This window comes from Bacteroidota bacterium, from assembly GCA_016213405.1.
In the GTDB taxonomy this organism is placed as follows: Bacteria; Bacteroidota; Bacteroidia; order Palsa-948; family Palsa-948; genus Palsa-948.
Genome location: JACRAM010000069.1, coordinates 1 through 57,671 on the forward strand (window position 1 = coordinate 1; position 57,671 = coordinate 57,671).

Consider the following 57,671-nt stretch of genomic DNA (forward strand, 5'->3'; position numbering starts at 1 on the left):
ACCGATTAAAGAAAAACAGATTACACCGATGATTAGCCAATTTGATAATTTGAAGATGTGATAATTTGAAGATGAAATCATTTTCAAATTTTCAAATTGACTCATTCTCAAATTTGTTTTAGTTTGTTTTTTCATTGGGTTGGATTGTTTTATTGGTTTGTTGGTTGTTGTTTTATACCATCGGTAGTCAGGTTTCCGAAAGTTTGTTTCATCTGCGAATACGAATCAAAAACGAATTTACGAATGAAAAAAAACCATTCCCATATTCGTACATTCGTAAAAATTCGTATTCGCAGATAACTTTAGTATATTTTTCTTTTTTCGTCATTGGTCATTTAGGTTCCTTTTATGGCTTGCGAAAATTCTATGTAGTGTTCTGATTTTTTTCCGCCTGTAAAGCTGCCGAGGTAGCTTTTGATGAGGCGGATGCGCTCGCTCATTCCGATGGTTCCGTCATATAATTTTTTGCGGTCGCGGTGGGCGGTGCCATACACATCCATTGAAGCGGATAGCTGGCTGTTGAGTTTTTCTATTTCGGCTTTTAGTTTTTTGAGTTCGGCTGTGGTGAGTTTGTCATCGGGCGGATTGTAGGAGAATGAGGGGTTAAGCCCTTCGATGTGTGAAATGACATCGGTTAACAGACCGGGAATGCTGGCGTAGGTTTTTTCCATGCGCGATGGGAGCACTTCTTTTCCGGTGTTAATCGTGAGTTGTATTTTTCCTTTTTTATCGGCAGAAAGATTTTTAATGGTTATGGTTCCGCCATGCGGGGCAATGGTGGCGGTTTGTGCGGGGTGAATGATTTCTGCGGGCTGCCCGGTGGTTTCTTCCGCCCATGATAAATCGGTATCGCCTGTATTTTTTGCCGCACTGTTTGCCGCCACGTTGGGTATGTTCAAAAAACTGTTTGGGGCTATTTTAAAAACGCGTTTGCTGGCTGCGCCCGGATAATTGGGGCGTATTTTTTTCAGGATGGCGCGGATGGCGTGCACGGTGGTGTTGCCTTCTTCCAGTTCTCCGCTCAAATAACTGAGCACGCGCGCTATGCGTTCTTCGGCACAGTTGGGGTTGGTGAGCGCTTCGGTGAAGCAGAGCAGTTTGCGGGCGGCTTTTTGCTCGTCAACTGGTTGTTTTTTGGTGATTACGCTGTTATTTGCTTTTTCAACGCTGGCAATAAAAGCGGTGTTGCTTTTTTTGCTGAGCAGTTCGCTGCTTGGTTTGTAATCTGCCCAGCTTTGAATGAGGGTATCGGCATTTTTGTATCTGCCGATGCGGGTTTCGAATGTTTTTTGTGAACCTGACATTTATTACAAAGATTGATTATTGTTTGGTGAGCTGATTTTTGATGAGGATGTCATGTTTTTTTTTACGATTCTTGCTTGTCCTGTTTCTGCTTTCGCTTGTCCTGTTCCGATTTTCGCTTGTCCTGCTTCTGCTTTCGCTTGTCCTGTTCCGATTTTCGCTTGTCCTGCTTCTGCTTTCGCTTGTCCTGTTCCGATTTTCGCTTGTCCTGTTTCTGCTTTCGCTTGTCCTGTTTCTAAAAATGCGCAGGGGCAACAGTATGTGCAATAGTTTTGCCAGAAAAAGCCGAATGCTGAACTAAACCACGTCAGCTTATTTGTAAATTGCTGAATGTGGATTAGTTAAAACGAAAAATATTTTTTTTCCTTCGGGAAGGAAGAAAAATCTGGAGAGGAAATAATAGCGGAGTTCCGTTAATATTGGCGGGAAAACGTTTTTTTCAAAACGGAATTTTGTGTTTCTCCATTTTTGTTCGCAGCGTGGAGAGCGGAAGCCCGAGCAGTTTTGCGGCATTTGATTTATTGCCTCCGCACTTTTCAAGTGTTTTGATAATAAAATAATATTCTATATCATTCAGGTGTTCATCCAGCGGTTTATCTCCGGGCAGTGTTTTTAAAATGGCTTTGTCTTCATATTTAATTTCAATGGGAATTAACGAAGCGGTAATCTTATTATCCTGCGCCAGCAAAACAATCCGCTCTACAAGGTTTTTCAGTTCGCGCACATTGCCGGGCCAGTTATATTTTTTTAATAGCTGCAACACCTCCTCTTCCATTTTAATTTCTTTTCCGCCACTGAATTGTTTTATAAAGTGATTTAATAAATAAACTATATCTCCCTTTTTTTCGCGCAGGGGTTTCAGGTGAATGGGAAAAACATTCAGGCGGAAAAATAAATCTTCTCTGAATTTTCCTTCGCCCACTAATTTCTTTAAATCATGTTTTGTAGAAGCAATCAGCCGCACATCTATTTTGATGGTTTGCATTCCGCCCACTCTTTCAATTTCCATTTGTTCGAGCACGCGCAAAAGTTTCACCTGCAAATCCATCGGCATATCGTCAATATCGTCCAGATAAAGAGTTCCTTTATCTGCCAGTTCAAACCGTCCTATTTTAATTTTATCGGCTCCGGTAAAAGCGCCTTTTTCATGCCCGAAGAGTTCGCTTTCAAAAATCTCGCGCGATAGAATGGCACAGCTTACTTTTATCAGCCGCTCTTTGTTTCGATTACTGTTATAGTGAAGGATGTTAGCAAGCAATTCTTTTCCTGTGCCGGTTTCGCCCGAAATCAATACGGTTGTTTGCGAGTTGGAAACAATTTTTACATTTCCAAACAAGGATTTTGTTTCTGTTTCATCGCCAATAAAAGAAGAGAAATCATATTCTCCGATAAGTTGGGTGCGTAAAATTTTATTATCCGCCTTTATAGTTTTTAATTCCTGAATCCGCTGGATAATGAGCAGGGGCTGTTCTTTCGGGAATGGCTTGGTCAGAAAATCATACGCGCCCAACTTAATTGCCTGCACGGCAGTTTCAACGGTGGCAAAGGCGGTCATCATCACTACATATATATCGGGATTAATTTCTTTTACCCGTTTCAGAAAATCCAATCCGTCCATCCTCGGCATCTTAATATCCGAAATAATAATATCCGCTTCCTGATTCTGAAGCAGGGTTAACGCGGCAACTGCATCGGCAAATTCAAAAACTTTATAACCCGCATCGCGCAAATCATCGGCTATGGTAACCCGGAGGATCCGTTCGTCTTCTACAACAAAAACAGTTGGCATGGCGTTAATTATTTTTATAAACCGGCAATACAATAGTAATTAATGTTCCAATACCGTATTCGCTTTCAATTTTTATTTCTCCGTTATGTTGTTTAATAATATTGTAGGAAATGGGAAGTCCTAATCCTGTTCCCTGACCGGGTTGTTTGGTGGTGAAGAAAGGATCAAATATTTTATCCAGTTTATCTTTTGGAATGCCAATACCGTTATCCTTTATATATAGGAATACATTTTCCAAATCCGATTTACAATAAATCATTATTTCTCCATCGTTATTGTTTTCTTTTTTTCTTTTCTCGATAATAGCATCTACACTATTAATGAGAAGATTCAACAGCACCTGTTCAAATTGATTTTGACTGGCAGAAATAAAAAATTGATTAGCGGGTATCTTATTTATTGTGGTGATATTACTTTTTTCCAGATGATAGGAAGCAAGAAGAAGCGCGTGTTCAAGCGGACTGTGTATATCGGTTTTAGTTAAAACAAATTCATGCTTGTAACTAAAGTGAAGAAGCCCCTGCACCACGTTCTCAATTTTATTTGCGGCTTCAGTCATCATGGTAAAATAATTAATGTTTTGGGAAACATTAACCGGGTCGGAAGAAATTCTGCGTATGCAATTTTTGATTCCCGAAATGGGATTGCTTATTTCATGGGCGATGCCCGATGCCAGAATTCCAACCGAAGCGAGTTTCTCAGAATTGAGAAGCGATTTATGAGTTTGCTGAAGTTCAGTATGGGTTTTCTCGAGCCGTTCAATCATCTCGATAAATTTATTATAGAGAATATCAATTTCATCGTGGGAAAAAAACAATCTGCGGAGTTTGAAAGAAAAACTTTTTTCCAGAACTATTTTCTTGTCTAATATTTCCTGCAGCGAATCCAGATTAATTTCATTTGCCGTTTGGCTGATAAATTTTATGGGAGTTGTAATAACATACGAATAAAGGAAGGCAATGAGCAAACTGAGAATTAAAAAAAGCAGCAGCACAATAATTAAATAATTGTAAGTAAAATTAATGTCCTTCCGTATCTGGTTTTCGTACAACCCCACTCGGATGGTTCCGTTTTTACTGCCAAGAACCGGCACAGCAATATCGCGGATATATTTGCTGTTTTCATTTTCATCCTGAATTAGTACAACATTTAACTCACTGTTATTTTTTAATGAGTTTGCCTTGATTAGCTCTGCGGGAATACCGTTTTCAAAAGTGTGGGCAATGATATTATTTTTATTATCTGAAATTAATATATAAGCAATGTTGGAATCTATGCCGCGTGTGCGGTCAATAATATTATTTAATTCAGCAACATCATCATACAGCATGCTGGATAAAGATTTTTCAGCAATGCTTTTAGCGATAAAAACTCCCCGCTGGTTAAGTTCTCTTTCAAGCGAACCGGAAACCGTATGCCAGATGATAGGGATGTTTATGGCATTGAATAAAATAATAGCCAGAACAATACCGATGGTGAACTTCCAGAATAACGGGATAAAAGTTCTTTTCATTGTTTAACAGGAGCGCAAGAAATAATATTTTTATACAATGTATCGCTTGTCAATGCGAATTTATCAATCATAAGATCGTCAAGAATTTTTTTTCCTTCCGGGTCATTATGGATATTCAGAAATATTTCTTCTATTTTGTTTTTAAGTTCCTTGTCAAAGTTCTTTGAAACAACCACCGGAGGCATGCCCATGTATTCGGATTTTTCAATAATCCGGATATTTTTTATTTTGTCATGAGATTTTTTACTTACGTAGTCATATATTAACCCATCCACTGAAGCGCCATCCACCACATTTTTTGAAACCAACTGAATGGAAATATCATGTGCATGCGAATAAATTGTTTTAGAAAAAAAATCTCTTCCTGTCAGATGAAATAATTCATTAATCCTCCGCTCAGGATATAATTTCCCTGTATTTGATAATGGATCTGTAAAAGCAAAAGATTTTCCCTTAAGGTCCTTTAAAGAATGGATGGACGAATTTTTATTTGCAATAATATATGCTTGATAATAGGGAAGGCCATTGATGATTGGGATGACAAGTAATTCGCAGTGTTCTTTGTTAATTATATATGCTCCGGAACAAATAAATGCAATATCAACCTGATGTTTGGCTAACATTTCATTTATTTCTGAATATGTTTTTCGTTGTTCAAATTTTACAGGTTTGTTTATTTTTTTTGAGATGTAATCAAATAATTCTATATAATAATTAAATGTTTCGCTGGGAGAAGTCATTGCGGATACAGCCACACGGAGAGGGGAAACTGTATCATTCACAGTGTTTGCATTGACATTCTTTGTGGTTTTTGAAAAATCAATCTGAACAACATTGTCGCTGTCAAAATTGTTACATCCGATTGCAACAATTGAAAAAATAATTATTAGTATAAAAACATGAAGCGTTTTCATTTAAAATTTTTAAAACAAAGGTGAGGATTATGCTAATGATAATAGATGACAAAAATCATTAAAACACAATGGCGAATTATGAGTGTACGTGTTCTAAATTATCGGATTGGAATTTAATTCATCTTGGAAATTTCATTTGTCTCTTTTCCGATTTCGTCTTTCGCCTTTTTAAATTCACTGATTCCTCTGCCCAATCCTTTCATGAGCTCCGGAATTTTTTTACCTCCGAAGAGAAGAAGAACAACGGCAGCAATCAGGATGATTTCGGTTGTGCCGAGCATGCCAAGTAAAATGGTGGTAATCATGGACTTTAATTTTTAACAGCGTAAAACTCCGACTCCTCATGAATAAGTTTTACTAAAAGAGAAGATAATTCCGAATAGAAGTCATTCGGATTAGTTTGGCTGAGATTTTCTGAGAATTTACCGGAGAATTCAAGCAAATGATCGTTGATGAATTTTACGTAGGCATCTTTGGTGATTTCGAGCTGTTCTTTGTTTTTTGCGATTGACATTTTTACTAACAGCAATGACAAAAATTCAAGCTGGTAGGTAATGGCATCCGGACTTTCTCCGCTTTTCGCTGTCATACCAAACGCTTTATAGAATGCAGCTACATCGGTTACCGAATTCAATTTTGAAAGGCAGGTGCTTTCTGAGACGGGAACAGTGCCTTTCAGGAATAAACGCGAATATTCTGACAAAAGTGTTTTGTAATTTGCGTTTTTAAGAATTTCCAGTAATAATTTTTTGTATTCTATATTTAATTCCGTTCGTTTTGATAATTCGAAAACTATTTCTCTGATTTCTGCAATATTATTTTCCTCAGGATAAGAAAAACCTTTGCTTATTACTCTGAATAAATCCGCTTTCACAAGTTTTATATCGGTTTCGGTTGTGTACATTTTTTTAAAATTAATTGAATTTATTTTTGAATGATTAAATCTGACCACATACTGTAATGTTTTCTGCCACCAATATTTCCTGTATTTCCATTCCATACTGCAAATGCAATCTTTGTATTGTCAGGTATGGGTGCATCATTAACGTCTGTAGATTTTATAGGTCTTGCGATAATTACTTTCCATGTGTTGTTTTCCCACACACCCCAAGCCGATGCGTTTTGTGTTTCCTGTGTGGTGAGCGTGCCGAATCCTTCTGCCACACACTCTTCCGATGGATCTTTTCTGTCAAAAAGCGACATAGGATTGCCGGCATAAGAACCTGGTAAGAAATTTTTACCCATGCCTTTTGAATAGTCCAATGCTGAAATGTCGCGGGCGAATTTTCCGTTGGTGCCATCTCCTTGCCTTTCTGCCATAGGATAAATATCAGTCCAATAATTTGGATAAGCATCTTTCACATCTCTGAATCCGTTTTCAACATCGTTTTGCCAGATTGCTTTCCAGTGAATGATATGCACTCTTCCGTTCTTATTTCCCATCATAAAAACCGGATTTTGTGCTATGTCCATTGGCAATTGAATCGCTACCTGATCGCAAAACTTGTCGGTCTCTACAATAATATCTTTTGTGCTGTCGGTCCATTCCAACAGAAAACCAATTGTTTTTCCATCGTTGATGCTTTTAACCTTTACATCTGTAATGCTTGGCTTTTGCAGTGTAGGATTAGTAATGTTTTGCGGCATAACGCTCACAGATACTGCCGTTGCTTTATTCCACTCAGCGCTTTTTATGTTTCTTTTTGAAACGGAATCTACTTTCACCGAACTGATAGTCAATCCGGTTTGGGCATTTGAAATAATTATTGTGCCGGCAAAAATTAAAAGAAGACAATTTTTTATTTTCATATCTGCTATTTTAAATGTTTCTTACTTTATTTTTCTGATTAGTTAAAATTTATAACCTACACCCACACTAATTATCCATATATTTTTTTTAGAGGCGGGGCTTGCCAAATAATACATTGGCAGAGCCAGCGCAAATTTTTTGTAGTTTAATTGAAAACCTGTGCCAAGCGTAGGACTGACCGTTAACTCATTATTGATTTCAACAAAGCGCAAAGAAGGAAACATTCCATAGGATATTCCACACTTACCATAATCCAGCCGGACAGCAGGACCACCAAAATTCAGAAATCCTGAAAACATTTCGGTGCCACTATGTTTGTGTGTGCTGATTATTATAGATCCAACGGTTTTGTAAGAAACTTTTGGAGATTCTTTCTTAGGAGTTTCCTGTGCAAATGATAGTTGTGTTAAGAAACATAAAAGGCAATAAAAAAATATTGTTTTCATAGTTGTAATTTTTTTAAGGTGTATTATGTCTGAATGTCCCGTGTTTTTCATCGTTATATGGTCTTACATAAACCGGCTCGGTGAATGGTACTTTCGTTAACACTTCGCCCTGTTCATTGTATCCCACAGTATAATCTCCTTCCACTTTGTAGTGATGAATTGTTTTTGGAGAATTTCCAAAGAGCAAAAATGCACCCAGCGCTTCTTTATCGTTTTTAACATCCTTGTAAGCTTTGATTGCATGCTCTACACCGGGTCCAAACATCTGGTTCAAAAAATCTGCCGGCACATGAATCGGTGGAACATAATACACATTTGGTTCAGTACCATGCTGGGGATAAAGAGGCAATGCAATTTTTTTGATATGAACAAGCTGATCAATCGGATTGTCCGCTTTTGCTTCTCCCTGTTTACTTAAAAAACCCTGCATTCTTATTTTGCCAATACAGGTCTGCACACATCTTGGTTGTTCTCCTTGTTCCACCAAAGGATAACAGCCGATACATTTTTCTGAAACACGGGTTACCATGTTGAAAAAAGTTTTCTTATACGGACACGCCTTCACACATTCTTTATATCCTCTGCAACGGGATTCATCAATCAGCACAATTCCGTCTTCCGGTCTTTTGTAAATCGCTTTTCGCGGGCATGCAGCAAGACAAGCAGGATAGGTACAATGATTGCAAATGCGAGCCAGATAAAACATCCATGTATCATGAATTCCGCTGAAGAAGGCTCCTTTGTTTACATTGGCAGAACATTCATCTTCACCCATATTCGGAAAAGCATAATCACGCTCTTCGGGTCTCCAACCTTTTACATTTTCTCCAACAGCAGTTTCGAAAATCGTTTTTCCTTTAAATGTTTTAGTGGCTTTATCCCAGGACTGATCTCCCATTTCTTTGAGTGTATTCACATCCCATTTCAAAGGGTAACCTCCGTATGGCTTTGTTTCAACATTATTATAAAACATGGTTTCCTGACCTTTGCCCGATGTCCACGTAGTTTTGCAGGCAACTGTGCATGTTTGGCATGCAATACATTTATTAGTGTCGAATATGTAGGCAATTTGTTTTTTCGGACGATTGTCATCATAGGGATATTGCATCTCCCTGTTTAGTTGCCAGTTTTTTACTTGTGACATAGTTTTGTATTTAATATTCTTTTATGTTCTCTCGTGTTTATTTTGCTTTTGGCGTCTGAACCGGTGGAGCTGAACTTTTTATTTTTGTAAAACCACCCTTCATGAATTTTTTAAAGTCTTCACTTTCATAAGTAGGGCGCACTTGTTTTTTTGCACCTTCCCATAAACCTATTCCATCAAGTCCGCCTTTTTCTGCAAAAGTTATTTTAACAAAGGATTCTCTAGGAGCACCTGTGGCTCCATGAACATCCAGCTCAAATCCTTTTCCAATCATTTGCCCGAAGTTATTTTTACGCACTAATGAATCGGTAAGCAGTGTTGGTTTCAGCCAAGCTCTTGTGCAGCTTTGGTGAGATCCTCTTCGGAACAATGATTGGTATCCGGTCTTTTCATTTTTTGCTTGTCCGGTCGGATTGTTTTTTGAACCCGCAATAGAACCGTAAGTAGAACCATACGCGTTATGCCACATTCTCAGAACTCCACGGGGAGTTCCGGGATAATATCGTGCGCGACACAATAAGCGGGAAAGTTCATAGGCGTCCGTATTTTTTTTCTGTTGCCATCCACGGAAAGGACGATCCTCAGGATCGGCATCCATCCAGACATAATCCCCGTCTTCTACACCAAGCGCTTTTCCATCGTTTGGATTAATGTCCACATATAATTCAGTAACAAATGGTTTGCGTTTATCTGCTCGGTGCATGTCGCCAAACGGACCGAACCAAACAGCAACGATATCTGTATCCACTGGTGTGGTATGCGCACCATGACGGTATTTGGGTGTGTGGAAAATAAATTTATAATCCTTATCGGCTGTAGTTAATGGGTGATTAGTTAGTTTCTCTTCGCTCCATGGTTTAACAACATTTCTTCCCTGACGGACATCACCCGACATATTCTCTCTTGAAACACCGTAGCTCTCGGGTGATGAAGGTTTGATAGAGGGATGGGGATTCGAAACAATAACATTGGGTTCATGGAATGTAGAATCAATCGGCTCTCTGTGTACAGGTAAATTTTCACCGGCAGCTAAGAATTCCGGTTCATCTCTGTAAAATTCCAAACGTCCGGTTTTGGTGTACCATTGTTTGCTTTCTTCCACCTGTTCATACCCTATGAATTTGGGATACGTTCTTGACATTAACAAAGAAGGAATTCCTTGTTTGGCTTTTGCCTCAACTTCCAATACGTTGTACCCTTTTGTTGCAGGACTTGCATCAAATACCCTTTGTAAATACACTTCAGGTTTCCCTTCGTTTGAAAATTTAAAATAATCATTGAAACGATTGTCGCCTGTAAGGTTAGCCATTGCTTTAGCAATCCCCGCAATTGCTTCCAGATCACCTTTTGTATCATAAATTCTTGGTAAGGGAGTTCTGGGATAAATGTATAAGAATGGGTTTGTTACTGACATCGTAGCATCCGGTGATTTAAATTCTCCCCATGAATCAACAGCAAAAACAATATCGGCATATTCACAAGATCCTGTCCACCACCAATCAAACACACCAATGAATTCTACTTTTGGATACGCATTTACAACTGCCTCGTAATGTCCTTTATTATTAGCCAGCAGTGAATTACCATTGGAAACCATTACCGATTTTGTGGGTGTTGGCATGTGTGTGTTTCCTGTCAGCACTTTATCGCCCACTTTCAGCATGCGATCGCTGTTGTTAAAAAAGTGTGCCGATTCGTATGAAAAATATTTTTTAACCTCGGCCGGTTTTCCTTCTTCCATTTGAATATTGAAAGGATTTTCCAGAATATAAGCAGGTAACCCGCTAAAGAATGCCGCACGATAATTTCCTGCATAGCTTCCTACATTTCCGCCAACTCTACCAATGTTTTTTGTAAGAGAAGCAAGCATCAGAACTGTTCTGTCTTTTAAATCATTATTAAAAAATTGATTAGGTCCCATGCCCATTGCAAATAATGTTTTGCCGGAATGTTTTGCAATGTCTCTTGCGATTTTTTTAATTCCTTCGACAGGAGCCCATGTTAAATCAGAAACAATTTCAGGAGAATAATTTTCATTTACATACTGTTTGATCAAATCGAAAACAGTACGTACTTCCACTTCTTTTCCATCGGCTAAGGTTACTTTGTATTTCCCTTCCAATGCCGGGAAAATTCCTCTGTCGTTCATCTTTTTACCATAATCATCGCGTCCAATTGGCGTAACAGCATTTAATTTTTCATCCCATATCATAAAATCTCCCCAGTCTTTTCTGTCTTTTTCGGAAACGAATGCCCCACCTTGCTTCGCCATTGGAGTTTGTTTTTCATCCGCTTTTATCACATGGATGTAATCAACAATATCTTTATTTTGATATTCTTTAATTACCTCCGTTGGTTTTAAAAATTGATTGGTGTCCATTCTAACTAAGAATGGCATATCGGTAAATTTCTTTACGTATTCTGCATCAAATAATTTTTCATTGATGATCACATTTGTAAATCCAAGTGCTAATGCAGGAGTAACTCCGGGACGAACGATCAATACATTGTCTGCTTTATTTGCGGTGGCGCTGTATTCACACGCAATCACGGTAACTTTTGCACCTTTCATTCTTGCTTCAGTTAGCCAATGCGCATCCGGCATTTTTGTTGTGATCCAGTTCATTCCCCAAACAATAATATTGTCGGAATGCTCCACACAAACTAAATCGTAGTCTACTGTCTGTTGTCCGGTAACCATGGGGTGACCCGGAGGCAAATCAGTATGCCAGGCATAACTATCCCAGGCCCTTGCACCTTTTGCTTCATCTGCGCTGCAATTATTTATTTTCGCATCAAGCAATGCCAGTGAATTCGCAAAACGATTCATCCCGAAAATCCGTGTAACACCCAAAGCAGCCATTCCACCTCTGTGCTTCAGTACCTGAACCCCCTTTCCATGAGTTGCTTCAACCATTTCTTTTGCATATCCCTGCTCTTCTAAATACTTCTTTCCTTTTTCTCCATTATAAGTAGTAGCTATATTTTGTAAAGCTTTTGCTGCATATTCCGATGCTTCTTCCCATGTAATTTTTATAAATGCTTCCTTGCCTCTTCCTTCAAAATATTTTTTCGGGGCCGCACCATTACTCTCACGAGGGAAACCGTCTTTTATCCATTGCAAAAATCCTTCACGAACAACAGGAGATTTAGCTCTTCTGTCACCGTAAAATCTTCTATGCAATGCCAATCCTTTTTGGCAGCAACGTGGCTCCCACCTTGCCGATGCTACGTTGCCTTGTAGGTCTTCTGCTTTTGAAAATCCATAGCTTGGAGCAATACGAACGATGGTATCGTTCTTAACATGTGCTTTTAGCAAACAATTATGTGTGTCATTTGGAGCACACAGAAAAGTAAATTCACTTTCATGTTTCCACATATCACGATATGTTTTTTCCCAATCGCGGTTAGGATATGCTGCAAGCGGATTATTTATATCCATCGGATCGAAAAAAGCAAATGCCTTACTGAATCCTTCCAAGGGTAATTGGGAGAGCGCAATAGTGCCCAAACTTGAAAGAGCGGTGCTTCGTAGAAATTTTCTTCTTGATATGTCCATAATTATTGTGGATTTACTTTACTGATTTTGTACTTGCAGTTGATGTGCCTGCAGAGCTTTCTTTTTTAATGAAAGCAAGAATGGATTTAATATCAGCATCTGAAAGCTGAGTAAAATCCGGCATTGGAATATTGTTGTACTCTTTAAATAATGCAACGGCCGTGGCATCTCCGGATTTGACAAGTGTTTGCGAGGATTTTATCCATTTTATTAAACGAGGTTCAGGATATTTTGCATGAACACCTTTCAGGTCAGGACCTACTATTCGTCCCTTTCCAACGGTGTGGCAAGCCGTGCAGTTAGCAGCGAATAATGTCTGCCCTGTGGCAGCAGAGGGTGCCTGTGAAAATAATTTTAAAGAACAGACGGAAAGGAGCGCGATGATAAATGTTGATTTCATAGTATAGGATTTTTGGTTGATGTGGTTTTAAATTCGACACAAATATGTTGCGATAAATTATCATAGACAATGATTTATCTCAATATTATTTATGTTTTGCGTCATAATTTTCATAGAAATTTATTCTCCTCCTTTTGAAAAAAAACTGACGAAAGATTTTGTTTAGAAAGGGAACCTGCTTCGAATACAAATCATTCATATTATATATGTCAATAACATCACTGAAATATGACCATCGTCATAGAATGCAGTTATCCCCCCTTCTACATTTGAGAGTTAATTTTATGGCATGAAATCCACAATGAAAATCATGGATGGCAACGAGGCGGCCGCTTACGTTGCTTACAGAACCAGTGAAGTTTGTGCTATCTATCCTATCACTCCTTCTTCAACTATGGGAGAATTTTGCGATGAATGGTCGGCTGCGGGAAAGAAAAATATTTTTGGTGAAGTTCCGCGAGTGATGGAAATGCAAAGTGAGGCGGGTGCTGCGGGCGCTATTCACGGAGTTTTGCAAGGAGGCGCGCTTGCCTCCACGTTCACTTGTTCGCAAGGTTTGTTGCTGATGATTCCGAACATGTACAAAATTGCCGGTGAGTTAACGCCTACCGTTTTTCATATTGCTGCACGAACACTTGCTACACATGCCCTTTCCATTTTTGGTGATCATTCCGATGTGATGTCTGTTCGCCAGACAGGATGGGGAATGTTATTTGGTCGCAATGCGCAGGAAGCGATGGATATGGCGATGATTGCGCAGGCAGCTACACTTCGTTCCAAAGTTCCGTTCCTGAATATATTCGATGGATTCCGCACTTCGCATGAGCTTATGAAAGTGGATGTGATCACGGATGATATTATTTTAAAAATGATTGACGAAGGCGATCTTCTCATGCATCGCAGCCGTGCCATGTCTACAGAAAAACCTTCAATCCGTGGCACTGCGCAAAATCCGGATGTGTTCTTTCAGGGAAGAGAAGCATCCAATAAATATTATTTAAATGTTCCCATCGCTGTGAATGACGCGATGAAACGTTTTGCTGAACTAACAGGAAGATCATATAAACTTTATGAATACGTTGGGCATGCAAATCCTGACCGCATCATTGTGATTATGGGTTCGGGTTCAAATACCGTTCACGAAATGGTGGATCATTTGAACGCGAATGGAGAAAAAGTCGGATACGTTTATGTGCGTTTGTTCCGCCCGCTGGATGTGAAAGCATTTGTAAATGCAATTCCAAAATCAGTAAAGAAGATTGCGGTTCTTGATCGCTGCAAAGAGCCCGGAAGCATTGGAGAGCCGCTTTATCTGGATGTAGTTTCTGCAATTGCTGAAAGCCTTGCCTCACCCCAGCCCTCTCCAAAGGAGAGGGAGGAAACCCAAGGAGAAAGAAGGCAGATGCCTCTTATCATTGGCGGTCGTTACGGTTTGGCATCGAAAGAATTTACTCCTGCAATGGTAAAAGCTGCGTTTGATGAATTGAATGCAGCTGTTCCTAAAAAACATTTCACTGTTGGTATCGAAGATGATATCACACACCTGAGTTTAGAATATGATCCGGCATTCTCATTGGAGAAACAACATTTATTTCGAGGATTGTTTTATGGTTTAGGTGCCGATGGAACCGTAAGCGCAAACAAGAACTCAATAAAAATTATTGGAGACACAACCGATAATCATGTTCAGGGATATTTTGTTTACGATTCAAAAAAATCAGGTTCGCTCACTGTTTCGCATTTGCGTTTCGGAAAAAATCCGATACGTTCGACTTATTTAGTTGGTTCCGCAAATTTCATCGCCTGCCATCAGTTTAATTTCATCAGCAAATATGATATCCTGAAAACTGCGGAAGAAGGCGCAACATTTTTATTGAATACGCCTTTTGACAAGGAAGATGTGTGGAATAAACTTCCGAAACATATTCAGGAGGAAATTATTGGTAAGAAAATTAAATTTTATGTAGTGGATGCGTCTAAGGTTGCGCGCGAAGCGGGAATGGGTTCAAGAGTGAATACTATTTTGCAAACCTGTTTCTTTGCCATAGCAGGAATTTTGCCGAAAGAAGATGCAATAATGCGTATCAAAGAAGCAATCCAGAGATCGTATTCGGGAAAAGGTGAAAAAGTAATACTGAAAAATTTTGATGCCGTTGATAAAGCAATTGCCAATCTTCACCAGATAGACTATTCAAAATTTAAAACCGGAAATATTGGCGGAGAAAATATAGTGTCAGATTCCGCGCCTGATTTTGTTAAAAATGTTTTGGCGAAGATTATGATGTTTGAAGGGGATGAATTGCCGGTGAGCGCATTCCCTATTGACGGAACCTATCCTGTTGCAACTACCAAATGGGAAAAAAGAAATATAGCCGATTCGGTTCCTCAATGGGATGCCGAATTGTGTTCTCAGTGCGGAAAATGTTTTTTGATTTGTCCTCACGCAGCAATACGCTGCAAAGTGTATGATAAAACTAAATTGTCAGATGCCCCAAAAGATTTCAAACATACTACTCCGATAGGAAAAGAATTTTTAAAAGAGACGGAAGCATATACATTGCAGGTTGCTGTAGAAGATTGCACAGGATGTAATTTATGTGTAGAATATTGTCCTGTAGAAAGCAAAGCTCAACCCGGGCACAAAGCCATCAACATGGTTTCGCAGATTCCAATTAAGGAAACTGAAATCAAGAACTGGAATTTCTTTTTATCACTTCCTGAAATTGACCGTTCGCGTGTAAATAAAAATACGGTGAAAGGAACGCAATTGCTGCAGCCATTATTTGAATTCTCAGGCGCTTGTTCCGGCTGCGGAGAAACTCCCTATGTAAAATTGCTTTCGCAATTGTATGGCGATAAAATGATAGTTGCCAACGCTACAGGATGTTCTTCCATTTACGGAGGAAATCTGCCAAGCACTCCCTGGTCAACCAACAACGAAGGTTGCGGACCGGTTTGGGCAAATTCCCTGTTTGAAGACAATGCGGAATTCGGACTCGGAATAAAAATGGCGTACGATAAAAAAGCCGATATGGCAAGAACAATTCTGAACAGCATTCGTGATATTGTTGGAGAAAGTTTTGTGGATGAAATTCTAAATGCAGATCAAAGTACCGAAGATGGAATTCGTAAGCAGCGCGAAAGAATAAAATCGTTGAGAGCATTGATTTCTTCAAGCAATGATTTTGCAATGAAACAGCTTACTTACCTTGCTGATCATCTTGTAAAAAAATCACACTGGATAATCGGAGGTGATGGATGGGCATACGATATCGGCTTTGGTGGATTGGATCACGTACTTTCCACAGGAGAAAATGTGAACATCATAGTGCTGGATACAGAAGTTTATTCCAATACGGGCGGACAAAAATCTAAATCTACTCCAATTGGCGCAAGTGCAAAATTTTCTGTGAACGGAAAAGCGAGTGGTAAAAAAGATTTAGCATTGCAGGCAATTGCGCATGGCTCAGCGTATGTGGCGCAAATTGCCATGGGAGCAAACGATGCGCATACGGTTAAAACCATTCAGGAGGCGGAAGCATTCCCCGGAACATCTTTGATAATTGCTTACAGTCATTGCATTGCGCATGGGTATGATATGGTGCACGGAGCAGAACACCAGATGAACGCAGTGAAATCAGGATACTGGCCACTGTTCCGATACAATCCGTTGAAACCAAAAGGAGAACGATTCACGATTGATTGCAAAGAGCCAACGTTGCCGCTGAAAGATTTTCTTTACAATGAAACACGCTTCAGCATACTCACAAAACAAGATCCTGCAAATGCAGAAAAGCTACTTGCGCTTGCAGAACATGGCGTGAGCGATCATTGGGAACGATTGCTGGCGCTGAAGAATTTATAGGAAAAGTTACTGAGCGAATTACTGATTTATGCCAGATCTCTTGGATTCACTTTTAGTTTTGCAAGCACAAACTCTTCTACAACTTTAGCCCGTTCAAAACATTCACTTACTTTTTTAACATCAAGGCAGTATTCGCTGGTGCAGTTTTCATCTTGTGTTTTGCAGCCGAAGCAGGAAATATCAATGCACTTAAATCCCCTGTCAATCTTACAACATTCAGCTAAAAGATTTTCAAGGGAGTTATTCGTAATGTTTTTGACATTTTTTTCTTTGAGGTAGGATTGCAGAAATTCAATCACCGCATTTTTTGTGCTTTGGCAGGCGCAAAGTGTAACCGTGTCTTCACTCGGGCGGCAGAGTTCGTCATTGGCAATGCGCAAAAGCGAAGAAGCATTACGCAAAGAAGGGAGAGCAGGATTTGTATTCATGGGAAAAAAATTATTTGTTGCTATTTAGTCCGTATGCATAATTGAATAACGAACATTTGAACATGTGAATAACGAATTAAGAAGTAGGTTTTGACTTTGATGCTGTTTCAATACTTTTAACAAAAATTGAAATTAATTCATTACATTCTGTTATCAATTCTTTTACTTGTTGCTCTCCAGATTTATCGGGATAAATTTTGCTCTATGCATTATTCTTAAGCAGTTGTATGACTCCCTCAACTCTTTCAGGCATACTTTCATCTTATGAAGAAAATCACTTTTAGATTCAGCGCTTTTTGCTTCACCATAATTTAAAGATGGAGAGGTGCCTGACCTCAGCAATTGTCCTCCTAAATGAGATGCTGATTTTGAATTTGGTAAACTTTCTACAAAAAATATAATATCAACTGCAAAATCAATTAACCGTTCTTCAATATCATATTTCTTTTCTCTCATTTTATTTCGCTATTCGTTATTCAAATGTTCTATTATTCTACTGTTCAAATGAAAAGGTGAATAGCAATTGTTTTTTCAAATATATATTTTTGAACTCAAAATCTAAATAATGTTAGTCATGACCCTGCTCCAATACTTTTTCCTCCATCCACATAAATTAATTGTCCGGTTATGAACTGCGCCTTTTCAGAAGCAAGAAAAGCAACCACATTGGCAACATCTTCGGGCTTGCCCATTGTTTTTGTCGGCTGCGCGTCTATGAGTTGTTGCTGAACTTCCGGTTTCAAAGCTTGTGTCATGGGAGTTTCAATCAGTCCTGGGGCAACGGCATTTACCAGCACATTGAACTTGCCCAGTTCCAGGGCGAGCACACGCGTGAGTGCGTTTACACCTCCTTTGGAAGCCGAGTAATTAGATTGCCCGCGGTTGCCGAGCCATGCGCGGGAAGAAATATTTATTACTCTTCCTGATTTTTGTTCCTTCATGATTTTTGCCGCCTCTTTGCACATGAGCCATGTTCCTTTCAGGTTGACATTGATTACAGTGTCAAAATCTTCCTCACTCATTTTCCAAATCATATTGTCCTTAATAATGCCGGCATTGTTCACCACCACATCAACCCGCCCGTGCTGTTTCATCACTTCTGCGAATAACGCAGCAACGGGTTCTGACTTGCCGATGTGACAAAGATGTGCGGAAGATTTATCAGTTCCGATTTCGTTTCTGAGTGTTTCGCAGCCGGCAATATCCGTGCTTACGACCATGACAACAAAAAAACCGTCAACAGAAAGTTTCTGCGCAATGGCTCTTCCGATTCCGCGGGAAGCGCCTGTTACAATTGCAATTCTTTTTTCCATAATATGATTTTATTTTTAACAGCGATTAATTTTCCGAGTATGCTTACCGCAATTTCTTCCGGACCTTCCGCGCCAATATCTATTCCCATCGGCATATCCACTTTTTCCAACTCTTCTTCTGAAATGTTTAACCCTTCTGTAAACATTTTTTTTGTCATCTTCACTTTTCGCTGGCTGCCTATCATGCCGAGATAAGCAAACGGTTTCTTAATGCAGAAGGCAAGAATATCACGGTCAATGGGATGAGAATAAGTCATGATGCAGATAAAAGTGTTTTCATCAAAAGGCAAAATCTTCAACGCCTGCTCGTATGACAAATTCATTTTGCTTACTTCTTCCTGCCTGCAATCATCCACATATTCTTTTCGGTCATCAATAAGCACTACTTCGAATTGAAAATTCACAGCGTATTTTGCAAGCGCTTGTCCGGTATGTCCTGCGCCAAAAATGTAAAGTTTATTTTTCTTCATGATGGGTTCAATATAAATATCAACTGTTCCGCCACAGCACATCCCGTGCTGATGCAACAAATCGTGACGAAATATTTTCGGTTCATTTTCTTTTATCTGTTCAAGTGCGTTTTTTATAACTGCTTTTTCAAGTTCTCCTCCTCCAATCGTTCCGAAAATTTTGCCGTTCTCGTACACGATCATTTTCGCTCCTATTTTTCGTGGTGTACTTCCTTTTGTATTTACAATCGTGCAGACAACTGCATTTGTGCCTGCTTTCTGAATTTCAATTATTATTTCATAAATATTTTTCATGCCTGCGCGAAAATATATTTCTCGTAATCTTCTTTCATGTTAATATTGGCAAGAACTCGTTTGTCGTTGACTTCTACATCTATTTTTGGGAACTCCGCCAAAATATCCCTCAAGTTATGTTCGCTTCCCTGCGTAGCGCTGATAAGTCGAATGATTTTTTTTGAAATTAATACGGGATGACCTTTTCTTGCCTGATAAAAAAGTTGCGTGTATCCGAGAGAATATCTGTTCTTCATTAATCTTTCAATAATCTCTTTATCAACGAAAGGATTATCAGCGTTCTGTATAAAAACAAAATCACAGGATAGCATTTTGTTGATTCCGAGTTTTAATGAATGAAATCTTCCAAAATTGGAATCTGTTTTTACTATTTCTGAAACAAACGGTTTTACTGATTCAATTTGTTTTTTCCACTCGCCTTCGCTGTATTCTTTATTAATCACTACGCAAATATTTTTTATGTCCGCATTAAAATAAGTTTCGGTAATTTTCTGCAGAAAAGTTTCCCCATTGAAATCCAGAAATACTTTCGGAAAATTCATGCGTTCCGACTTCCCTCCTGCAAGAATCACTACGCCATAAGTCTCTTCCATAATAAATTATTTCTCTACGAAACTACTTGCCAAATAGTCTTTAAAACATGATGAAAATCATAGTATCATATTACACATGGAAGTTACTTTGCCTAAAATAATTGAGAAATGAAAACACTTGATACACTCCTGAAAGAATGCGAAACACTTGCCTTTGATCTGAATTTCACGAGGGCAAAAAAATGGAAAACAGATGGCAAAGACAGAATTCTTGTCGGCTATCTTCCTATTTATGTTCCGCGTGAAATTATTCACGCAGCTAATGGTTTACTGGTCGGAATCATGGGCTCGGGCGACAGAAAACAAATCATCAAAGGCGATGCGTATTATCAATCGTATATCTGCCATCTCCCGCGCGGAATTATTGAAATGGCGCTTGATAAAAACCTTGACAACTTTGACGGGTTCATGTTTCCCGCAATCTGCGACTGTGTAAGAAATCTTTCCGGCATGTTTAAACTTTCAAAGAAGGGAAGCTTTCAGCGCTACTTTGATTACCCTCAGAATTTTGACGCGCTCATCGGAGGCACTTTTTACATACAGGAAATGGAAAAGATAATGGAAGATATGTACAATGTAAATAAAGTGAAAGTAACTACGGAAGGAATAAATCATGCAATAAAACTTTATAACAAGAACAGAGAGTTGATAGAAAAAATATACGATATCCGTCAGGAATTTCCGTGGAGGTTATCTGCCGTAGAAACCTATCACATACTCCGGGCAGGAATAACAATTCCGGTAGAAGAACACAATGAAATTCTGGAACAGGTGGTAGAGCACATCAGTAAAGAGCGCGGAGAACCTATGGACAACATCAGAGTTGTTGTAAGCGGTTCTTTCTGCGAGCAGCCGCCTATCGGCTTGATAAAATCCATTGAGATGGCTAGTTGTTATATTGTGGAAGATGATTTCATGCTTGGTTCAAGATTAATTCTTGGAAACATTAAAGATAATTCCAGCAAGCCGTTGGAAGTGCTTGCGGACGCGTACATCAATCAAAGCACATTTTCTTCCTGCTTTTATGATGTTGGAAATCCCAAAGGAAAAAGGTTGGTTACACTTACGAAAGAAAGAAATGCGGATGGAATAATTTTTTCTGCAGCAAGTTTCTGCGATCCTGCTTTGCTTGATCGTCCGCAAATGCAACAGGAATGTGACGCTGCCGGAATTCCGCACATTAATTTTCAGTATCATGAAAATACCGGACAGTTCAAAGTGATAAAAGAACAGGCAGGAACTTTTTCAGATTCAATAAAACTCTGGGCATAAATCAGAAATAAATTAAGAACCAAGAAAAAAAATTCACATGGCAGACCCCAAAGAAGCAATCAAAGAAAAAAGCATGAACCTTCAAAAGGATATGCTCGCAAAACAATTTCATGATCTCGGTAAAGCAAAAGAGCTTGGAAAAAAAGTAGTGTACACTTTCGTTCCAGGAAATCTCACCGAACTGATTCTTTCGTTCGATATGCTTCCCGTTTATCCTGAAATAAATGCATTGCAATCAGGCATGCGAAAAAAATCCGGTTCTTATATTAAGGACGCAGAAAAAATGGGCTATTCCGAAGACGTTTGCACCTATGTGAAGTGTGATATTGGCATGATGTTGAACGGAAATATCGGTCCCACCGGAGAAAAACTTCCTTCGCCCGATTTGCTTTTGCTTAGTTATACAGGATGTTTCACATTTTTAAAATGGTTTGAAAATCTTGAGCGACTTTATCCCGGAGTTCCGGTTGCTATGTTGCACACTCCTTATCAGGAAGATGGAAAAATTACGCAAGATCAAATTGATTACATGGTAAAGCAGTTGAAAGAAGATGTGATTCCGAAAATGGAAAAGGTATCAGGGAAAAAATATGATCAAACACGTTTGTCAAAGATGATGGAGAATTCTGTGAAGGCAGAAGATTTACTAGTGAAAGTTTTAGAGAGTGCAAAAAATGTTCCTTCGCCCATTGATGCTTATTTCGCTGGTGTATATTACATCGGTCCCATCTTCACAGCATTTCGCGGAACAGAAGCAGCCGTTGAATATTATACCGAACTCTGGAACGAAGTTCAGGAGAGAATGAGACTTGGACTTGGTCCCGTTACACCGGAAGGAGAAATCAAAGAACAAAAATTTCGTTTGGTGGTGGAAGGTCCGCCCAACTGGACAAACTTCCGCGAGTTCTGGAAAATATTTTATGATATGGGCGCGGTCATTGTCGCTTCTTCCTATACAAAAGTTGGTGGAGTTTACGATTTAGGTTTCCGCCACGATCCGAAAGAGCCGCTCGAAAGTTTGTCAAAATATTGCATGGGTGTTTACACAAACATGAATTTGCCTCAGCGAGTAGGTTTATTGGAAAAATATGTGAAGGAATATAAAGCCGATGGCTTTTTAATCAACTCTATCAAATCATGCAATTCATTTTCTGCAGGACAATTAATGATCATGCGCGAAATCGAGCAGCGCACAGGTGTTCCTGTTGGTTTCATAGAAAGTGATTTAGTAGATCCAAGATATTTTTCCTATGCGAATATTAAGAATCGTTTGGAATCCTATTTCCAGATGCTAGGACAGCGAAAAATTATTTTGAAACAGGAAGGAGTTTTAGCATAATTAAAAATCTATACTGAAATGAATAAATATTATTTAGGAGTTGACCTTGGTTCAACCACATCCAAAGCGGTGATCATTAACGAGGACGATGAAATTATCGGACGCGGAATCACAAACACGCGTTCTAATTATTCTGTGGCTGCTGACATTGCCCGCGATGAAGCTGTTTACAATGCGCGCTTTTCCATCCTCCAGAAAAAAATGGGAGATGAAATGAAAGCGAAACCCGAGTATAAAAGATACATTATTGATCTGGAAAGTGTTTTTCAATACGAGCAATTCAAGGTTCGTCTGGATAAACTGGGAGATGAATTGGTAAGAACCTGCAATGAATTTTTTAAAGATGAAAAAAAGAGAAATGAAATCCTCGGGCATTTGAGAAGTATCCGCAAAGTATTCAAGCCGGTAATCAAACACGATTACCTGTACAATAATCTTGGAGCAAAAAATCAGTTCTTCCGCGATATTGTTTCTGAAAAATATAATGAGGAAGTGAACAAGCTCGATATGTCGCTCTTCGAACCGCTAATGACCGTGTGGGACAAGAGTATCAGCCCTGCCGAAAATCAACGCGTAACTTTTAATTTCAAAGAACTCGTTCATAAAGCAATGGACGAGTTGAAAGAAAAATATAAAAATCTTCCTGAAACTTCTGCAGACAGCACCAGCGTGAATTTTGATGCTGAAATGAATTTGCTGAAAGGAAATTTTACTCATGTTTCAGAAACTCTTCGTGCGCATATTGATGAAATTGCTGAAATAGAATTCAACATTACCAACATGACCGGAACTGGTTACGGCCGTGCACTTTTACCTTTTCCGGAAGATTGCATTCGTTCTGAAATTTTATGTCATGCGTTTGGAGCTCATGCTGTTTTCCCTGAAACAAGAACTGTTTTGGATATTGGCGGACAGGACACAAAAGCAATTCAGGTGGATAAGTACGGATTAGTTACAAGTTTCCAGATGAATGATCGCTGCGCTGCTGGGTGCGGAAGATACCTCGGCTATATTGCGGATGAGATGAGTATTTCGCTGAATGAATTGGGTCCCATGGCAATGAAAGCGGAGAAAGAAGTTATTATTTGTTCTACTTGTACTGTATTTGCCGGTGCTGAACTCCGCGAACTTACCAACCTTGGAGAGAAGCGCGAAGATATTTTGGGAGGATTGCACAAAGCCATCATTATGCGTGCTATGTCTTTGATTGCGCGTTCAGGAGGAGTGTTCAATGAATTTACTTTCACAGGAGGAGTTGCGAGAAATCCGGCAGTCATAAAATATCTCGGACAACTTGTAAAAGAAAATTACGGAGACAAAATAAAAATCAACATCCACACCGATTCTATTTTTATGGGAGCATTGGGTGGAGCAATGTTTGCGCGAAGAAATATACAAGCTGATTTACCTTCTGAAAAGAAGAGTAAAGCATTGGCATGAAATAGTTTTTGAGACTCTGTCGTCTCTCATAGTTGGGTGCATGGCAAAATGCATTGAGTCACTTTTTTATAAGTTCTACGATATGATTTAGAAATTTTTCTGACCGAACATATTCTGTAAATTGTGACTCCACCAGGAATCGAACCTGGATTTAAAGTTTAGGAAACTTCCGTTCTATCCAATTGAACTATGGAGCCGATTAATTTACAAAAGTCATTTTATAAAAATCTTCTTTCACTTCCCGCCTAATGTTGGGATTAAACAAAAAGGTTGGGAAAGTTTATATTATTTTATCCTCGAAATGAAAATATCCTGAAGACCCCATCCTGAAAATTTCAGTCTGCCGAATTCTCCATTTGTATTGAATTCACCGCCCACGTAACAATTGCCTGCCTGATCAGAAGAAATAGTCATGCCTTCATCATCTTCTGTTCCGCCTCCCTGAAGAACCCACATCAAGCTTCCCTTCTGATCGTATTTTACTATGCACGCATCTTTTCCACCCGCGCTAGTAATATTAATGCTTCCAAACAAAACATCTTGGCTGATAGCGGCAGCCACATAACAATTTCCTGCGGCATCGGTAGAAACTTTTCTGTATTCGTTTAAGCCGGTTCCGTTTGTGCCTCTTGTCCAAGCTAACTTTCCGCTCGATTCAAATTTTGCCAGAAAACCGTTGCTTCCGGATACTCTTGTTAACATATTCCCCCCAAAAGATTTTGTTCCATAGAAAACACCTCCTACAAAAATTTGCCCGTTGTTTGCCACATCAATTCCATAGCCAATGTCGTTTGCGGTTCCTCCTGCGCGCTTTGCCCATAACATTATACCGCTCGGGTTATATTTTATTAAGAATATATCTGTATCAAAGTATCCTGCACTTGCAAGCGCTGTTCCTCCAAACGTGGCATTGCCGGTAAAATATCCTGTGAGATAACAGTTGCCGGCAACATCGGTGCTGATGGCGTATGCTTCGTCCTGATAAGCACCGCCTCCGGTTCTTATCCAGACAAGATTACCTGCTGCATCGTATTTGGATACAAACACATCGCTGTAGCCAACACTCGTAATTTTTGTATTTCCAAACAAAGCGGTACCGCTGAAATATCCGCACACGTAACTGTTTCCAGAAACATCGGTTGCAATTCCAAAACCTCCGTCTTCAGTTTTGCCTCCTCCATTGCGTACCCATAAGAGGTTTCCGGAAGGATTGAACTTTGAAACAAATATATCTGCGTCTCCTGCTTGTGTAATGGTGGTGCTTCCCATGGTTGTAGTTGCACCTTGGATAAAAAAGAATCCTGTTATATAGCAGTTGCCGGTAATATCTGTACTGATAGCGTTTGCGTAGTCATCATTTTGCCCGCCAACCTGTTTTGCCCATAGGAGAACGCCATCGGCATCGTATTTTGCGATGAATACATCGGTTCCGCCCGCGCTTACAAGGCGTGTACTGTCAAAAGCAATGATGCTGTCAAAATATCCTGTTACGAAAATATTTCCTGTCAGATCTGTAGCAATGCCTGTTATTTTATCTACCGCAGGACCTCCGGCAACTTTTGTCCACTCCCATTCCTGTGAAAATGAAAAGATACTCAAGAAAAACAGTGCGAAGAAAAAAATCAGTTTTTTCATATAGTAAAATGGAGTGCCAAAAGTAATATTTTTCTCCGATGTATCAGATTGTCATTCATTATCATAAAAAAGGTAAAAGTTTACTTTGAATTGATTATGGAATCGGCAAGAAAATGCGAAACTGTGTCATTAACCGATTGCAGAACAGGCATGAATTCAAACTGAAATGCGTTTTGAAATTTTCGACTGGAGTAGGATAAATTCATTTGCGAATATTTTGCGATTTCCCTTGTTAAAATATGCCGGGAGTTTGTAAGCGAACTTTGTAGTTTATCAAGCCGCCACGCAATTTCTAGAATAAATTTTCCTGCTTTTTTATCGGGAACTGCTTTGCCTAACGAGCTATAAACCATCTCCATAAATTTTTTGTACGGCAGGTTTTCAGATGATAGAATGAATTTTTCGTTTTTAATTTCGTTGTTCATCAGCACAGTCATTGCTCTCACAACATCGCGCACATCTACATAACCAATTCCTCCGCTTGTGTACCAGCGAAATCCTTTATTAGCGCTAAGAAAAATGTCTCCGCTGCTTCTCCTCCAGTTGCCGGGTCCTACTACGACCGATGGATTTACAATAACCATATTTAGCCCTTCCTGAGAGGCTCGCCATACTTCATTTTCTGACAAGTATTTACTAATGGCATAAGCGGAAAAATTAGTTTTCTCATTCCAATAGGTTTCTTCTGTAATTTCTTTTCCGAATTCAATACCCAGAGCAGCCACCGAACTTACATGGCAGAACTTCTGAATTTTTTTTTCCAGCGCAACATTTACCATGTTTGCTGTGCCAGTAAGATTGGTATGAATCATTCTTTCACCGTGTTTCGGATTCAGGGAAACAATGGCAGAGCAGTGATAAACATGTCTTACATCTATCATCGCTTCAGCCAAAGAAAAAATATCAAGCATCTCGCCTTCAACCCATTCAATTTTTGAGAAAAGCTCATCGGCATTTGAAGAATAATAGGCAAAAATTTTCCTAACTTCATCCAGATTGCTTTTTGTTCTTCTCAATGCCCTCACACGTTCGCCTTTTTTAATAAGGTCATGTAAAAGATGAGCGCCAATTAATCCGGTTCCACCCGTAACTAAAATCATAGAGTAAATGTAAATCATTTATCTTTGGCGATTATGAAAAAGAATTTTGTTGAAGAACTCAAATGGCGCGGAATGCTTCACGATGTGATGCCCGGCACCGAAGAATTATTGAATAAGGAAACTGTGGCTGGATATATCGGTTTTGACCCCACTGCGGATTCTTTGCATGTGGGAAGTTTAGCGCAGATAATGACGCTTCTTCATTTTCAGAAAGCAGGACACAAACCAATCGCTTTGGTTGGTGGAGCAACAGGAATGGTGGGAGACCCTTCGGGGAAATCTGAAGAAAGGAATTTACTCGATGAAAAAATATTGAATCACAATCTTGGATGCATAAAAGTTCAGTTAGAAAAATTTCTTGACTTCAACTGCGGAAAAAATTCTGCCGAGATTGTGAATAATTACGATTGGCTGAAAGAATACGATGCTCTTGATTTTGCGCGCGACATCGGAAAGCACATTACAGTCAGTTACATGATGGCAAAGGAATCTGTGAAAAGCAGATTAGATGCAGGAATGTCATTCACTGAATTTATGTATCAACTTTTTCAAGGGTATGATTTTTATTATTTATGGAAAAATAAAAATGTGAAACTCCAGATGGGCGGTTCCGACCAGTGGGGAAATATTGTTACCGGAACTGAACTTATCAGAAGGAAGGGCAAGGGAGAAGCATTTGCATTGACAACCCAACTCGTCAAAAAATCTGATGGAAGTAAGTTTGGTAAAACAGAAAGCGGAAATATTTGGCTTGATCCAAAGAAAACATCTCCTTACCAATTTTTTCAATTCTGGATGAATGCATCTGATGATGATGCGAAAACATATATCAGGATTTTCACGTTGCTGACCGAAGAAGAAATTGAACTGCTCGAACACAAACACAGCGAAGCGCCTCATCTTCGTCTTTTGCAAAAAGCATTAGCAAAGGATGTAACTGTAAGAGTTCACTCTGAAAATGATTTTAATTCAGCGGTGGAAGCATCTGAAATTTTGTTTGGCGAATCCACAGCAGAAGCATTAAAAAAACTTTCTGAAGATGATTTGCTTTCTGCCTTTGATGGAGTGCCTCAGATGGAAATTTTTAAATCTGAACTTGAAAAAGGAATCAATGCGGTAGATTTTTTTTCCGAGAAAACAAAAATATTTCCTTCTAAAGGAGAAGCCCGGAAAATGATTCAGCAGGGTGGCGTTGCCATTAATAAGGAAAAACTCAGTAATATTAAGGCATTAATTTCTTCATCACATCTTCTCAATGGCAAATACATCCTTGCTCAAAAAGGAAAGAAGAATTACTACCTTATCAAATCAGTATAAATCCTTAATTTCGGCATACAATATTTTCGTCCTTATATAGTTAAGGAGGAAGTTTTCAAAAATGAATTTCTTTAAAAAAATACGACTCTTTGCCACTTGCTTTCTGCCATCAGCCATCTGCCTTCTATCCTCCTGCTCTCAAAAGAAAAACACATTCACCAGCCGCACTTATCATAATCTTACTGCACATTATAATGGTCTTTACTGGGCAAATGTAAGCTTGGATGAAGGAATTTTTAATCTCGAAAAAGCGCACAAAGACGATTACAGCAAAATACTACCGGTGTTCAAATATGCAGATGACAAAGCGGCAAAAGCAAACTATCCGCAGTTCGACAAGGCGATAGAAAAAATAAATAAAGTAATACAATATCATTCCATGCTCATCAAAGGGAAAGAGCATAACAGGTGGATTGACGAAAATTATATGACACTTGGCAAAGCTCACTTTTACAAGCGTGATTATTATGCCGCTGTAACTGTCTTTGAATATGTAGTGAAAATATTTTCTGAGAATCCTGTCAAGTATGATGCTTTTCTATGGCTGGTTCGCTCCTATAACCAGATGAACAGCGTGATAAAGACTGGTCCTATTCTCGATTTGCTGAAGCACGATAAAAATCTTCCCAAGCGTTTGCGCGATGACTATCAATCTGTGCTTTCAGATTATTATGTTCGAACTGAACAGTATAAAAAAGCAGAGGAAGCGCTCGCAAAAGCAGTTGAACTTACTAAAAAGAAAACTATTCGCGGAAGGTATTTATACATTCTCGCGCAACTTTATGAAGATGAAGGGGATTTGAAAAAAGCAACCGATTATTATTCCGGAGCAGCAAAACTTCATCCCTCCTATGAAATTGAATTCAATGCGCGGCTGGCAAAAGCAAGAACTTTTCAGGTTGATAAAGGAGCCGATACAAAAGAATTGAAAAGGGAATTGCAGAGGATGCTGAAGGATGAAAAAAACAAAGAATATCTTGATCAGGTTTATTATGCACTCGGAGATATTTCATACAGGGAAAATGATATTCCATCGGCTCTTGCCTATTTTAAATTATCAGCTCAGAGTAGCATGGCAAACACACGCCAGAAAGGAGTGAGCTATCTGCACATTGCTGATATTTATTTCGACCGGAAAGAATATAAACCTGCTCAATCGTATTATGACAGCACCATGGCTTTCTTGCCGAAAGATTATAAAAACTACGAGCAGATAAAAAATAAAAAAGAAAGTCTGACAGCGATGATAAAAAATATTTCCATCATTTCGCGCGAAGACAGCTTGCTGAAAGTTTCAGCAATGGATACTGCACAAATCGGAAAACTGATTGATGGAATTATTGCAAAACTAATTGAAGAAGAAGAAAAGAAAAAACAGGAGCAGGAAGCAAAAGGAAATACTTCAAACAGCACTTCTTTAACGAATGACAATAATCCTTGGCAGAGCGGAAATTCAAGCGGAACATGGTATTTTTACAACACCAACACGGTGAGTTTTGGTTTTGCTGAGTTTTTTAAAAAATGGGGCAACCGCACTTTGGAAGATAACTGGAGGAGAAGCAGCAAAGAAACCATTATGGCTGAAGAACAAGTTGACACTGCAAAAGAAGATACTGCTGTTAAAGGAAAAATTGCTGACAACAAAACACAAGCTTATTACATAAAGAATATTCCATTTGACGAAGATCAGAAAGTAAAATCACGCCTTAAAATCATTGATGCCTATTATATACTTGGAGGCATTTATAAAGAAGATTTGCAGAATAATCCAAAATCTGCCGAAACATTTGAAGAACTTCTCAAGCGTTATCCTGATAACAAGTACACATTGAACCTTTATTATCAATTATATCGCATTTATCTGGCAGAGAATAATCAAGGCAGAGCGAATTATTATAAAGACAAAATCCTGAATGAACATCCTGATTCAGAGTATGCGAAGATTATCAGGAACCCTGATTATCAGAAGGCGCTGCTTGCATCAAAAAATGAGATAGAAAAATTTTATGGAGAAACTTTTTATGCATATCATCAGGCGCAGTATGGAGAAGTGATTGCAATGGTGAACAAGGCAGATTCATTTTACAGCAGCAGCGATCTGATGCCTAAGTTTGCACTCTTACGTGCGTATTCTATTGGCAGAACACACGGTGAGGATGATTATGAAAAGGCACTGCAGGGAGTGATAGCGAAATATCCTAAGGATGATGCAAAAGCCAAGGCGCAGGAATTACTTGACTATATGAAAAAACTAAAAGAAGCTCCTGTGGATTCTGCTGCACTGAAAGACACAATCAAGTACATGTCTCCCTACACTTTCAAGGACAGTTCAGAACATCAATGTATCATAATTATTTCTGCAAAAAAAATTAATATCAGCGATTTCGAAATACGTATTTCAAATTTTAATTCAGAATATTTCCGTTTGTCAGATCTTTCTACAAGTCATGCACTGATGGATATGGAACATCAAATCGTGAGTGTGAAAACATTTTCCACTGCTGGAAAGGCGAAAGATTATTTTGACTTAATCAATCAGGATAGCAAAGTATTTAAAGATATTTCACCTGAAGATTACCAGATATTTCCCATATCGAGCGATAACTATGTGGTTTTTTACCAGCTGAAAAACATCAATGAGTATAGAAAATTCTTTTCCGATAATTATTATAAAAAGGAGAAATAAAAAATCTGGCTATTACTGCTTTTTCAGTTTAGGATCCATCTGCTGGGCAATCTGAAAATACTTATCTGCATTTACTTTATCTCCCATATTCTGATAGGTGATGGCAATAAAAAAATACGCTCTTGCATTATCGGGCGCATATTTAATAGCATTTTGAAAACTTACAATCGCTCCATTGAAATCTTTTATAGTTCCCAGAACACTTCCTAAATTCATGTTGGCATCAATAAAGCGCGGATCTATCTGCACTGCCTGTTGAAATTTTTCTTTTGCTTCAGAGTATTTGCCCCATTCGAAATACACCGTGCCAATATTGTTTAACGTAATAGCATCCGAAGGACTTAGTTCAGCGGCTTTATTATAATTCACTATTGCCTTCTCATAATTTTTCATTCTGTAATATGCAACGCCCATTTGCGTATAAGCACTGGCGAAAGTAGGATGAATCTTAACCGCTTTTTCCAGCTCAGCAATTCCTTCTTCATAAATCTTTTTCTTTTTCTCAGCATCAGGTTCAGCATTTGCGATAACTTTCACAAGTTCCAACCCAAGATAATAATGTGCCTTTACGCTATTTGGGATAATATTCACATCGTGCGAATAAAGAGTGTAATTATCTTTCCAGTCGGGATTACGCGAATAGGTTTTATAAGAAAAAAGAATCAGCACAACAGCAAGCGGATATAATTTCCAGTTTCCAACTTCCAGTTTTGGATTATCCTTCATGAAATATTTTATATAAAGCACCGCTATGCAAATACAGAAGCCAAGCGAAGGAAAATACATCAGTCGGTCACCCATGGATGTTCCAATAATGAGAACAAGATTCGAAAAAATAAAAATAGTAATCAGGAAAAATAATATTCCGAAAGAAATGCATTTTAATTCCTGATTCCTGCCTCCTGATTCATGATTTTCTTTGAAGGACTTGAAAAGAATAAATGCAGAATAACTTCCTATCGCCAGATAAAACAGCAATGAAATTATTGACAAGACATTTCCCATATCAACAATCGGAATCTGATTGAAAGAATAATCATAGGAAAGCGGGTGAGGGGAAATTAATTTCATAATATACAAACCAAGAATATAAAATGAGGTTCCTATATGTGTGCTGAAAGTTTTTGTTCCTGCAATAATATTATCCGCCATGGAAACGCCTGTATCGGAAAATCCCTGAAGAACAGAATGCCTGATGAGGAGATATATGACTGCAGTTCCGACAAAAAAGGAAGTAATAGAAACATTTTTTCTTATAGAAGCAGGTGTGAAAAAATGCACAGCCAATGGAAGCAAAGCGAGAAATGTGATGGAGGTTTCTTTGGAAAAGAGCGAAAGAAAATAGGTCAGCAGACTATAAGCAAGAAATTTTTTCTTTCTGTTTTCGATAAATCGAAAAACAAAAATAAAACTGCAAATAACAAAAAGGAAACAAAGCATTTCATCACGGCTTTTGATGTTTGCTACTACTTCCACATGCAATGGATGAGCGATAAACAAGAGGGAGGTGATGAATGCGAATAATTCATTTCCTCCCCCAAAGTTCCCTCCAAAAGGGGATAAGCGACAGAGGAAAAAAAATAACATCATTCCCGTAATTCCATACAAAATAATATTTACAAAATGGCTAACACCAGGTTTGTCAGGAAAATAATTCCATTCAATCGCATAGGTGGCGAGCGAGAGCGGGCGGTATAATCCATCTTTAATTGAAAGGTAGCCCTGCCGATAAGAGGTTTTGAAAATTTCAGGAATGGAGTGAATGCCCTGCCTTACAATATTGTTTTCTTTTATCGCAGAAAAATCATCCAGCACATACCCATTGGAAAGAGTGTTTGAATAAAGAAGAATTCCGAAAATGCCAATGATGAGTGCAAGTGTCAATCTGCGTTTTGTGTCTGTAGAAGATGGATGTTTATTCCCTTTATTAACAGGCGTCAGCGGGAATTTATTTTTTTGTTTCTGCTTTTGTTTCATTCCGAAACGAAAGTACGAAATTCGTATATTCGTTCTCTCAACCACGAGCAATGCCAAATAGTAAAACACTTATTCTTGATGCGCGACAAATTCAGCAGCGTATTAACAGAATCGCTTATCAGATTTACGAAAATAATTATCAAGAGAAAGAACTCATTATAGCAGGAATTACAAAGAACGGTTATACATTGGCAGAAAGAATTTCAGAAAAAGTAAAAGAAATTTCCTCCATCAAAGTAACGCTGGCTGAAATCATCGTGAATAAAAAAAATCCTCTTTCCGAAAATGTGAAAGTGAACTTGCATGAAAAAGAGTTGAAAGATAAAGTGATTATTGTGGTAGATGATGTATTGGAGTCTGGAAGAACTATGATGTATAGCATGGATCCTTTCCTCAAATATTCTGTGAAGCGACTCACTACTGTTGTGCTTGTTGACCGCGCTCACCATTCCTATCCTGTGAAAGCTGATTATGTCGGCATCTCTCTTGCCACCACTATGCAGGAACACATTTCCGTTGAACTGAATGGCGGGAAAAACGATGCTGTGTACCTGATGTGATGAATCATCACGGACATACTTACGAAAAAGAAACCCAGATTACTCTGCATGTTGAAGGAATGACCTGTGCGCATTGTGCCATGACGATTACAAAAGTTTTAGAAAACAATGCTGCTGAATATCCCAATGTAAATTACGCGACCGGAGAAGCAAGATTTTTCTTAGAGGATGAAAGCGGATTGAAAAAAATAATTGATGGAATTCAAAAAGCAGGATATAAAGTAATAAGTCAATCGGAAGTTGAAGCGCACGAGAAGGGACTTGCATCGGTAGAGAAAAAATTTCTTAGCACTATTCCGTTTACGATTCCGCTTTTTCTCTCTCATATGATTTTCAAGCACGACTTTGTGTTGAATCAGCCGCTTGTACAGTTAGTCATGTGCATTCCTGTTTTTATAATCGGCTTGATATACTTTGGAAAAAGTGCATGGAGTTCTGTTAAAGTTGGAGCGCCCAATATGGATGTGCTCATAATGATTGGTTCGGGTTCGGCATTTGTATACAGCATTATCGGATTGGTTCTTTTTTTTGGAACACATGAAGCACACAATTATTTATTTTTTGAAACCACAGCCACCATCATCACGCTTGTTCTGCTTGGAAATGTTATTGAACACCGCTCGGTGAAACAAACCACCAGCGCTATCAGCGAACTCACCAAACTTCAGACTTCCATAGCAAAAAAAGTAATGCTACATAACGGGCTGGAAATGATTTATGAAGTTTCAGTGAAAGAAATTCTTGTCGGAGACATTTTGATTGTAAACATGGGGGATAAAATACCTGTGGATGGTTCAATTCTTTCAGGAAATATTTCTGTGGATGAATCTATGATTACAGGAGAAAGTTTTCCTGTGGAAAAATCCAAAGGAGAAAAAGTCATTGGAGGAACCATCACTGTGAGCGGGAATATGCGGATGCTCGCTGAAAAAATCGGAAAGGAAACAGTTCTTTCAAAAATTATTGAGATGGTGAAGAACGCACAGCAAGCCAAACCTTCCATTCAAAAACTCGGAGATAAAGTCAGCAACATTTTTGTTCCGATAGTTTTAGGCGTTTCAGTTTTAACTTTTTTGATTTGTCATTTTGTTTTTGATATTTCCATTCAGAAATCTTTGATGAACAGCATTGCCGTGCTGGTAATTTCCTGTCCTTGCGCGATGGGACTGGCAACTCCCACAGCCGTAATGGTTGGAATCGGGCGAGCAGCAAAAAATGGAATTCTCATTAAAGGCGGAAGCTCTCTCGAAGAATTTGCGAAAGTGAAAAGCATAGTGTTCGATAAAACAGGAACGCTCACCACAGGCAATTTCAAAATAAAAAATATTGAAGCGAAGAACGGTTCTTCAAAAGAAGAAATTGAATCTGTTCTTTTTTACCTTGAACAACATTCTTCACACCCCATTGCAAAATCAATCGTGAATGAATTGAAAGGCAAATCATTTTACAAGATTTCTTTTGCCGAAATCAAAGAGATAAAGGGCATCGGCATTGAAGCAAAAACTTCTGATGGTATCATTTACAAAGTAGGTTCGCAACGACTGATTGCAGAATCTTCAGCAGATAAATCCCATTCTCTTTATGTTTTGAAAAATAATTTCCTGATGGGCGTTGTAGATATGAATGACGAAATAAAAGAAGGTTCAAAAGAAACTATTTCTTTTTTAAAATCCCTGAATATTAACCCAATTCTCCTCAGCGGAGATACAAAAAAACGCTGTGATGAAATTGCATTCGAACTTGGTATTAAAGAAGTTTACAGTGAACAGCTGCCCGATCAAAAACTCAACATGATAGATTCACTGACAAAGAATGGGCATATTGCAATGGTGGGAGATGGAATCAACGATGCGCCTGCGCTTGCAAAAGCATCTGTAGGGATTTCAATAGGGAACGCTACACAAGTTGCTATTCATTCATCGCAAATAATTTTATTGAATGAAAAGGATTTATTGCAATTACAAACTGCTTATCTTATCAGCAAACACACGCTGAAAACCATAAAGCAAAATCTTTTCTGGGCATTTTTTTATAATGTGGTTGCCATTCCGATTGCAGCAGCAGGATTTCTCAGCCCTATGATTGGCGCGCTTATTATGGCATTTTCAGATGTTGTTGTGATTGGAAATTCAATCCGCTTAAAGTTGAAAAAACTTTCCTGATGATGTTTTTTATATGAAAGTGCAAAAGGATATATTCATCGTATTGTTGGTATATGTATTACTTGCAATCATTTTATTTCCTCACTATAAGTATTTTGTAGATTCTCCTGATGCGCTGCAATATCTTGTCATTGCGAAAAAATATTCTGTAGGGAATTTTACAGAAGCCATGAACAGTTTCTGGAGTCCTCTTTTCTCATGGCTTTTATCAATTTTAATATTGAGCGGGATTGAGCCTATTGTACTTGCCAAAGTATTGCAATTAGTAATTGGAGGTTTTGTATTACTTGGAATCAACAGACTGCTTTCAAGCAGCAATAACAGATTTATTTATTATTCAATAATGTCTGCCGTTCTTATTTTCATTCTCAACTGCGTGCTTTTGGTTTTAACTGCAGATTTGATATTTCTTGCGTTATCAATTTGGCTCGGTGTTATTTTGAATAAAAAAACATTTTACTTTGGAAAAAGGATTTCATTTATAATTATTGGAACAATGGGCGCATTACTATATTTTTCAAAGGGCATTGGATTTTCTTTTTTCTTAGTAACATTTTCCGCTTACAATTTATTATTATACTTCAAAAAAGAGTCTCCTGTCAAAACTATATTGATAAAATATGTGCTGACGTTATTTGTCTTTTTGGGGATTTCATCTGTTTGGATTTATTTAATAAGCAATAAGGAAAATAAATTTGTTATTTCTTCTGCTGCTTCCTATAATTTGAATGTTATCAACCCTTTTATCAACCCCGATGTTTTTTCAGAAATAAGACACCCGTATTCGAGGCAAGGACTCACCCCACCTCCTAGTGAATCATCATTATGTGCATGGGAAGAGCCGCAAAAAATGTTTTTGGTTCAGTGGTCTCCATTTACAAGTTCTGAAAATTTTATTCATTATTTGTTAGTGATTGGAAAAAATTTGCTGAGCATACGTTCATTTTATTTTGGATTAGATGCGGGAACTGTTTTATGTATTTCTCTGCTGTTATTATGGTTTTATGGGAAAGAAGATGTTAAAAATATTTTTACAAATAATCTGACATTGTTTGTTTTATGTATTTGCTGCACTTTTCCATACGTTTTTCTTTTAGTAATGGAAAGATATCTTTGGATTAACACGGTTGCAATCGCAATACTTTCTTATTATTCTTTTCATAGACTCATTGAAAGAAATAAAAAAGTAGGAATATTATTTTTATCCATTTTCCTCTTTCTTTTTGTCAAAAATCCTTTGATTGAATTTAGAAAATATTATAATGAGCACGTAGCAATTTATAATGAGAAAGCAGAAGTAACAAAATTTATTTCGGGAGAAACTGCCTCTCTTTTTTCATCAAATGAAAATCCAGATGTGCATTACGCTAAATCAGCTCTTGTTAGTTATTTGGCAGATAGAAAATACTTCGGCATGCTCTGCGTTCCTGAACAAGGCAAAAACATTGCACAAGAATTACAAAAATTCAATATCAGGTATTTATTGTCTTGGGATAGCTCTTTGGTTGTTCCTGATTCAATATATTCGAACGAAAAAATAATTCCTGAAATCGAATTAAAAATTTATCAACTGAAATAACTTGTGTGAAAAAAAACCTTAAAATACTTTTCATTCCCAGGTGGTATCCTGACAGAAACGACCCGTTAAAAGGCATTTTCATCAGACGCCATGCCTTGTCAGTTGCATTGAAGCATAAAGTTGCTGTTCTTTTTGTTAACGCTGATCCTGAAATGAAAAATAAAATTTATGATTCTGAATTTTCTGTTGAAGATGGAATATCAACTGCAAGGGTATATTACAATAACTCAGCACCATCCTTCATCAAATTTTTCCGTTACTTAAAATCCTGCAGATTGGGAATAAAAATTATTAAAGAAAAATTCGGAACGCCCGATATTTCCCATATTCATGTTTTAGCAAGAACTTTTTTTATAGCGTATTATTATAAAATGTTTAACAACACTCCATATATCATTACCGAACAATGGTCAGGTTATTTACCTGAAGATGGTTCCTATAAAGGATTTTTGAAAAAGTGGCTTACCAAACTTGCTGTGCGAAAAGCAGATGGCGTTACTGTCGTAAGCAAAAGTTTGAGGGATGCAATGATTACATATAAATTAAATAACGTATATCACATTATTCCAAATGTTGTAGATATAAACCAATTTCATCCAGCGCCTGAAAAAAAGTTGAAAGAAAAATTTACACTGCTCACAGTTGCCGATATGGATGATAGAGCGAAAAATATATCCGGCACAATTAGAGTAATAAAAAAAATATCTTTTTTAAGAAATGATTTTGAATATCATATAATCGGAGATGGTGCAGACATGAAGGAGATGGAAAAGCTTGCTGTGGAAAATAAATTATTGAATAATTTTATTTTTTTTCATGGTGCAAAAAAATCTTCTGAAGTAGCTGAAGCAATGAGAAACGCAGATGCATTTATTTTGTTCAGCAATTATGATAATATGCCAAGCGTGATGACAGAATCACTGGCTAGCGGGCTGCCTGTAATTGGCTCTGCCATTCACGGCATGATGGAGCATATTAATAATGAGTTGGGAATATTGGTTCCTCCCTGTGATGAAAATGCACTCTGTGATGCTATTCAGGCAGTTTTGAAAAAAACAAAAATGTTCAATGCAGATTATTTGAGAGAATATGCAATGAATAATTTCAGTTATAATGCTGTTTCAGAAAAATTCGACAACGTATATAAAGAAGTGATTCTGTAAAAATGTTTAAAAAAATCGTATCAACAATTTTTGCGCGCACATTACTTGCAGGTTTGACATTTGCTCTCGCTATCGTTACTTCGCAGTATTTGGGGCCTGAGGGAAAAGGCGATGCAAGTTTATTTATGCTCAATCTTACGATTGTTCAACTGATAAATAATTTTGTTGGAGGACCCTATCTTGTTTACCTTGTCCCAAGAAATAACATCATGCATCTTCTTTTGCCATCCTATGCATGGGCGTTTATTTCTTCCATCACCGCGCCACTTATACTCGTTCTTCTGCATTTATCTGATGCAGATTCCTGCAGACATCTTATCATGATTTCATTATTATATTCTGTTATTACAATCAATACCATGATTATGATGGGAAAGGAAGAAGTGCACAAATGTAATCTCACTGCTTTGCTTCAATCATTTACAATGATCGCGTGTTTTGTTTTTTATCTTGAAATTTATGGCATGAAAAATTTATCAGCCTATATTAATGCCCTTTATTTTTCATCATCCATTGCTCTTATTTTGAGTTTTGTTTTTATTATTAAACATCTTCAGAAAATCTCATTCAAAAATATAACTGTAACTTTTTATGAAACATTGAAAAGTGGATTTGTCGTGCAGGCGGGAAACATTGCGCAAATGTTCAATTACCGCTTAAGTTTTTATCTGGTAGATAAATTTCATGAAGAGGGAAGAAAAGAAGTTGGAATTTATTCAATCGCTGTTTCTGTTGCAGAGGCATTATGGCTCATCAGCCAGAGTGTGGCTCTTATTTTGTATTCCAGAATTTCAAACTCAGATGACAAACAATATTCTCGAAAACTTACAGTGATTTTAGTAAAAATTGTATTTCTTAGCACGATCGTTTGCACCGGCATTTTGCTTTGTATGCCTGCATCCTTGTTTGCATTTGTTTTTGGAGAGGGTTTTGGCGGGATAAAAGCCGTTCTTTTTCCCCTCAGTGTAGGTATAATTATTTTTTCTGCAGGAATAATATTCAGCGCCTACTTTGTTGGCATAGGTAAACCAAAAGTAAGTGTTTTCGCTTCCATGATTGGGTTTTGCATAACATTGGCATTAGGATTTATTTTGATTCCACGGTATGGCATGATGGGGGCTGGAATTACAGCGAGCGCATCTTATACGAGCGGAGTAGTTTATCAGTTTATCATGTTTATGAAAGAAGCAGAAGAGGTGCACCTTCGTGATTTTATTTTTACACGAAATGATTTTAATGTTGTTTATCTGGAAATGAAAAATATTTTTTTTTCGAAACAAACTCAATAGGTTTTGGTCTTATCATGTGTGGCATTACTGGCATAATCAATCTTAACGAAAGCGTTCGGGATATCCCTCTTCATATTAAAACGATGACGGATACGCTACGACACCGAGGTCCTGACGGAGAAGGTTTTTTATTTCACGGAGATTCTAAAATGGTTTCAGCATATGGAAAGGAAACACCTGCAAACGTTATTGAATCTGCCCTTACTTATTCTCCGAAAATTTCTGTTGAGAATGTTCCTATAGAAAATATTCGTTTTGCTTTTGGTCACAGAAGGTTATCTGTTATTGATGTTTCTCCTGCAGGACATCAGCCGATGTGTGATGCTGAAAAAAAAATCTGGATTATTTACAACGGTGAAATTTACAACCATATAGAACTTCGCGTAGAGTTGTCTGATAAAGGATTCTCTTTCCGGACAAATACAGACACGGAAGTTATTTTACAATCCTATTTGCATTGGGGAGAAAATTGTGTGAATCATTTCAACGGAATGTGGGCGTTTGTGATTTTTGACAGCGAAAAAAATATTTTATTCTGTTCGCGCGACAGGGTGGGAGTGAAGCCTTTCTATTATTACAAGGACGAGAATGTTTTTGCTTTTGCATCTGAGCAAAAAGCACTGCTAAAGCTTCCGTTTGTTCATACAGCGATAAATCGCAAAGCGGCATCCGCATTTCTTGTCGGAGACATACAATATATCGAAAGAGGAGAAGAGAATATGTTCAAAAATATTTTTGAGCTGATGCCAGCGCACAACTTCTGGATAAATTTGAAAACAGGGGAATTGGCAAAATGGAATTATTATAACCTTAAAGCAAACACGCTTTGTTCATCATTTGGTGAAAATAAATTCTCAGAATACCGTGATGAAACGGAGAGACTTCTTGTCGATTCTGTACAACTCAGATTGCGTTCTGATGTTCCTGTGGGTTCATGCCTTAGCGGTGGCATTGACAGTTCGGCCATCGTAAGCATCATGGGAAAATTAATCAGCACAGGACATAAAGTAAATCTTGGAGACAAGCTGAATGTATTTACACTGAAGTTTGAAGAAAAAGATATTGATGAAAGTCCATGGGCAAAATATGTGGTTGACCAAACAAATGCAGAATGGAATTTAGTCCGCCCCACTGCAGTTGATTTGCTAAAAGATTTCCACGACATGAATTATGCACAGGACACTCCTGTTTGTTCGACAGGAACTTACGGACAATTTCAGCTAATGCGCAGAGCAAAGGAAAAAAACATAAAAGTTATTCTTGATGGACAAGGAGGCGATGAATTATTCGGAGGGTATCTGTCACATTCTATGGTATTCTGGAAAGAACTTTTACGCAATGGGCAGATTAAAAAACTTTTTTCCGAAACATCTGCAGATGGAAAAGCAATGTTCAATTTTAAGCAAATGAGTAAAAACTTTTTCAGAAAACAATTTATATCATTAACGCCCCCTTCTTTGCAGGAGTCATTTTATAAATCTTATTTCAGTCAAAATGGTTTTTTAAATAAAAGTGTTATACGTGAGTATGTCAATACAAGCACTGGGCTGGCAGAGATGGATGTAAACACATCCACTTCGCTTAACGAAGCGCTTTTGAAAGATTTTACAAATACACGCCTGAAAATGTATCTCAAATACGAAGATCGTTCATCCATGTGGCATTCCATTGAGGCGCGAACTCCTTTTGCCGATGACCATAAGCTTGTGGAATATATTTTCAGCATTCCAGGGACATATAAAATTCATAATGGAGTAAATAAACATTTACTTCGCGAAGCAATGAGAAATTACCTTCCGAAAGAAATCAAGGAAAGAAAAGACAAACTTGGCTTTGTTACCCCGATAGATAAATGGATGAAGCAGATTCAGAATGAATGCCTCGACTTTTTTGACGATTCAGTGAAAGATTTTATTGATGTACAAAAACTAAAAAACAATCCCCGTAAGTTTTTCAGCATTTCAAATCATACAGATGGCGTGCGTGTATTCAGAATGATAAGTTTTGCCGTATGGAAAAAATTATTTAATCTGTAATAATGAAAGTTTCCATTATCACTGTTTGTTATAATGCAGAAACAACGATTGAGTCTGCCATTCAATCCGTGCTTCAACAGAGTTATAGCGATATTGAATATATTATTGTTGATGGAAATTCCACCGACAAAACAATTTCAATAATTGAAAAATATAAGAATAGAATTTCAAAGCTCATTGTTGAAAAAGACAGTGGAATGTATTTCGCTATTAATAAAGGAATAAAATCTGCTTCGGGAGATGTTGTTGGCATTTTGAATGCAGATGATTTTTATGTGAATGAAAAAATAATTTCTCTGATTGTGAAAGAGTTTCAGTTAAAACAAACCGACTGCGTTTATGGAGATTTGCAATATGTGGCAAAAGATAATTCGCAAACAATTTTCAGATACTGGAAATCACAGCCATATAATCCAAAACTTTTTCTCAAAGGGTGGATGCCCCCGCACCCAACATTTTTCGTAAGGAGAAACTGCTATGAAAAATTCGGATTGTTCAATACTTCCTTTTCTATTGCTGCTGATTATGAACTCATGCTCCGGTTCCTGTATAAGAACAAAATCTCATCTTCCTATATTCCGGAAGTGCTGGTGAAAATGAGAACAGGCGGAAAGAGTAACGTTACCCTGATAAGCCGAATAAAAGCGAATCGTGAAGATAAAGCAGCATGGAAAATAAACGGATTAAAGCCGGCACCGTTCACTTTTATTGCAAAGCCGCTTTCAAAACTGAGACAATTTTTTCCCCACCCCTAAAGGGAGTAAGTTATTTTCGGCTGAGAAAAATTTCTTTTCTTGTTTTCACCCTTTATGGAAAGGGAATACTTTTAGAACTTGGCGCGAATGGTACGTTTGGTATATTTCTTCCCCTTGAAATAAGATTTATACTTTGTCTTGGCAAACCTGCTTCTTCCTTTCAGCACGTAACTCGCGTTAATGGTAGTGCTCAGGTAAGAATCATTGTGCGTAGGGTCGCCACGTTTAGGATACACTTTGGTTCCATTTTCAATATGCGGATAATAATTTCTGGGATCAGGGAGCGAATTATCATCGTATGTTAACTCAGGATTGCGGTTGGCAAGATCAATGGCTGTTTGATTGCCGGCAAAAACAGAGGGGTCAACATAGTTCGTACTAACATCATCAAGATAATCCGTGAAAGTTGTTCTCCAGTTAAGCTCCCATCCGATGCGGTATATTTTGCTGATGGTAAAAAAGAATCCTGCTCCTGCGGGAACGGCAATCTGAAATTTTCCATAAACTTTTGGAGCGCCTGCAACAAGTCCCTGACCTTCTGTATGCAATGGGGCTAATGCAACCCAGCTTCCGTTATATTGTGCTTTGGGGTTATTATACAATCCTGCGAATCCGGTAAAAATATATGCCTTGAAATCATTGCGGTAGCGATAGGTTCTTCCCAGATCGGCAACATCATAAAACATATACTGACCGGTAACGCTTGCTTCATAAATATCATTTCTGAAACTAAGGTTTCTTCCCGTTCTGCCGGGATTGGTAGAAAATTTATCTGCTCCTGAAATCCGGTTCCAGGCAAGGCTGGTTCTGATATAAATATCAGGATTGATTTTATATCGGGCAAATCCTCCTACCGCACTTCTTGTCTGCGATAGTTTTAAATCAAGAATGAAATCTCTTCGTGTTTTTTCTTTTCCTCCGATTTCACCCAGATAATTTGCAGCGCCAAGGTTCACTCCGAAATCCCATTTATACTGAGAAAATCCCAGCGTGGAAAAGGAAAGAATAAAACAGGAGAAAACTATTTTTTTCATTGTAAACATTCAGATACAGCTTGAACGGAATTTTCGTTTACTTTGTTTCAGTTATTACAACTACAAAGATATAAATTTTATATGAAGAACAAAATCTGCAATTTATTAGGAATTCAGTACCCTATTATACAGGCAGGAATGATCTGGACCAGTGGCTGGCGGTTGGCTTCAGCCGCTTCAAATTCAGGTTGTTTAGGACTGATTGGTGCGGGCTCCATGCACCCCGATGTTTTGCGCGAACATATTCAGAAATGCAAAAAAGCGACCACTCAACCTTTCGGAGTTAACGTGCCCATGCTTTATCCTGAGATAGAAAAGATAATGAATATCATTGTGGAAGAAGGTGTGAAAGTTGTTTTCACTTCTGCCGGAAACCCGAAAACATGGACGGGCTGGCTGAAGGAGCGAGGAATAAAAGTAGTGCACGTGGTAGCCAGCGTAAAGTTTGCGCAGAAGAGCGAAGAGGCAGGATGCGATGCGGTGGTGGCGGAAGGTTTTGAAGCAGGCGGGCACAACGGGCGCGAAGAAACTACCACGATGGTTCTGATTCCGATGGTGAGAGAAAAAATAAAACTCCCGCTCATTGCCGCAGGTGGAATTGCCACCGGCAGGCAAATGCTTGCGGCACTTGCTCTGGGCGCGGACGGAGTGCAGATCGGCTCACGCTTTGCGGCTTCAGAAGAATCTTCGCTTCATGCCGGCTTTAAAAAGAAAATCACTGAACTGAATGAAGGCGATACGCAGCTCTCCCTGAAAAAATTAGGTCCTGTGCGGGTAGTGAAGAATAAATTTTTTATGCAGGTGCAGGATGCCGAAGACAAAGGCGCGTCAACGGAAGAACTGAAAACTATTTTAGGAAAAGCCCGCGCAAAAAAAGGAATGTTTGAAGGAGATTTGGAAGAAGGCGAACTGGAGATAGGGCAGGTGAGCGCCATGCTGAAAGAAATTAAACCGGTGAAAAGAATTGTGGAGGAAATTATTGCGGAATATGAATTTTCGAAGAAGGAAATTTGTGAAAGGGGAGAGAGTTCTTAGGAAAGGCGGGAAGAAAGAATCTTTTCAATGTGCTTGCCGAGAATATCAAACTCGATGTTTGCTTTATCGCCTTTCTTCAGAGAAGAAAAATTGGTGTGCTTGAATGTATGTGGAATGATTGCCACTGAAAAGGAAGCCCCCTCTAAATCTCCCCCGTTAGGGGAGGTGTCAACAACAGTAAGAGATACGCCATTTATGCAAATGCTTCCCTTTTCAATTATCAGATTTGAGACTTGAGACTTGGAGTTTGAGACTTGGAATTTGAAACTCCAGCTTCCCTTTTCTTTCTTGATTGCATTCACCTCTGCCATGCAATCCACATGCCCCTGCACAAAATGCCCGTCCAGCCTATCACCGATTTTTAATGAGCGTTCAAGGTTTATCCTATTTCCTTTTTTTAATAAGCCAAGATTGGATTTATCGAGAGTTTCTTTAACCGCTGTTACAGTATAATTTTTCCTGGAAGAAGAAATGTTTTCTACGGTGAGGCACACTCCGTTGTGCGCAACGCTTTGCCCGATTTTTAATTCCTTCGCAAAAGCACATTCAATCCCGAACCTGAGATTGGATTTATCCTTCTCAATAGAAATTACTTTTCCTGTGGCTTCTATAATTCCTGTAAACATGGTACGGATAACCCTTCGACTACGCTCAGGGTAAACTTGACTGCGAATATACGAATTACAAAAAATGCGGATAAGTTCCCTCTCCTTCAGGAGAGGGTTAGGGTGAGGCAATTACTTGCTGAGCAAATGCACATTGCCTACCAGCGAGCGGGGAATGATTCCTTTGAGGCGGATGTCATTCACAATGCAGGCATAAAAGTACACTCCATCTGAACATTGCATTTTTGTCTGTGCGCTTTTTCCATCCCACATTATTTCAGGGTCGGCAGTGCGGAACACTTCCGTTCCCCATCGGTTGTAAATCTTAATGTCAATATCCTTTACATATTTATACGGATGCAGGGGAGTGAAGAAATCGTTTGACCCGTCCCCGTTCGGAGTGAACACATTGGGGAGTTCATAGTAAGGGCAATTGTCAATGCAAACCAGGTTGCTGAAAGCGCTTTCGTTGCTGAATGAATCCACCGAAGTGACCGCGTAGCATCCCGCAATGGATGACAAACTATCATCAATAAATGTGGTAGTGTTTATGTTGAAAATAGTATCGAGCACTGAAAAATCATCGTCTTCAACAGGCGAATAATAGAGGATGTAATACAGCGCGTCATCGCAGCAGGAGTTGTTCGGGTTGTTCCACGTTAAAATATTTCTTGATAAGTCGCAGCTTGAATCCACCGCCAGCGAAACAGGGCAGGGCGGAGTCAGGTCAACAGGCGCGCAGCAAAGTTCCTGAGACCAGTTGATGAGCGGCTTTGGAAGCGTGGTGTCAATGTATGCGCCAGTGCTTTTCACCTTGTAGCAATACGTTATTCCGTTGCCCAGCCCCGTATCGGTAAATGTTTGCAAAGTAGTGGTGCCGATAGAATCCCACACAGAGCCGTTGAATTTATAAATGTCATACCGGTCATTTGACCATGGCACCTGCTCGTTCCAGGTGATTTGAATCTGATTATCGTTCGGATGGCAGGTTAAAAACACCGAAGAAGCGCTTTGCGCATAGCAGGATGAAGTACTTGTTCCGTGATAAAAGTCAACGCGGTACTTGTAGGGTTTGGTTTGCGTAGTGAGGAACGAATCAAGATAAGTAGTATCCAGCGCGGCAAAGAAGGGGCTGGAGAATGTTTTTATCAGAGAAAGAGGAGCAGACCCGGCAGCGCGCATCAGTTCAAATTTATAAGGACCTGGATTCAGTATAGTATCAAAATCCGTAGCGCTCACGAGCGGCTTCACCCATTTTATATTTATCACTCCGTTGGTGGTGCCTGTGTTTTTCACATCCACATTGGTGATAATGGGCATGTCGCGCACCAGGTGTTTGCACACAGGGTCGGAGGCATAACTTTCGGCACCGTCAATATAAGTTGCTGTTACGCGGTAGGAATAATCATTGCCCGGCACCAGCCCCAAGCCCCCGTTGTTATCGGTGTAAGAAGTGGTGGCGTTTGATACGGTGGCTATCAGCGTGTATCCCCACAAAGGCGGAACGCCTGTTACGCAGTTGCCTGCCGTGTTGGTATCGCAGCCGATCCTGCGGTATATTTTGTATTTGTAAAGATAATTCCCCGATTGGTTATTGCAGGGAGCGGTGTTCCAGCTCAGAAGCATTTTGGCGCAATCAGGACCGGCAGCAAGGTTGGCGGGTGCGGGCGCAATCACCCGTATGAAAAATGATTCGTAATCCGTAAGCGGAACGGCAGGACTATCAGGCGCACCGTCATCCACCGCTTTGAAGGTTACAAGGTAGGGCTGCTGCCTCACCTGGCTGCAGGTGGGAGTCCATGAAAAAATTCCGGTAACCGGAGTTGCTGGCGGAATAAATGATGTGGTAAAGGTGGCAGAAGGTGTTGTGTTGAACGGACCTCCTGTGACGGTAAAGGATTGAATGCCGTCAAGCTGAATAACGTCAGTAGCCGTAACCGTGAGCGTAAGATTTGTATTTGCCAGAATACAGGTATCATCCACAGGTGAAATTACGGGAGGGTCGTTCTGGCAATTGCATACTCTTATTTGCATGTCTCTTCTCACTGTGCCGATTAAAGAGCGATGATGTGTCCATTTATTTAACGCCCACTCTTCAACATCAATTGCAAAATTATATTCATCACAGTCAGGAGGGCTGATAACTGCCGGAGGAACATTCCACACAAAATCCCCGGTATAAGGGTCAAGCGAAACGCCCGAAGGAATATAATAGCCGGGAATCGGAACGCCTCTATCTTCAAAACACACACCAAGTTTATATGACAAACTATCTCCGTCAATATCGGATGCGCCCGGGTTATGAATAAAAATTTTTCCCGCACAAGCCCTGTCAACCGGAGGATTGGAAAAGGTGGGAGAGCTATTGCACTGTGGCATCCCATAAGCAGAAGAGATTTTCAGGGTATCCTGTATGCTGAAAGGAATGTCGCCATTACCGGGCGGCATGTTCACTATTCCAGTATTACGGTTGGCATCGGTCATGGAAAGAATGTAAGTTCCCGGACCCGAATACGTATGAGTGGTTGTGTAAACATTTTTTTTAATGTTCAATGAAACTAAACTGGGAGAACCAATGTTCCATTCCCCCATGTGGTGAGTGTTCCCGCTTCCGCAGGAGCAGCCTGAAGCATTCCAATAATCTGTTGAGGGGTCGCCCGGTTCAAAATTGCTTCTGCAAACCACAGCCGTGTCGCCAACTCCTCCTCCAAAATTTATGGTGAGCATGCATCGGTCTGCCGGGTCGCTGCTTCCTTTTGTATAAGTTGTTATTGTAATTGAATAAGTATATCCTCCCAAACATTCGAAAGTAATTTCACCTGCTCGCTCGTGAGTGGCGAAAGAGAAATAAGAAAGAATAGAAAAAAGTATGGTAAAGATTCTTTTCATGCTGAACAGTACATCAAAAATAGTACAATAGTGGAATGAACAAACTAATGTACGGAATATTTCACTGCGGGTAAAATAAAAAAGCCCTCTGATTTATACCAAAGCAACCGGGCTTTCCGAAATGTTGAAGTCCCAAGTTCCAAATTCCAAGCCCCAAATTCCAAGGTCGTATCCCCAAGGGAGAAAAGAAAGGCAGCCCTAACCCTAAAGGGGACAAAGACAAAAACCAAAATCCTTCACCCTTTAGGGCGGAGGCAGGGATTTAGGGCAAAGTGTGCGTCAGTCTAGTTCTACGAGGTTTCCTGTGGGTAGAGATTTATAGTAGAACTGTAAATTGAATAACGAACATTTGAACATTTGAACTAAGAACATTCGAAGTGAATGTATTTTACTTCTGACTTCGTTATTCAAATGTTCTATTGTTCTATTGTTCATTTTTTAGTTTACCCACAACAAACATAGTAGAACCTAAGTCTTAATACAGCTTAATGGTCTTGCTCACCTGCTTGCCTTCTTCCAGTTTAACAAGGGCGCTGCCGGCAGTAAGCGTGCTGGTGGAAATGGGCGTGATGTCTGCCTGCAAAATGGCGGGGAGTTTAAACGTGAAGGATACAGAACCTGCGGCATCGGTCACACCGGTTTGGTCCTGAATGTTAAGGTTTCCGTTTGTTCCCGGGGGAGGATACAAATGCACCGTTGCAGAAAAAACCGGAGAGCTGTTGTTGCCATCCACCACGTTTATCACCACATCGCATTCTTTATTCCGCTGGCATGAAAAAGAAAAAGCCAGCATAAATACAGAGAGGCATGCAATGAAAACATAAGCAGGGTATCGGCTTGATTGCATGAGTATATTTTTTATCCTTTACAAAGGCGAGGCAAAGATAAATATTACTTGCACGTGTGCAACAAAAAAATAAGTCCCAAGCATCAAGCCCCAAGTTCCAAGTCCCAAGAAACAGCCAGCATCGGCTGTTCCCTTGGAATTTGGGTCTTGGAATTTGGAACTTGGGACTTGGGAACTTTCGGGGGACTCAGTAATTCACCACCTGCTCCACTGTTTCCTGCGGAAGAATGCGGTATTCATACTGCTGGTTTCTCAACTGAGGTTCAAAACCCGCTTCGCGGATGGCATCTTGTATGGTTTTAAAAGTGAAGCGGTGAGGTGCGCCTGCCGCGCTAACCACATTTTCTTCCAGCATAATACTTCCGAAATCGTTGGCGCCTGCGTGTAAACTTAGCTGAGCGGTTTCTTTTCCCACCGTGAGCCATGATGCCTGAATGTTAAGAATGTTCGGAAGCATGATGCGGCTCATCGCAATCATGCGGATGTATTCTTCGCCTGTGGTACTGTTTTTTACCCCGCGCACTTCGGCAAGAAGCGTGTCCACATCCTGAAATGTCCATGGAATGAAAGCGAGAAATCCTTTTGCGTGTTTCGGCTTTTCGTTTTGCACTTCACGAAGCCAAACCAAATGTTCAAATCGTTCATACAGCGTTTCCACATGCCCGAACATCATGGTGGCTGATGTGGTGATATTAAGTTTGTGCGCGGCTCGCATCACATCCAGCCATTCTTTACCTCCGCATTTTCCGTTGGAAATTAATCTGCGCACGCGGTCATTCAGAATTTCCGCGCCTGCACCGGGGAGAGAATCCAATCCGGCTTCCACCAGAGCTTTCAGCACTTCGGTGTGCGTGGATTTTTCCAACTTGGTGATGTGCGCCACTTCGGGCGGACCGAGCGAATGCAATTTTAACTTCGGATAAAGTTTTTTTAGTGAAGAAAATAAATCGGTATAGAATTTTAATCCGAGTTCAGGGTGATGTCCACCCTGCAACAGCAACTGGTCTCCTCCCCATCGGAAGGTCTCTTCAATTTTTTTCTTATACGTTTCAATATCGGTGATGTACGATTCAGCGTGTCCCGGAATGCGGTAGAAGTTGCAGAACTTGCAGTTGGCAATGCACACATTGGTGGTGTTTAGGTTTCGGTCTATCTGCCAGGTAACAATGTGTTCGCTTCCCTGCCTGCCGGCAGGCAGGGCTTTCTTCTGAATTTTTCTCAGCTCATTCGCCACATACATCAGTTCGGAAATAGTCGCCTTCTCAAAGAGAAAAACTCCTTCTTCAATGGAAAGAAATTCAAACTGCAGCGCGCGTTTAAGAAGGGAATCACTATTCATATTTTCTCTACATTTACCCTCTCAAAAATAAGAATTAATATGACGCTCATTAAGAAAGGACCCGTTCCGTCAGAGAACGAAAACATGGTGGTGCTGTGTAAAAGGAATTCTTCGCTTGAAGGATTCGGTTTGTCATCTTCCGAAATGGAGTATGCGAAAATGGAATTCGAAAAGAAGGACAAAAAACTTGTCGTTATCAACCAATTGAGGCGAGTGGTGATTCTTTCGCTGCTGGTTAAAAAAGAAAAAGAAGCGCTCACGCTGGAGGTCTGCCGGAAAGCGGGAGATAAAATAGCCATCTATCTCAACGATGCGAAAAAAGAATCCATCGTTGTTGTGGATGCCATTGGCGATGCAAAAGCAATCCTCGCTCTTGCTGAAGGAATCGCGCTCGGCAATTACCAGTTCATCAAATACAAGACAAAAGATTTTCAGAAAGATAAATTTACCCTCAGAAATATTTTCGTCAACAGCAAAAAAGTAAATGTAAAAGATGTTGAACGCTTGCAGATTTCGGTGGATGCGGTTGGAGAAGCAAGAACCTTGGTGAACGAACCCGTCAGCACACTCAACGCGACACAACTTGCAAAAGAATTTCAGCGATTGGGAAAGGAAGCGGGATTCAAAGTGACCGTGTTTGATAAAGCAAAAATCACTTCGCTCGGGATGGGCGGACTGCTGGCTGTGAATTTAGGAAGCGTTGATCCGCCCACCTTCACCATCATGGAATGGAAACCCAGCCGCCATAAAAATAAAAAACCGATTGTGCTCGTAGGAAAAGGTGTGGTGTACGATACGGGCGGATTGAGTTTGAAGCCCACACCCAATTCCATGGACTACATGAAGTGCGACATGGCGGGCTCTGCCGCTGTGGGAGGAACGATGTACGCCATCGCGAAAGCAAAACTTCCGGTGCATGTGATAGGTTTGGTTCCTTCAACGGATAACCGCCCCAGTGGAAACGCGTATGCACCCGGTGATGTAATAAAAATGTATGACGGGCAAATGGTGGAAATGCTCAACGCGGATGCGGAAGGAAGAATGATTCTTGCCGATGCGCTTGCGTATGCGAAGCAATATAACCCTGAACTCGTGATTGACCTGGCAACGCTGACAGGCGCTGCAATCGCTGCTATCGGAACTTTCGGAATGGTGGCGATGGGAACAGCAAGCGAAACGCAGAAAAATAAATTGAAAGCCAGCGGAAACAATGTACACGAGCGCCTGGCAGAATTTCCTTTCTGGGAGGAATATGATGAGCTTATCAAATCCGATATTGCCGACATGAAAAATATTGGCGGTGCGTACGGAGGCGCCATCACAGCAGGGAAATTTCTCGCGCGCTTCATTGATTATCCATGGATTCATCTTGACATTGCCGGTCCCGCATTTCTCACCGTGAAAGATTCCTATCGCGGAAAAGGCGGAACGGGAACGGGAGTTCGTCTTCTTTTCGATTTTCTTAAAAATTATTAAGAACTCAAATCATGAATATCGAACAAGGAATATCGAATGTTGAAGTAAATTAAAAACTTCGGTGTTCAGCATTCCTTGTTCAGTATTCGATATTCAAAAAATATGTCTTCAGAAAAAATAAAAGTTGGCATCACGCAGGGCGACCCGAACGGAATCGGGCTGGAAGTTATTATTAAAACTTTTATGGATACTTCCATGCTGGAAGTTTGCACGCCTGTTCTTTTCGGCTCGCAGAAAACTTTTTCTTTTCATCGCAAGGCAATGAATGTGGAAATACGCTTCAATCAGATACGAAGCGCTGAGCAGGCAATGCAAAGACAGCTCAATATTTTAAATGTGTACGAAGAAGAAATTCCGATTGAGTTCGGCACTTCCACTCAAACAGCAGGAAAATATGCTTTGAAGTCAATTGGCGCTGCCTGCGAAGCATTGGAGCAAAAGAAAATTGATGTGCTGGTAACGGCACCCATCAACAAGCATAACATTCAGTCAGAACAGTTTCAGTTCAAAGGGCACACCGATTATTTGGAGAATCGTTTTAAAAACGATGCGCTCATGCTGATGTGTTCTGATAAATTCCGCGTTGGCGTGGTGACCGGGCATGTTCCGCTTGCGAATGTTTCCGCCATCATCAACCAGGATAAAATAGTTAATAAAATAAAACTGCTCAACAAATCTCTCCTGGAAGATTTCGGAATACGCAAACCAAAAATCGCTGTGCTCGGATTAAATCCGCACGCAGGAGATAACGGAACAATCGGTGGCGAAGAAGCAGTGGTGATTGTTCCCGCTATCGCGAAAGCGAAAAGCGAAAACATAATGGTGATGGGACCGTATTCCGCTGACGGGTTTTTCGGAACCGCGATGCACATGAAATTCGATGCGGTGCTCGCCATGTATCACGATCAGGGACTGGTTCCGTTCAAGGCGCTCGCGTTTGATTCAGGAGTGAATTACACAGCAGGACTTCCGGTCATCCGCACTTCTCCCGACCACGGAGTGGGTTACGACATTGCCGGGCAAAACAAAGCCAGCGAAACATCTTTCCGCTCGGCAGTGTATCTTGCCTGCGATATTTTCAGAACGAGAAAAGGAGAAAAAGAAATTTACGCCCACCCGCTCAGATCATATTCTCAGGAAAGGGAATAATTTTTTGTAGAAAGAAAGAGTAATGCTTATTTTTCAAGTATTGTAAATTCCGTTCTGCGGTTCATTTGCCGCCCCTCCTCCGTATCGTTTGTGGTGATGGGCTGTGATTCTCCATAGCCCTTTGCTGTAAGGCGGTCTTTGCCGATGCCTTTGCTGATGAGGTAATCCACTACGGCTTGCGCGCGCTCCTGTGATAATTTTATGTTGTATTCATCTGTTCCTTTGCTGTCGGTGTGGCTTGACAATTCGATTTTCATAGCGGGATTATTGGTCAGCAACTGGACTAAGCGTTCAAGTTCTGACATGGATTCGGCACGCAATGTTGCTTTATCAAAATCATAAAAAATGTTTTTCAATACTATTTTGCTTCCTATATTTATTTTTTCCAGCGGAATGGTTTTAATTATTTCCTTGTAAGCGGCTGTGTCGGGTATGCTCACGTTGTCAGAATAAAAAAGGTAGCCCTCTTTCTTTACGTTGATGCCGTAATTTTTTCCCGATGGAAGTGATATGAGAAACTTCCCTGTCGAACTATTGGATTTTATCTGTGAGAGAACTTCGTTTTTTTCGTTGTCGGTAATTTCAATAGCTGACTCGAGCGGAGCGGATGTTAATTTATCAACGACCATTCCTTTAAACAGGGTTAGTTTGGGTCCCTTGTCTTTTTTTATTTCTACGGGATTGATTTGATAAATATCTTTTTCTCCTATGCCTCCTGATTTTGCCGATGCGTAATAACCTGTTTGCCCGTCTGCCGTTACCACAAAATATAAATCATCATCAGGAGTATTAATAGGAGAACCAAGATTGATTGGTTTTGTCCATTTCCCTTTTTCAAATAATGATTTGAAAATATCATATCCCCCTGTGCTTTTGTGTCCCTTGGAGCTGAAATAAAGTGTCGTTCCGTCCGGGTGAATGAAAACGGCTTCTTCGTCTTCTGGCGTGTTGATGATGGAACCCATATTTTTTGCTTTCCCCCATTTTCCGTTTTTATCCTTCCTGCACATCCAGATATCTCTTCCGCCTTGCCCTTCTTTCCGGTTGCTGACAAAATAAATAGTATTGCCATCGGGAGCAATGCTTGCTGATGATTCGTGGTCTGCGCTGTTGACGGGTTCGGGCAGTTTATCGGGCTCGCTCCACTGTTCTCCTTCCAAGACGGATTTATAAATGTCTCCATTTCCATTTTCATTATCGCGATACAGCAGCATGGTTTGCCCGTCATTGGAAAGAGCAATAGCCGAGTTATGCCTGCCCGGCTGGTTGATGGATTCCGACAACCGTTTTGCTTCTCCCCATTTTTTTTCTTTCTCATCATAGTAGGATTCATACACATTTTCCATCCCTTGCTTTCCTTTCTTGATTTCTTTTTCTGTCACCGGTCTTCTGGAGGTGAAAACCATCATCTGCCCATCGGCTGATATCACCGGAGCATATTCAGAAAATGCCGTGTTGATGGTTTTGCCAAGATTGGTGATGGTGATTTTTTCGGCATCAGCACCCGGCTTTTTGGTGGAAGAGATTTGTTGTGCAAGGGTGAAAAAGCCAAAGCAACAAATCAGCAAGACCGCCAATTGAAATCTCTTCGGGATACACATCTACAATAAGATTAAACAGATTTCTGAAAGATTACGGTGATTACTTTGTGCTATTTCATCCACGCAATCTGCTTTTTTGTTTTTTCTAAAATCACCGTAATCTCAGTATATAATCTAAATTCTTGAAGCGGATTTAGGCAGGAACGGATTGGGATTTACAAAGCGCAGGGAAATTTCAAAGCCGCCTTGTCCGCTGCTGGCAGTTTTTAATTTTGAAATGTTTACATCATAACTCAAGCCGATGTTAAACTGTGCAAACTCAAGCACTACGACAGGGATCACGGCATCTTTATTCCGGTAATGCGCGCCCAGCGAAATGGCAGCGCCTTTCACATAACCGGAACTGGATGCTTCCCTAAACGTGTAGCGGAACATATTTCCAAAAAAAAGTTCTGATGATTTTCCCTGCTGAAAATAAATAAAGCCCGGTACCAGCGAAAAATTTCTGTTGCTTAACCGCACAAGCCCGTTTGCATACCCCGTAATTTTCATGTTGAGTTTATCATCCTTTCCGTAAAAAGAATAGGCAGGGCGGTTCGCATGGAATATGGATAGGCCCGCGCTTAAATCAAGTTTGTCCTTGCCATATTCATAATGAATGCCGCTTCCTAAATCAGGATAGGTTAAACTTGCTCCGCCCGATGGCTCACCGGATGGCATCGCGGCATTGTAACTGCTTCCGTCATACTGATTCATCCACTGAAGGTCAGCATTATTAATGCTTCGCTGGGCAAATCCGCCATAAAGCCCGGCACCAAGCGTGCTTTCCTTGTTGATATAAACATGATAGGCATAAGTTATGTTTCCCTGTAAAGTTTTCATTTTCGCATTGCCTGCCTGGTCTTGAAAAATAGTTACGCCCATAGCAGAAAATCCTTTCCTGCCTTTCTTTTTGGCAATCTTCGCATCAAAGGAAACATTGGCTGTGCTGTAAGGGGTTGCAACGCTGTTCCATTGGTTTCTGTAATTGATGATGGCGCGCAGATCACTTTCGGCTCCCGACTGCGCTGGATTAACAAGCAAGGGGGTCATCCAGAACCGGGCGAAGTGAATGTCCTGGGAAAAAGCCATGTAAGAAGAAAGATGGCAGATGGCAGATGTAAGAATACAAACTGCTAAGAGAGTAATTTTTTTCATTACACTTTTTAATTATCGAATTAAACTGATATTTCCTTTTTTGCTTTCCTTTTTTCCATTTGTTAAAGTTGCTTCCAGATAGTAAACAAACTCAGCGGAGTTCATGAGTTTGCCTTTGTATATTCCATCCCAGCAGATTTTAAGATTATCGGTTGTAAATACTTTTTCTCCCCATCGGTCGTAAATGGAGAAGGAGAATGTTTCTATGCATTTGCCCAGCACACATTCCAGTTCGTTCTGCCCGTCTTTGTTTGGAGAGAAAGCATTGGGAACAAAAATTTCTCCGCAATCCAGCAAATCAACCGTAACGGTTACACAGGCAGAAGCAGTGCAGTTGCCGGCATTGGTAACTGTAACGCAATATTGAGTAGTTGCACTCGGAGAAACAGAAATTGCCTGAGTGGTGGCGCCATTGCCCCAACTGTAAGTTCCTCCTCCCGAAGCAGAAAGAGCAACTGTTGCCCCTTGCGAAATAGTAGTATCAGAACTTACCGTTGCAGTTGGATTTGAATTAACCGTTACAGCGGCAGAAGTAGTATCAGAACAAGAGCCGCAGGAAGCATAGACAGAATAAGTTCCTGCAGATGTTACGGGAATGCAAGAAGTAGTTGCGCCTGTAGTCCAGGAATAATTACATCCTCCGGAAGCACAAAGCGTGGTGCCCTGTCCCTGACAAAAAGTTAAACTCCCGCTGACAACTGCATTCACAGCGGAGATTACCGAAACATTTCCTACAGCAGATGCCGTACAGGTATTCACGCCAGTTACGGTTACTGTATAATTTGTTGTGGAAGCCGGGTTCACAACAATTGAAGAAGAAGTTTGCCCTGTGTTCCACGAATAAGTTCCTCCCCCGCTGGCAGTGAGCGTTGCCGCATCGCCTGTGCAAATGGAGGTGCTGTTCACAGAAGCGTTTGGCGCGGCAAGAACTGTAACTGTGGCGGAAGTGGTATCGGCACAAGAGCCAACGAATGCAATCACAGAATAAGTTGTATTTGTTATGGGAGAAACGGTAATGGAAGTAGTGGTTTGCCCTCCTGAAATCCATGAATAAGAATTTCCTCCGCCTGCTGTAAGGATGACTGATTGTCCGCTGCAAATGGGATTATTTCCAGTAATCGTTGCAGTGGGAGGGGAAGTAATGTTTACCGTTACAGCAACCGTATCGGCACAGGTTCCTGAAGTAACAAATACAGAATAAGTTGTAGTGGATGTCGGGGAAAGAACAACTACAGCAGTGAGTGTTCCATTGCTCCAGGAATAATTGCTTCCTCCGCCCGCAGTGAGTGTTGTGCTTTGCCCAGCGCAAATAGTTGTAATTCCCGAAATAGTGGCGGTGATATTATTTGATACTACCACAGTGACCGAATCAATGCTTGAGCCGCAGGAATTTGTTACTGTAACGGAATAAGAAGTTGTGATTGTCGGAGAAACTGAAATTGATGCAATGGATTGTCCCGTACTCCATAAATAATTTCCTCCACCGGTTGCTGTGAGTATTGAGTTCGCGCTGGGACAAACCGTAATATCCGCGCCAGCATTTGCCGTAGGGAGAGGATTCACGGTTACATTCACCGCATCCGTATTGCTTCCGCAGGAATTTGTTACTGTTACAGAATAATTGGTAGTTATTGTTGGCGATGCAACAGGATTTGAAATGTTCGGGTTGCTCAATCCGGTTATTGGCAACCAGGCATAAGTTCCTCCACCGGTGGCGCTCAATGTGGTATTCGCAGATTGACAAATAGTAACATCCGTTCCGGCATTAGCGGTGGGCAGAGGAGTTACAGTGATGGTGATTGTTTGCGTTGTAGATCCTGAGCCATTGGCATTGGTGGCGGTGAGCGATGCTGTGTACGTTCCGCTCGCGCTGTAAGTAACGCAGACAGTTTGGGTTGTAGCAGTTGCAGGGTTTCCTCCCTGAAAATTCCAACTCCAGGATGTGGGAGCGTTTGTGCTTGCATCCGTAAAAGTTACGCACTGTGCCGCGCAAACAGTAGTGCTGCTTGTTGAAAAACTTGCAACCGGCACACCGCCACTAGGAACAGAAAGCGTAATGTCATCTACAGCAATTGAGGGGTCACCATTTGATGGAATTCCATCATCATTATTCGTCCAGTTAAATCCTATTTTAACATTCGGATTATTGTTTGCACTTGCAGGAAGTAATATTGAATAGGCAGTCCACCTGCCTTGAGGAGCGCATACTCCTAGTGGAGGTTTTGCAAGTGGGTCAATCATAGTCCATGTTGCGCCATCATAATACCAAAGAGTTGCATCATCATTTACATCTCCGTTTGCAATATAATTAAATGCAAGAGTAATGGTAGATTGTCCTGTACAATTAATGGTTGGAGATTCAACTCTCATATTTGTGGTTACACAGAAAAGCACACCGCAAAATCCACC

General features: G+C 39.8%; 43 protein-coding genes, 1 tRNA gene and 1 pseudogene (1 of these 45 running past the window's edge). 17 read left to right on the top strand and 28 right to left on the bottom strand.

Features of this window, described 5'->3' with window-relative positions:
* Positions 1-335: 335 nt before the first annotated feature.
* Positions 336-1,304: a hypothetical protein gene (locus HY841_08350; GenBank protein MBI4930758.1), complete on the bottom strand. Its 969-nt coding sequence runs from the start codon at positions 1,302-1,304 to the stop codon at positions 336-338.
* 52 nt (positions 1,305-1,356) lie between these two features.
* Here HY841_08350 and HY841_08355 point away from each other — a divergent pair, with 52 nt between their 5' ends.
* Positions 1,357-1,572 carry a hypothetical protein gene (locus HY841_08355; GenBank protein MBI4930759.1) on the top strand — a complete coding sequence of 72 codons (216 nt, stop codon included), beginning with the start codon at positions 1,357-1,359 and terminating at the stop codon, positions 1,570-1,572.
* Positions 1,573-1,741: 169 nt separating this feature from the next.
* On the opposite strand, the gene HY841_08360 is transcribed toward HY841_08355, so the two are convergent.
* The 10 genes from HY841_08360 to HY841_08405 form a co-directional block, all read right to left on the bottom strand.
* On the bottom strand, positions 1,742-3,091 hold the full coding sequence (locus HY841_08360; GenBank protein ID MBI4930760.1) for a sigma-54-dependent Fis family transcriptional regulator: 1,350 nt from the start codon (positions 3,089-3,091) through the stop codon (positions 1,742-1,744).
* A gap of 4 nt (positions 3,092-3,095) precedes the next feature.
* Positions 3,096-4,604: a two-component sensor histidine kinase gene (locus HY841_08365; protein MBI4930761.1), complete on the bottom strand. Its 1,509-nt coding sequence runs from the start codon at positions 4,602-4,604 to the stop codon at positions 3,096-3,098.
* Positions 4,601-5,518, bottom strand: coding sequence for a phosphate/phosphite/phosphonate ABC transporter substrate-binding protein (gene phnD, locus HY841_08370; GenBank protein MBI4930762.1), 918 nt, complete (start codon positions 5,516-5,518; stop codon positions 4,601-4,603). Before phnD ends, HY841_08365 begins: the two co-directional genes overlap by 4 nt.
* Positions 5,519-5,631: 113 nt before the next feature.
* A complete protein-coding gene (locus HY841_08375; GenBank protein MBI4930763.1) occupies positions 5,632-5,823 on the bottom strand; it encodes a twin-arginine translocase TatA/TatE family subunit in 192 nt (63 codons plus the stop codon).
* A gap of 5 nt (positions 5,824-5,828) precedes the next feature.
* Positions 5,829-6,422: a molecular chaperone TorD family protein gene (locus HY841_08380; protein MBI4930764.1), complete on the bottom strand. Its 594-nt coding sequence runs from the start codon at positions 6,420-6,422 to the stop codon at positions 5,829-5,831.
* Positions 6,423-6,442: 20 nt separating this feature from the next.
* Complete coding sequence (locus HY841_08385) at positions 6,443-7,327, bottom strand: hypothetical protein (protein ID MBI4930765.1); 885 nt, start codon at positions 7,325-7,327, stop codon at positions 6,443-6,445.
* Between the two features lie 42 nt (positions 7,328-7,369).
* A complete protein-coding gene (locus tag HY841_08390) occupies positions 7,370-7,774 on the bottom strand; it encodes a hypothetical protein (GenBank protein MBI4930766.1) in 405 nt (134 codons plus the stop codon).
* 13 nt (positions 7,775-7,787) lie between these two features.
* Positions 7,788-8,918 (bottom strand): dehydrogenase, encoded by a 1,131-nt coding sequence (locus tag HY841_08395; GenBank protein ID MBI4930767.1) that lies wholly within the window; start codon positions 8,916-8,918, stop codon positions 7,788-7,790.
* A 37-nt stretch (positions 8,919-8,955) separates the two neighbouring features.
* Positions 8,956-12,477, bottom strand: coding sequence for a molybdopterin-dependent oxidoreductase (locus HY841_08400; GenBank protein ID MBI4930768.1), 3,522 nt, complete (start codon positions 12,475-12,477; stop codon positions 8,956-8,958).
* A 13-nt stretch (positions 12,478-12,490) separates the two neighbouring features.
* The gene (locus HY841_08405; GenBank protein ID MBI4930769.1) at positions 12,491-12,877 is read right to left on the bottom strand and encodes a cytochrome c; all 387 of its coding nucleotides are present in this window, start codon (positions 12,875-12,877) and stop codon (positions 12,491-12,493) included.
* A gap of 289 nt (positions 12,878-13,166) precedes the next feature.
* Between HY841_08405 and nifJ the strand changes: the two genes are divergently transcribed.
* Positions 13,167-16,742, top strand: a complete 3,576-nt coding sequence (gene nifJ, locus HY841_08410) for a pyruvate:ferredoxin (flavodoxin) oxidoreductase (GenBank protein ID MBI4930770.1) — start codon at positions 13,167-13,169, stop codon at positions 16,740-16,742.
* A 26-nt stretch (positions 16,743-16,768) separates the two neighbouring features.
* On the opposite strand, the gene HY841_08415 is transcribed toward nifJ, so the two are convergent.
* The 5 genes and pseudogenes from HY841_08415 to HY841_08435 all read right to left on the bottom strand — a co-directional run bounded on the left by HY841_08415 (position 16,769) and on the right by HY841_08435 (position 19,840).
* On the bottom strand, positions 16,769-17,170 hold the full coding sequence (locus tag HY841_08415) for a hypothetical protein (protein MBI4930771.1): 402 nt from the start codon (positions 17,168-17,170) through the stop codon (positions 16,769-16,771).
* Between the two features lie 76 nt (positions 17,171-17,246).
* Positions 17,247-17,626 (bottom strand): annotated as a pseudogene (locus tag HY841_08420) (four helix bundle protein).
* Positions 17,627-17,742: 116 nt separating this feature from the next.
* On the bottom strand, positions 17,743-18,486 hold the full coding sequence (locus tag HY841_08425; GenBank protein ID MBI4930772.1) for an SDR family oxidoreductase: 744 nt from the start codon (positions 18,484-18,486) through the stop codon (positions 17,743-17,745).
* The gene (locus HY841_08430; protein MBI4930773.1) at positions 18,459-19,247 is read right to left on the bottom strand and encodes an XdhC family protein; all 789 of its coding nucleotides are present in this window, start codon (positions 19,245-19,247) and stop codon (positions 18,459-18,461) included. The genes HY841_08425 and HY841_08430 overlap by 28 nt, the downstream gene beginning before the upstream one ends.
* Positions 19,244-19,840 (bottom strand): NTP transferase domain-containing protein, encoded by a 597-nt coding sequence (locus tag HY841_08435; GenBank protein ID MBI4930774.1) that lies wholly within the window; start codon positions 19,838-19,840, stop codon positions 19,244-19,246. The genes HY841_08430 and HY841_08435 overlap by 4 nt, the downstream gene beginning before the upstream one ends.
* Before the next feature lie 108 nt (positions 19,841-19,948).
* On the opposite strand from HY841_08435, the gene bcrC reads away from it, so the two are divergent.
* From bcrC to HY841_08450, 3 genes are read left to right on the top strand one after another with little or no spacing between them, the layout of a single operon-like run.
* Complete coding sequence (gene bcrC / locus HY841_08440; GenBank protein MBI4930775.1) at positions 19,949-21,112, top strand: benzoyl-CoA reductase subunit C; 1,164 nt, start codon at positions 19,949-19,951, stop codon at positions 21,110-21,112.
* A 37-nt stretch (positions 21,113-21,149) separates the two neighbouring features.
* Positions 21,150-22,451, top strand: coding sequence for a benzoyl-CoA reductase subunit B (gene bcrB, locus HY841_08445; GenBank protein ID MBI4930776.1), 1,302 nt, complete (start codon positions 21,150-21,152; stop codon positions 22,449-22,451).
* An 18-nt stretch (positions 22,452-22,469) separates the two neighbouring features.
* Positions 22,470-23,891 carry a benzoyl-CoA reductase subunit A gene (locus HY841_08450; protein MBI4930777.1) on the top strand — a complete coding sequence of 474 codons (1,422 nt, stop codon included), beginning with the start codon at positions 22,470-22,472 and terminating at the stop codon, positions 23,889-23,891.
* Between the two features lie 124 nt (positions 23,892-24,015).
* On the opposite strand, the gene HY841_08455 is transcribed toward HY841_08450, so the two are convergent.
* The 3 genes from HY841_08455 to HY841_08465 form a co-directional block, all read right to left on the bottom strand.
* Positions 24,016-24,088, bottom strand: a tRNA-Arg gene (locus tag HY841_08455).
* 88 nt (positions 24,089-24,176) lie between these two features.
* A complete protein-coding gene (locus tag HY841_08460; GenBank protein ID MBI4930778.1) occupies positions 24,177-25,526 on the bottom strand; it encodes an SBBP repeat-containing protein in 1,350 nt (449 codons plus the stop codon).
* Between the two features lie 80 nt (positions 25,527-25,606).
* On the bottom strand, positions 25,607-26,644 hold the full coding sequence (locus tag HY841_08465; protein ID MBI4930779.1) for an NAD-dependent epimerase/dehydratase family protein: 1,038 nt from the start codon (positions 26,642-26,644) through the stop codon (positions 25,607-25,609).
* 15 nt (positions 26,645-26,659) lie between these two features.
* Between HY841_08465 and HY841_08470 the strand changes: the two genes are divergently transcribed.
* Both HY841_08470 and HY841_08475 read left to right on the top strand, forming a co-directional pair.
* Positions 26,660-27,943, top strand: a complete 1,284-nt coding sequence (locus HY841_08470; protein ID MBI4930780.1) for a tyrosine--tRNA ligase — start codon at positions 26,660-26,662, stop codon at positions 27,941-27,943.
* Between the two features lie 61 nt (positions 27,944-28,004).
* Positions 28,005-30,629, top strand: a complete 2,625-nt coding sequence (locus HY841_08475) for a tetratricopeptide repeat protein (GenBank protein MBI4930781.1) — start codon at positions 28,005-28,007, stop codon at positions 30,627-30,629.
* Between the two features lie 12 nt (positions 30,630-30,641).
* On the opposite strand, the gene HY841_08480 is transcribed toward HY841_08475, so the two are convergent.
* Complete coding sequence (locus HY841_08480; protein MBI4930782.1) at positions 30,642-32,606, bottom strand: tetratricopeptide repeat protein; 1,965 nt, start codon at positions 32,604-32,606, stop codon at positions 30,642-30,644.
* A 50-nt stretch (positions 32,607-32,656) separates the two neighbouring features.
* Here HY841_08480 and HY841_08485 point away from each other — a divergent pair, with 50 nt between their 5' ends.
* From HY841_08485 to HY841_08515, 7 genes are read left to right on the top strand one after another with little or no spacing between them, the layout of a single operon-like run.
* On the top strand, positions 32,657-33,166 hold the full coding sequence (locus HY841_08485) for a phosphoribosyltransferase (GenBank protein ID MBI4930783.1): 510 nt from the start codon (positions 32,657-32,659) through the stop codon (positions 33,164-33,166).
* A complete protein-coding gene (cadA, locus tag HY841_08490; protein ID MBI4930784.1) occupies positions 33,166-35,328 on the top strand; it encodes a cadmium-translocating P-type ATPase in 2,163 nt (720 codons plus the stop codon). The genes HY841_08485 and cadA overlap by 1 nt, the downstream gene beginning before the upstream one ends.
* Before the next feature lie 13 nt (positions 35,329-35,341).
* The gene (locus HY841_08495) at positions 35,342-36,907 is read left to right on the top strand and encodes a hypothetical protein (GenBank protein MBI4930785.1); all 1,566 of its coding nucleotides are present in this window, start codon (positions 35,342-35,344) and stop codon (positions 36,905-36,907) included.
* Between the two features lie 5 nt (positions 36,908-36,912).
* Entirely contained in the window at positions 36,913-38,070 is a 1,158-nt protein-coding gene (locus HY841_08500) for a glycosyltransferase family 4 protein (protein MBI4930786.1), read from the top strand.
* A 2-nt stretch (positions 38,071-38,072) separates the two neighbouring features.
* A complete protein-coding gene (locus tag HY841_08505) occupies positions 38,073-39,359 on the top strand; it encodes a polysaccharide biosynthesis C-terminal domain-containing protein (GenBank protein ID MBI4930787.1) in 1,287 nt (428 codons plus the stop codon).
* Positions 39,360-39,373: 14 nt separating this feature from the next.
* Entirely contained in the window at positions 39,374-41,395 is a 2,022-nt protein-coding gene (gene asnB, locus HY841_08510; protein MBI4930788.1) for an asparagine synthase (glutamine-hydrolyzing), read from the top strand.
* Positions 41,396-41,397: 2 nt separating this feature from the next.
* Positions 41,398-42,150: a glycosyltransferase gene (locus tag HY841_08515; protein ID MBI4930789.1), complete on the top strand. Its 753-nt coding sequence runs from the start codon at positions 41,398-41,400 to the stop codon at positions 42,148-42,150.
* A 71-nt stretch (positions 42,151-42,221) separates the two neighbouring features.
* On the opposite strand, the gene HY841_08520 is transcribed toward HY841_08515, so the two are convergent.
* Positions 42,222-43,184 carry a hypothetical protein gene (locus tag HY841_08520; GenBank protein ID MBI4930790.1) on the bottom strand — a complete coding sequence of 321 codons (963 nt, stop codon included), beginning with the start codon at positions 43,182-43,184 and terminating at the stop codon, positions 42,222-42,224.
* Between the two features lie 81 nt (positions 43,185-43,265).
* Here HY841_08520 and HY841_08525 point away from each other — a divergent pair, with 81 nt between their 5' ends.
* Entirely contained in the window at positions 43,266-44,219 is a 954-nt protein-coding gene (locus tag HY841_08525) for a nitronate monooxygenase (protein ID MBI4930791.1), read from the top strand.
* Here HY841_08525 and HY841_08530 read toward each other — a convergent pair.
* From HY841_08530 to HY841_08545, 4 genes are all read right to left on the bottom strand, one after another.
* Positions 44,216-44,845: a riboflavin synthase gene (locus HY841_08530; protein ID MBI4930792.1), complete on the bottom strand. Its 630-nt coding sequence runs from the start codon at positions 44,843-44,845 to the stop codon at positions 44,216-44,218. The two genes, HY841_08525 and HY841_08530, sit on opposite strands and share 4 nt — an antisense overlap.
* 111 nt (positions 44,846-44,956) lie before the next feature.
* Positions 44,957-47,713, bottom strand: a complete 2,757-nt coding sequence (locus HY841_08535; protein MBI4930793.1) for a gliding motility-associated C-terminal domain-containing protein — start codon at positions 47,711-47,713, stop codon at positions 44,957-44,959.
* A gap of 475 nt (positions 47,714-48,188) precedes the next feature.
* Positions 48,189-48,560 (bottom strand): hypothetical protein, encoded by a 372-nt coding sequence (locus HY841_08540; GenBank protein MBI4930794.1) that lies wholly within the window; start codon positions 48,558-48,560, stop codon positions 48,189-48,191.
* 187 nt (positions 48,561-48,747) lie between these two features.
* Positions 48,748-49,899: a CofH family radical SAM protein gene (locus HY841_08545; protein MBI4930795.1), complete on the bottom strand. Its 1,152-nt coding sequence runs from the start codon at positions 49,897-49,899 to the stop codon at positions 48,748-48,750.
* Positions 49,900-49,983: 84 nt separating this feature from the next.
* On the opposite strand from HY841_08545, the gene HY841_08550 reads away from it, so the two are divergent.
* Both HY841_08550 and pdxA read left to right on the top strand, forming a co-directional pair.
* A complete protein-coding gene (locus HY841_08550; protein ID MBI4930796.1) occupies positions 49,984-51,375 on the top strand; it encodes a leucyl aminopeptidase in 1,392 nt (463 codons plus the stop codon).
* 102 nt (positions 51,376-51,477) lie between these two features.
* On the top strand, positions 51,478-52,524 hold the full coding sequence (gene pdxA, locus HY841_08555) for a 4-hydroxythreonine-4-phosphate dehydrogenase PdxA (GenBank protein ID MBI4930797.1): 1,047 nt from the start codon (positions 51,478-51,480) through the stop codon (positions 52,522-52,524).
* Between the two features lie 26 nt (positions 52,525-52,550).
* Here the strand turns inward: pdxA and HY841_08560 are convergent, their stop codons facing one another.
* From HY841_08560 to HY841_08570, 3 genes are all read right to left on the bottom strand, one after another.
* Positions 52,551-54,125: a PD40 domain-containing protein gene (locus tag HY841_08560; protein ID MBI4930798.1), complete on the bottom strand. Its 1,575-nt coding sequence runs from the start codon at positions 54,123-54,125 to the stop codon at positions 52,551-52,553.
* 114 nt (positions 54,126-54,239) lie between these two features.
* Positions 54,240-55,262, bottom strand: coding sequence for a PorP/SprF family type IX secretion system membrane protein (locus HY841_08565; GenBank protein ID MBI4930799.1), 1,023 nt, complete (start codon positions 55,260-55,262; stop codon positions 54,240-54,242).
* 12 nt (positions 55,263-55,274) lie between these two features.
* On the bottom strand, positions 55,275-57,671 hold the 3' portion of the coding sequence (locus HY841_08570; GenBank protein ID MBI4930800.1) for a gliding motility-associated C-terminal domain-containing protein. The gene runs 327 nt beyond the window's last position; 2,397 of the gene's 2,724 nt are visible here — the last part of the coding sequence; its start codon lies off the right edge, out of view; it ends in the stop codon at positions 55,275-55,277.

Excerpts from the sequence above, each read along its gene's own strand:
- HY841_08350 (MBI4930758.1), bottom strand. The coding sequence starts at position 1,304 with ATGTCAGGTTCACAAAAAACATTCGAAACCCGCATCGGCAGATACAAA.
- HY841_08355 (MBI4930759.1), top strand. The coding sequence starts at position 1,357 with ATGTTTTTTTTTACGATTCTTGCTTGTCCTGTTTCTGCTTTCGCTTGT.
- HY841_08360 (MBI4930760.1), bottom strand. The coding sequence starts at position 3,091 with ATGCCAACTGTTTTTGTTGTAGAAGACGAACGGATCCTCCGGGTTACC.
- HY841_08365 (MBI4930761.1), bottom strand. The coding sequence starts at position 4,604 with ATGAAAAGAACTTTTATCCCGTTATTCTGGAAGTTCACCATCGGTATT.
- phnD (MBI4930762.1), bottom strand. The coding sequence starts at position 5,518 with ATGAAAACGCTTCATGTTTTTATACTAATAATTATTTTTTCAATTGTT.
- HY841_08375 (MBI4930763.1), bottom strand. The coding sequence starts at position 5,823 with ATGATTACCACCATTTTACTTGGCATGCTCGGCACAACCGAAATCATC.
- HY841_08380 (MBI4930764.1), bottom strand. The coding sequence starts at position 6,422 with ATGTACACAACCGAAACCGATATAAAACTTGTGAAAGCGGATTTATTC.
- HY841_08385 (MBI4930765.1), bottom strand. The coding sequence starts at position 7,327 with ATGAAAATAAAAAATTGTCTTCTTTTAATTTTTGCCGGCACAATAATT.
- HY841_08390 (MBI4930766.1), bottom strand. The coding sequence starts at position 7,774 with ATGAAAACAATATTTTTTTATTGCCTTTTATGTTTCTTAACACAACTA.
- HY841_08395 (MBI4930767.1), bottom strand. The coding sequence starts at position 8,918 with ATGTCACAAGTAAAAAACTGGCAACTAAACAGGGAGATGCAATATCCC.
- HY841_08400 (MBI4930768.1), bottom strand. The coding sequence starts at position 12,477 with ATGGACATATCAAGAAGAAAATTTCTACGAAGCACCGCTCTTTCAAGT.
- HY841_08405 (MBI4930769.1), bottom strand. The coding sequence starts at position 12,877 with ATGAAATCAACATTTATCATCGCGCTCCTTTCCGTCTGTTCTTTAAAA.
- nifJ (MBI4930770.1), top strand. The coding sequence starts at position 13,167 with ATGAAATCCACAATGAAAATCATGGATGGCAACGAGGCGGCCGCTTAC.
- HY841_08415 (MBI4930771.1), bottom strand. The coding sequence starts at position 17,170 with ATGAATACAAATCCTGCTCTCCCTTCTTTGCGTAATGCTTCTTCGCTT.
- HY841_08430 (MBI4930773.1), bottom strand. The coding sequence starts at position 19,247 with ATGAAAAATATTTATGAAATAATAATTGAAATTCAGAAAGCAGGCACA.
- HY841_08435 (MBI4930774.1), bottom strand. The coding sequence starts at position 19,840 with ATGGAAGAGACTTATGGCGTAGTGATTCTTGCAGGAGGGAAGTCGGAA.
- bcrC (MBI4930775.1), top strand. The coding sequence starts at position 19,949 with ATGAAAACACTTGATACACTCCTGAAAGAATGCGAAACACTTGCCTTT.
- bcrB (MBI4930776.1), top strand. The coding sequence starts at position 21,150 with ATGGCAGACCCCAAAGAAGCAATCAAAGAAAAAAGCATGAACCTTCAA.
- HY841_08450 (MBI4930777.1), top strand. The coding sequence starts at position 22,470 with ATGAATAAATATTATTTAGGAGTTGACCTTGGTTCAACCACATCCAAA.
- HY841_08460 (MBI4930778.1), bottom strand. The coding sequence starts at position 25,526 with ATGAAAAAACTGATTTTTTTCTTCGCACTGTTTTTCTTGAGTATCTTT.
- HY841_08465 (MBI4930779.1), bottom strand. The coding sequence starts at position 26,644 with ATGATTTACATTTACTCTATGATTTTAGTTACGGGTGGAACCGGATTA.
- HY841_08470 (MBI4930780.1), top strand. The coding sequence starts at position 26,660 with ATGAAAAAGAATTTTGTTGAAGAACTCAAATGGCGCGGAATGCTTCAC.
- HY841_08475 (MBI4930781.1), top strand. The coding sequence starts at position 28,005 with ATGAATTTCTTTAAAAAAATACGACTCTTTGCCACTTGCTTTCTGCCA.
- HY841_08480 (MBI4930782.1), bottom strand. The coding sequence starts at position 32,606 with ATGAAACAAAAGCAGAAACAAAAAAATAAATTCCCGCTGACGCCTGTT.
- HY841_08485 (MBI4930783.1), top strand. The coding sequence starts at position 32,657 with ATGCCAAATAGTAAAACACTTATTCTTGATGCGCGACAAATTCAGCAG.
- cadA (MBI4930784.1), top strand. The coding sequence starts at position 33,166 with ATGAATCATCACGGACATACTTACGAAAAAGAAACCCAGATTACTCTG.
- HY841_08495 (MBI4930785.1), top strand. The coding sequence starts at position 35,342 with ATGAAAGTGCAAAAGGATATATTCATCGTATTGTTGGTATATGTATTA.
- HY841_08505 (MBI4930787.1), top strand. The coding sequence starts at position 38,073 with ATGTTTAAAAAAATCGTATCAACAATTTTTGCGCGCACATTACTTGCA.
- asnB (MBI4930788.1), top strand. The coding sequence starts at position 39,374 with ATGTGTGGCATTACTGGCATAATCAATCTTAACGAAAGCGTTCGGGAT.
- HY841_08515 (MBI4930789.1), top strand. The coding sequence starts at position 41,398 with ATGAAAGTTTCCATTATCACTGTTTGTTATAATGCAGAAACAACGATT.
- HY841_08520 (MBI4930790.1), bottom strand. The coding sequence starts at position 43,184 with ATGAAAAAAATAGTTTTCTCCTGTTTTATTCTTTCCTTTTCCACGCTG.
- HY841_08525 (MBI4930791.1), top strand. The coding sequence starts at position 43,266 with ATGAAGAACAAAATCTGCAATTTATTAGGAATTCAGTACCCTATTATA.
- HY841_08530 (MBI4930792.1), bottom strand. The coding sequence starts at position 44,845 with ATGTTTACAGGAATTATAGAAGCCACAGGAAAAGTAATTTCTATTGAG.
- HY841_08535 (MBI4930793.1), bottom strand. The coding sequence starts at position 47,713 with ATGAAAAGAATCTTTACCATACTTTTTTCTATTCTTTCTTATTTCTCT.
- HY841_08540 (MBI4930794.1), bottom strand. The coding sequence starts at position 48,560 with ATGCAATCAAGCCGATACCCTGCTTATGTTTTCATTGCATGCCTCTCT.
- HY841_08545 (MBI4930795.1), bottom strand. The coding sequence starts at position 49,899 with ATGAATAGTGATTCCCTTCTTAAACGCGCGCTGCAGTTTGAATTTCTT.
- HY841_08550 (MBI4930796.1), top strand. The coding sequence starts at position 49,984 with ATGGTGGTGCTGTGTAAAAGGAATTCTTCGCTTGAAGGATTCGGTTTG.
- pdxA (MBI4930797.1), top strand. The coding sequence starts at position 51,478 with ATGTCTTCAGAAAAAATAAAAGTTGGCATCACGCAGGGCGACCCGAAC.
- HY841_08560 (MBI4930798.1), bottom strand. The coding sequence starts at position 54,125 with ATGTGTATCCCGAAGAGATTTCAATTGGCGGTCTTGCTGATTTGTTGC.
- HY841_08565 (MBI4930799.1), bottom strand. The coding sequence starts at position 55,262 with ATGAAAAAAATTACTCTCTTAGCAGTTTGTATTCTTACATCTGCCATC.